The sequence below is a fragment of the Nocardia sp. NPDC060249 genome (assembly GCF_042728755.1).
In the GTDB taxonomy this organism is placed as follows: Bacteria; Actinomycetota; Actinomycetes; order Mycobacteriales; family Mycobacteriaceae; genus Nocardia.
In genome coordinates this window covers 1,715-57,661 of sequence record NZ_JBHXAQ010000006.1, presented here as the reverse complement: position 1 = coordinate 57,661, position 55,947 = coordinate 1,715, and the positions used below count along the sequence as shown (strand labels likewise).

The 55,947-nt window shown below is 67.7% G+C and carries 53 protein-coding genes, 1 tRNA gene and 1 pseudogene; 24 read left to right on the top strand and 31 right to left on the bottom strand.

Annotation, left to right across the window (positions count from 1 at the left end; all coding sequences use genetic code 11):
* Positions 1-351: 351 nt before the first annotated feature.
* The 4 genes and pseudogenes from ACFWFP_RS21895 to ACFWFP_RS21880 all read right to left on the bottom strand — a co-directional run.
* Positions 352-645 (bottom strand): hypothetical protein, encoded by a 294-nt coding sequence (locus tag ACFWFP_RS21895; RefSeq protein ID WP_379297811.1) that lies wholly within the window; start codon positions 643-645, stop codon positions 352-354.
* 439 nt (positions 646-1,084) lie between these two features.
* Positions 1,085-1,231 carry a hypothetical protein gene (locus ACFWFP_RS21890; RefSeq protein ID WP_379297809.1) on the bottom strand — a complete coding sequence of 49 codons (147 nt, stop codon included), beginning with the start codon at positions 1,229-1,231 and terminating at the stop codon, positions 1,085-1,087.
* A gap of 615 nt (positions 1,232-1,846) precedes the next feature.
* On the bottom strand, positions 1,847-2,518 hold the full coding sequence (locus ACFWFP_RS21885; RefSeq protein ID WP_379297807.1) for a hypothetical protein: 672 nt from the start codon (positions 2,516-2,518) through the stop codon (positions 1,847-1,849).
* A gap of 308 nt (positions 2,519-2,826) precedes the next feature.
* Positions 2,827-3,114, bottom strand: a pseudogene (locus tag ACFWFP_RS21880) (ribonucleotide-diphosphate reductase subunit beta); the annotation flags it as partial.
* 628 nt (positions 3,115-3,742) lie between these two features.
* Between ACFWFP_RS21880 and ACFWFP_RS21875 the strand changes: the two are divergent.
* Positions 3,743-4,456, top strand: coding sequence for a hypothetical protein (locus ACFWFP_RS21875; RefSeq protein WP_379297805.1), 714 nt, complete (start codon positions 3,743-3,745; stop codon positions 4,454-4,456).
* Between the two features lie 98 nt (positions 4,457-4,554).
* Here the strand turns inward: ACFWFP_RS21875 and ACFWFP_RS21870 are convergent, their stop codons facing one another.
* The 3 genes from ACFWFP_RS21870 to ACFWFP_RS21860 all read right to left on the bottom strand — a co-directional run bounded on the left by ACFWFP_RS21870 (position 4,555) and on the right by ACFWFP_RS21860 (position 5,560).
* Positions 4,555-4,851, bottom strand: coding sequence for a hypothetical protein (locus tag ACFWFP_RS21870; RefSeq protein WP_379297804.1), 297 nt, complete (start codon positions 4,849-4,851; stop codon positions 4,555-4,557).
* A 206-nt stretch (positions 4,852-5,057) separates the two neighbouring features.
* Entirely contained in the window at positions 5,058-5,285 is a 228-nt protein-coding gene (locus tag ACFWFP_RS21865) for a hypothetical protein (RefSeq protein ID WP_379297802.1), read from the bottom strand.
* A gap of 110 nt (positions 5,286-5,395) precedes the next feature.
* Positions 5,396-5,560 (bottom strand): hypothetical protein, encoded by a 165-nt coding sequence (locus tag ACFWFP_RS21860; RefSeq protein ID WP_379297800.1) that lies wholly within the window; start codon positions 5,558-5,560, stop codon positions 5,396-5,398.
* 191 nt (positions 5,561-5,751) lie between these two features.
* Here ACFWFP_RS21860 and ACFWFP_RS21855 point away from each other — a divergent pair, with 191 nt between their 5' ends.
* The 3 genes from ACFWFP_RS21855 (at position 5,752) to ACFWFP_RS21845 (ending at position 8,531) form a co-directional block, all read left to right on the top strand.
* Positions 5,752-6,309, top strand: coding sequence for a hypothetical protein (locus ACFWFP_RS21855; protein ID WP_379297798.1), 558 nt, complete (start codon positions 5,752-5,754; stop codon positions 6,307-6,309).
* Complete coding sequence (locus tag ACFWFP_RS21850; RefSeq protein ID WP_379297796.1) at positions 6,306-6,908, top strand: hypothetical protein; 603 nt, start codon at positions 6,306-6,308, stop codon at positions 6,906-6,908. The genes ACFWFP_RS21855 and ACFWFP_RS21850 overlap by 4 nt, the downstream gene beginning before the upstream one ends.
* A 426-nt stretch (positions 6,909-7,334) precedes the next feature.
* Positions 7,335-8,531, top strand: a complete 1,197-nt coding sequence (locus ACFWFP_RS21845) for a hypothetical protein (protein ID WP_379298338.1) — start codon at positions 7,335-7,337, stop codon at positions 8,529-8,531.
* A gap of 15 nt (positions 8,532-8,546) precedes the next feature.
* Here the strand turns inward: ACFWFP_RS21845 and ACFWFP_RS21840 are convergent, their stop codons facing one another.
* The 4 genes from ACFWFP_RS21840 to ACFWFP_RS21825 form a co-directional block, all read right to left on the bottom strand.
* The gene (locus ACFWFP_RS21840) at positions 8,547-8,996 is read right to left on the bottom strand and encodes a cupin domain-containing protein (protein ID WP_379297794.1); all 450 of its coding nucleotides are present in this window, start codon (positions 8,994-8,996) and stop codon (positions 8,547-8,549) included.
* Between the two features lie 122 nt (positions 8,997-9,118).
* Positions 9,119-10,345 (bottom strand): acyl-CoA dehydrogenase family protein, encoded by a 1,227-nt coding sequence (locus tag ACFWFP_RS21835; protein ID WP_379297792.1) that lies wholly within the window; start codon positions 10,343-10,345, stop codon positions 9,119-9,121.
* A gap of 93 nt (positions 10,346-10,438) precedes the next feature.
* A complete protein-coding gene (locus tag ACFWFP_RS21830) occupies positions 10,439-11,008 on the bottom strand; it encodes a TetR/AcrR family transcriptional regulator (protein WP_379297790.1) in 570 nt (189 codons plus the stop codon).
* Positions 11,005-12,246, bottom strand: a complete 1,242-nt coding sequence (locus tag ACFWFP_RS21825) for a cytochrome P450 (RefSeq protein WP_379297788.1) — start codon at positions 12,244-12,246, stop codon at positions 11,005-11,007. Before ACFWFP_RS21825 ends, ACFWFP_RS21830 begins: the two co-directional genes overlap by 4 nt.
* Before the next feature lie 116 nt (positions 12,247-12,362).
* On the opposite strand from ACFWFP_RS21825, the gene ACFWFP_RS21820 reads away from it, so the two are divergent.
* Genes ACFWFP_RS21820 through ACFWFP_RS21805 form a run of 4 tightly spaced genes read left to right on the top strand, consistent with a single transcriptional unit; the run spans position 12,363 to position 15,791 of the window.
* Positions 12,363-13,976, top strand: coding sequence for an O-antigen ligase family protein (locus ACFWFP_RS21820; RefSeq protein WP_379297786.1), 1,614 nt, complete (start codon positions 12,363-12,365; stop codon positions 13,974-13,976).
* Complete coding sequence (locus ACFWFP_RS21815) at positions 13,918-14,457, top strand: carboxymuconolactone decarboxylase family protein (RefSeq protein WP_379297784.1); 540 nt, start codon at positions 13,918-13,920, stop codon at positions 14,455-14,457. Before ACFWFP_RS21820 ends, ACFWFP_RS21815 begins: the two co-directional genes overlap by 59 nt.
* Complete coding sequence (locus ACFWFP_RS21810) at positions 14,454-14,720, top strand: YdeI/OmpD-associated family protein (RefSeq protein ID WP_379297782.1); 267 nt, start codon at positions 14,454-14,456, stop codon at positions 14,718-14,720. Before ACFWFP_RS21815 ends, ACFWFP_RS21810 begins: the two co-directional genes overlap by 4 nt.
* Before the next feature lie 60 nt (positions 14,721-14,780).
* Positions 14,781-15,791, top strand: coding sequence for a hypothetical protein (locus ACFWFP_RS21805; RefSeq protein WP_379297780.1), 1,011 nt, complete (start codon positions 14,781-14,783; stop codon positions 15,789-15,791).
* Between the two features lie 39 nt (positions 15,792-15,830).
* On the opposite strand, the gene ACFWFP_RS21800 is transcribed toward ACFWFP_RS21805, so the two are convergent.
* From ACFWFP_RS21800 to ACFWFP_RS21760, 9 genes are all read right to left on the bottom strand, one after another.
* Entirely contained in the window at positions 15,831-16,790 is a 960-nt protein-coding gene (locus tag ACFWFP_RS21800; RefSeq protein WP_379297778.1) for an exopolyphosphatase, read from the bottom strand.
* Positions 16,791-16,835: 45 nt separating this feature from the next.
* Entirely contained in the window at positions 16,836-17,351 is a 516-nt protein-coding gene (locus ACFWFP_RS21795; protein WP_379223855.1) for a DUF501 domain-containing protein, read from the bottom strand.
* The gene (locus ACFWFP_RS21790; protein ID WP_379297776.1) at positions 17,348-17,926 is read right to left on the bottom strand and encodes a septum formation initiator family protein; all 579 of its coding nucleotides are present in this window, start codon (positions 17,924-17,926) and stop codon (positions 17,348-17,350) included. The genes ACFWFP_RS21795 and ACFWFP_RS21790 overlap by 4 nt, the downstream gene beginning before the upstream one ends.
* 23 nt (positions 17,927-17,949) lie before the next feature.
* On the bottom strand, positions 17,950-19,236 hold the full coding sequence (gene eno, locus ACFWFP_RS21785; RefSeq protein ID WP_067451558.1) for a phosphopyruvate hydratase: 1,287 nt from the start codon (positions 19,234-19,236) through the stop codon (positions 17,950-17,952).
* Positions 19,237-19,349: 113 nt separating this feature from the next.
* A complete protein-coding gene (locus tag ACFWFP_RS21780) occupies positions 19,350-20,066 on the bottom strand; it encodes a lytic transglycosylase domain-containing protein (protein WP_379297774.1) in 717 nt (238 codons plus the stop codon).
* Positions 20,067-20,118: 52 nt separating this feature from the next.
* Positions 20,119-21,231, bottom strand: coding sequence for a hypothetical protein (locus tag ACFWFP_RS21775; protein ID WP_379297772.1), 1,113 nt, complete (start codon positions 21,229-21,231; stop codon positions 20,119-20,121).
* 136 nt (positions 21,232-21,367) lie between these two features.
* Complete coding sequence (locus ACFWFP_RS21770) at positions 21,368-23,872, bottom strand: ATP-binding cassette domain-containing protein (protein WP_379297770.1); 2,505 nt, start codon at positions 23,870-23,872, stop codon at positions 21,368-21,370.
* Between the two features lie 35 nt (positions 23,873-23,907).
* On the bottom strand, positions 23,908-24,846 hold the full coding sequence (locus tag ACFWFP_RS21765; protein WP_379297768.1) for an ABC transporter permease: 939 nt from the start codon (positions 24,844-24,846) through the stop codon (positions 23,908-23,910).
* Positions 24,843-26,348 carry an ABC transporter substrate-binding protein gene (locus ACFWFP_RS21760; RefSeq protein WP_379297766.1) on the bottom strand — a complete coding sequence of 502 codons (1,506 nt, stop codon included), beginning with the start codon at positions 26,346-26,348 and terminating at the stop codon, positions 24,843-24,845. Before ACFWFP_RS21760 ends, ACFWFP_RS21765 begins: the two co-directional genes overlap by 4 nt.
* 328 nt (positions 26,349-26,676) lie before the next feature.
* Between ACFWFP_RS21760 and ACFWFP_RS21755 the strand changes: the two genes are divergently transcribed.
* From ACFWFP_RS21755 to ACFWFP_RS21735, 5 genes are read left to right on the top strand one after another with little or no spacing between them, the layout of a single operon-like run.
* Complete coding sequence (locus tag ACFWFP_RS21755) at positions 26,677-27,753, top strand: TauD/TfdA family dioxygenase (RefSeq protein WP_379297764.1); 1,077 nt, start codon at positions 26,677-26,679, stop codon at positions 27,751-27,753.
* Entirely contained in the window at positions 27,725-28,735 is a 1,011-nt protein-coding gene (locus ACFWFP_RS21750; protein ID WP_379297762.1) for an ornithine cyclodeaminase family protein, read from the top strand. Before ACFWFP_RS21755 ends, ACFWFP_RS21750 begins: the two co-directional genes overlap by 29 nt.
* Positions 28,726-30,174, top strand: a complete 1,449-nt coding sequence (locus tag ACFWFP_RS21745; RefSeq protein ID WP_379297760.1) for an alanine racemase — start codon at positions 28,726-28,728, stop codon at positions 30,172-30,174. The genes ACFWFP_RS21750 and ACFWFP_RS21745 overlap by 10 nt, the downstream gene beginning before the upstream one ends.
* A gap of 36 nt (positions 30,175-30,210) precedes the next feature.
* Positions 30,211-31,245: a PLP-dependent cysteine synthase family protein gene (locus ACFWFP_RS21740; protein WP_379297758.1), complete on the top strand. Its 1,035-nt coding sequence runs from the start codon at positions 30,211-30,213 to the stop codon at positions 31,243-31,245.
* A gap of 37 nt (positions 31,246-31,282) precedes the next feature.
* Positions 31,283-32,674, top strand: a complete 1,392-nt coding sequence (locus ACFWFP_RS21735) for an MATE family efflux transporter (RefSeq protein ID WP_379297756.1) — start codon at positions 31,283-31,285, stop codon at positions 32,672-32,674.
* Between the two features lie 55 nt (positions 32,675-32,729).
* Here ACFWFP_RS21735 and ACFWFP_RS21730 read toward each other — a convergent pair whose 3' ends face one another.
* The 4 genes from ACFWFP_RS21730 to mfd all read right to left on the bottom strand — a co-directional run bounded on the left by ACFWFP_RS21730 (position 32,730) and on the right by mfd (position 38,350).
* Positions 32,730-33,305 (bottom strand): TerD family protein, encoded by a 576-nt coding sequence (locus tag ACFWFP_RS21730; protein WP_379297754.1) that lies wholly within the window; start codon positions 33,303-33,305, stop codon positions 32,730-32,732.
* A gap of 38 nt (positions 33,306-33,343) precedes the next feature.
* Positions 33,344-33,829 (bottom strand): hypothetical protein, encoded by a 486-nt coding sequence (locus ACFWFP_RS21725; protein WP_379297752.1) that lies wholly within the window; start codon positions 33,827-33,829, stop codon positions 33,344-33,346.
* A 202-nt stretch (positions 33,830-34,031) separates the two neighbouring features.
* Entirely contained in the window at positions 34,032-34,727 is a 696-nt protein-coding gene (locus tag ACFWFP_RS21720; protein ID WP_379297750.1) for a MazG family protein, read from the bottom strand.
* Between the two features lie 8 nt (positions 34,728-34,735).
* Entirely contained in the window at positions 34,736-38,350 is a 3,615-nt protein-coding gene (mfd, locus tag ACFWFP_RS21715) for a transcription-repair coupling factor (protein ID WP_379297748.1), read from the bottom strand.
* A gap of 217 nt (positions 38,351-38,567) precedes the next feature.
* On the opposite strand from mfd, the gene ACFWFP_RS21710 reads away from it, so the two are divergent.
* Both ACFWFP_RS21710 and ACFWFP_RS21705 read left to right on the top strand, forming a co-directional pair.
* Positions 38,568-39,842 carry a hypothetical protein gene (locus ACFWFP_RS21710; protein ID WP_379297746.1) on the top strand — a complete coding sequence of 425 codons (1,275 nt, stop codon included), beginning with the start codon at positions 38,568-38,570 and terminating at the stop codon, positions 39,840-39,842.
* Positions 39,843-39,932: 90 nt separating this feature from the next.
* Positions 39,933-40,556 carry a TIGR03085 family metal-binding protein gene (locus ACFWFP_RS21705; RefSeq protein WP_379297744.1) on the top strand — a complete coding sequence of 208 codons (624 nt, stop codon included), beginning with the start codon at positions 39,933-39,935 and terminating at the stop codon, positions 40,554-40,556.
* Position 40,557: 1 nt separating this feature from the next.
* On the opposite strand, the gene ACFWFP_RS21700 is transcribed toward ACFWFP_RS21705, so the two are convergent.
* Positions 40,558-41,205: a TetR family transcriptional regulator gene (locus ACFWFP_RS21700; RefSeq protein WP_379297742.1), complete on the bottom strand. Its 648-nt coding sequence runs from the start codon at positions 41,203-41,205 to the stop codon at positions 40,558-40,560.
* A gap of 160 nt (positions 41,206-41,365) precedes the next feature.
* Positions 41,366-42,043: a TetR/AcrR family transcriptional regulator gene (locus tag ACFWFP_RS21695; protein WP_378993171.1), complete on the bottom strand. Its 678-nt coding sequence runs from the start codon at positions 42,041-42,043 to the stop codon at positions 41,366-41,368.
* Positions 42,044-42,231: 188 nt separating this feature from the next.
* Here ACFWFP_RS21695 and ACFWFP_RS21690 point away from each other — a divergent pair.
* The 6 genes from ACFWFP_RS21690 (at position 42,232) to ACFWFP_RS21665 (ending at position 46,896) form a co-directional block, all read left to right on the top strand.
* Positions 42,232-42,302 (top strand) — tRNA-Gln (locus tag ACFWFP_RS21690).
* Between the two features lie 93 nt (positions 42,303-42,395).
* A complete protein-coding gene (gene glmU, locus ACFWFP_RS21685; RefSeq protein ID WP_379297740.1) occupies positions 42,396-43,886 on the top strand; it encodes a bifunctional UDP-N-acetylglucosamine diphosphorylase/glucosamine-1-phosphate N-acetyltransferase GlmU in 1,491 nt (496 codons plus the stop codon).
* Positions 43,883-44,863 carry a ribose-phosphate diphosphokinase gene (locus ACFWFP_RS21680; RefSeq protein WP_379297738.1) on the top strand — a complete coding sequence of 327 codons (981 nt, stop codon included), beginning with the start codon at positions 43,883-43,885 and terminating at the stop codon, positions 44,861-44,863. Before glmU ends, ACFWFP_RS21680 begins: the two co-directional genes overlap by 4 nt.
* A 211-nt stretch (positions 44,864-45,074) precedes the next feature.
* A complete protein-coding gene (locus ACFWFP_RS21675; protein WP_379297736.1) occupies positions 45,075-45,704 on the top strand; it encodes a hypothetical protein in 630 nt (209 codons plus the stop codon).
* 86 nt (positions 45,705-45,790) lie between these two features.
* A complete protein-coding gene (locus ACFWFP_RS21670) occupies positions 45,791-46,456 on the top strand; it encodes a DUF2461 domain-containing protein (RefSeq protein WP_379297734.1) in 666 nt (221 codons plus the stop codon).
* Positions 46,457-46,521: 65 nt separating this feature from the next.
* On the top strand, positions 46,522-46,896 hold the full coding sequence (locus tag ACFWFP_RS21665) for a hypothetical protein (protein ID WP_379297732.1): 375 nt from the start codon (positions 46,522-46,524) through the stop codon (positions 46,894-46,896).
* 21 nt (positions 46,897-46,917) lie between these two features.
* Here ACFWFP_RS21665 and egtD read toward each other — a convergent pair whose 3' ends face one another.
* From egtD to egtA, 4 genes are all read right to left on the bottom strand, one after another.
* A complete protein-coding gene (gene egtD, locus ACFWFP_RS21660) occupies positions 46,918-47,889 on the bottom strand; it encodes an L-histidine N(alpha)-methyltransferase (RefSeq protein ID WP_379297730.1) in 972 nt (323 codons plus the stop codon).
* Entirely contained in the window at positions 47,886-48,728 is an 843-nt protein-coding gene (gene egtC, locus ACFWFP_RS21655; protein WP_379297728.1) for an ergothioneine biosynthesis protein EgtC, read from the bottom strand. Before egtC ends, egtD begins: the two co-directional genes overlap by 4 nt.
* A complete protein-coding gene (gene egtB / locus ACFWFP_RS21650; protein ID WP_379297726.1) occupies positions 48,728-50,062 on the bottom strand; it encodes an ergothioneine biosynthesis protein EgtB in 1,335 nt (444 codons plus the stop codon). Before egtB ends, egtC begins: the two co-directional genes overlap by 1 nt.
* 85 nt (positions 50,063-50,147) lie before the next feature.
* Entirely contained in the window at positions 50,148-51,434 is a 1,287-nt protein-coding gene (egtA, locus tag ACFWFP_RS21645) for an ergothioneine biosynthesis glutamate--cysteine ligase EgtA (protein WP_379297724.1), read from the bottom strand.
* Between the two features lie 122 nt (positions 51,435-51,556).
* Here egtA and ACFWFP_RS21640 point away from each other — a divergent pair, with 122 nt between their 5' ends.
* The gene (locus ACFWFP_RS21640; RefSeq protein ID WP_379297722.1) at positions 51,557-52,735 is read left to right on the top strand and encodes an aminotransferase class V-fold PLP-dependent enzyme; all 1,179 of its coding nucleotides are present in this window, start codon (positions 51,557-51,559) and stop codon (positions 52,733-52,735) included.
* Here the strand turns inward: ACFWFP_RS21640 and ACFWFP_RS21635 are convergent.
* Complete coding sequence (locus ACFWFP_RS21635) at positions 52,725-53,285, bottom strand: TetR/AcrR family transcriptional regulator (RefSeq protein WP_379297720.1); 561 nt, start codon at positions 53,283-53,285, stop codon at positions 52,725-52,727. The two genes, ACFWFP_RS21640 and ACFWFP_RS21635, sit on opposite strands and share 11 nt — an antisense overlap.
* A 98-nt stretch (positions 53,286-53,383) precedes the next feature.
* Between ACFWFP_RS21635 and ACFWFP_RS21630 the strand changes: the two genes are divergently transcribed.
* The gene (locus tag ACFWFP_RS21630) at positions 53,384-54,079 is read left to right on the top strand and encodes a lysophospholipid acyltransferase family protein (protein WP_379297718.1); all 696 of its coding nucleotides are present in this window, start codon (positions 53,384-53,386) and stop codon (positions 54,077-54,079) included.
* A gap of 81 nt (positions 54,080-54,160) precedes the next feature.
* Positions 54,161-55,804, top strand: coding sequence for a fatty acyl-AMP ligase (locus ACFWFP_RS21625; RefSeq protein ID WP_379297716.1), 1,644 nt, complete (start codon positions 54,161-54,163; stop codon positions 55,802-55,804).
* The last annotated feature ends 143 nt before the right edge of the window (positions 55,805-55,947 follow it).

The following is a 55,947-nucleotide window of genomic DNA, read 5'->3' as shown; positions in this document are numbered from 1 at the left end:
AGGTACGCCGCAGTTCGCGCAGGTGTACGCCTCGCGTTGGCGGACCGGTCTCAGCGGCGGGAGCGCTAGCGGGCGGCCCGACCGCCAGCAGCGCGGGCTTGAAGATCGTGCCGTAGAAGGTGCCCATCGCCATCGGCTGCGACCAGTCAAACGGCACCGCGTACCGCTGGCCCGCTAGGCGCAATCCGCCGCGATGGCCACAGTGGTGCGGTGGGCTCCGCGGAGCGCGGGTGCTGCACAGCACGGTTGGTGTCCTCGCCGAACAGGTAGGCGTGCATCCGAGCAGCCAGCCAGGGCGGGAGCGCAACGGGACGCTCGCTGCGCTTGGACTTGGGCGTACTCGTAGCCCCACTACCGACCATGGGGCGTCTGCTTCCGGCCCTTGGTGCAGCGGACGTGCACCAAGCACCGGATTGCGGCCGGACCTGTGCGGAATTCCAGGTCTTGCACCTCCAGCCCGGACTTCTCGCTGGCGCGCAGTCCGGTATAGGCCAGGAAGTCCACCATCACCACATAGACGGGGTACGCAGGAAGCTGCACCGTCCTCGCGATGGCTGCGCGGACCTGCGCCACCTGTTCGGCGGTGAGCGGGTTGGGCTCGAAGTCGTCATGGTCGCCGGTAGCGCGGTTGGTTTCAAAGTCCACGCGGTCGGCTGGGTAGAAGGAATGGCGTCGTGCCGCACGGCGTACTTGAGGACTCGCCCAAGCCCGACCAAGCGTGCTTCACCGTGGCAGGCGCGAGGGTCTCGCCATGCCGGGACTCCTGACACACCAACAGCCAAGAACTCTTCGCAGTGTCGGAGAGCAATCGACGCAATTGCCTTGCCGCTGAACGTCTTCAACGCATACCGCTGGATGTACTTCTCGTAATCGTCCAGGGTGCGTTGCTTCAACCGACCCTGGCTCACCTTCACCTGCAAGCTGTCCAGCCACACCCGTGCGTAGTAGCCGAACGGTAGGTCGCCAGCCTTGCGCGCATCAGCCAGGGCAGTTGTGCCCGTGGTGTGGCGTGCGGCGTTCAGCTCGTCGCGGCGGGCTTCGGCATCGTCGCGCGGGTGGCGTAGGACTCCCGGCTGGCGCGGGTCTACTTCTTCCCTTCCGGCCGCGCAGGGTCCACCGGGATCGGCAGGCCGAACTCCTCGCGCACGGGCTCACGCCAGACCACCTCATACCGCTTCACGGGCTTGCCGTTGCGGCGCGTGGTGGTGTCGTAGCTGCGGATGTATGCCACGTCAGGCTGCCTTTCCAGGGACTCGGTTGTGCGGCTTAGGATTCGGGAACCGCGGCGCTAGACCATCGCCCGCCGCGCCTGTTCTACGCCCTTCTGCGGTAAGGACTTTGGCGTTCTCACGGGTACTGATGCCCTGTTCAGCCAGGGTGTGCAGTGTCCGCAGCACAGCTTGCTCGGCAGGGAGTGCCACCAGCACGCCGTCCTTGGACGCCTCCAGCCGCTCGACCGTCACCTCCCCGGTCGTACTCAGACACCGCGCCGAGGATCGTGCGGATCAGCTTGCGGCTGGGGTCGCAGGCTTCGCCGGTCAACAGCTCGTTTTCGCTGTCACGCGCGGAACACAGCACCCCCCAAGGCGGGAAGTGTTGCGCAACAACAACTCCTGGATGAGTACGTCGCGGGCACGCCGAACCAGGCGACCTACGACGATTCCCTGCGCTTTGCCCAGCTTCACCGGCGCGGTCCTTGTACCGCACCGCGAAGGCCACGCGGGGCTCGGACGCGGTGGGCTCCAGCTTTTCGCTACAATTGCGTGATCGCGTGGACGCCAGTTGGTTGTCCGCACATACGCTGGCAATGCAACAACGCCGCCAGTCCTACCCTTTCGGGCAATTATCAATCCTCCAACAAGGCTCTCATGCGAAATGTAACATATCCGTAGCGCGTCTTGTCTCCCCCAACCACACCTGCGGCATTACCTCGAATTCCTGGCAACAAGGCGCCTCCACGAACTACCGCGTCATCAATCGCAAATGGCTCCAGATCCGCTATGTCCAGAGTTGCACTTCCCGGAACATAGTAAAGAGTAACCGGGTTCGCCGATAGAACTTTACATCCGTCCCACACTTTAGCAGCATTATCTCCCATAAGAAGGACATTAACGGCAGGGTTTGGCGTTTTACTAGGACTCGATGTCATCACCATTCGACCGCCTCTAATAGCCTGATCAGGCCTTGTGCTCGAATTATCTATAGCGACCCATACGGAAATGTATACGTCAGCACGAATCGCTATCTCGTCGGCATACTTAGCGTTCGAGACGCCCTCTATTCGGCATTTAACAAAGTTGCGCTCATCTCCAATATAAGGATTATCGATTATGCTATTGAATACCGCAGTAGGGGATGTTTCTTTAACCCTGTACATATCTCGCCCGGGACCCCAGCCGTATTGTTCACTGCGACCAGGGGTTGAGGTCGCAGACGCATCCGCGTCTGAGATAGTGCCGATCTTTAGGTCGGTGAAGTCGCGAACGAGGGCCAGCACAGCGACAACCACAGTGATCATCGTGGCCACCACACCGAGAACGACAGGACTCTTCCACCACGGAGTGGAGGTGGGGCCGGGCGACGTAGACGACGAGGGCTGAGAGGTCGAGGAAGAACTCGAAGGCGTCGGGTCCGACATGCACCCAATTCTCTACGATTCCTGCGACACAGGCGACTTGGTTTGCGAAGACAGGCATGCCGCCAACCGTCCGGCTGGCCGACCATCACGATTTCGGGCGTGCAGAGCTGGACACTCCGCAGAACTCGATTGCGGCACAAGCAGATACCGACGCCCCGCACTTGCGGACGAGGCCCTCCATGGGGGCAGAACTCCCAGTTCTCCTCCACGGTACTGACAGCCGCGCCAATGACGTAACTCAAGCCGGAGCCGGCGAAGGAGTCATGGTTTTCGTCGGCGTTGGGCGATAGAGCGGACAGGATCGCTGGCTTGACCTCGCAGTCATCGCGTGGGAACAGGCTCTCGTAGCCGAGGTTCGTCAAGGCCTTGTTTGCGGTGTACCGCAGGAACTTTACAACGTCGCCGGTGAGCCCAAGCGGTCCGTAGAGGTCGTGCGCGTACTCGACTTCGTTCTCGTAGAGCTCGAACAGCAGCTCGCATACCAGTTCTTGAGCGCATCGGCTTGCTCGCCGTCGAGCTGGCCGGTGCCGAGCTGGCGGCTGGTAGCCCGCGAAAGGAGCAATGATCAAACCCTGTGGATGGCCTGGAGGGGTACCTTCCCGGATGATCTTCGAATCCGAGGGTTGATAAGGCCAGCGCGCCAACGCCGGTCGGGGAGGTACGCCCATGCTCAAGGTAGTCGCCGAGCCGCTCGATACAGATCCGCAGGGCTCGCGCGTGCACAATGTCGGTTGTCGCGGGTGGCGCGAACTCGAACAGACGGACCTATGCTCCAGGAACCCCCCTGCCCGGCGCGCGGGTGTTCGGTAAACGTTCGTTTTCCGAACAACCCCGCGAGGCGCTGGGTGCAGCGTCGGCTCGGTAGACGAGAGATTGCGAAGTCGGCTTCAATGAACACGTCAGCGCGGAAGCGCTCGGCCGCATTCTTTGCGCCCCACCCAGAAACCCTGCTCTCGTGCTGGCCGGTGCCCCAGCGCTGCGCGTCACGGCTCACGAATCTCATGAAAGTGATCGCTGCGAAACATGTTACGAGTACGAACTTTTGGCCGCCGGAGGCGCAGTCCGCTCCGGACGACAGCCCTGTGCGTCCTGGCCGCTACGTCCGTGGCGACCGCAGCATGCGGGGGAGAGGGCCACGCGCCCGGCCAGCAGGCGGCACCGAGCACCGCGGTTCCCGCAAGCGCCACACCGGCCCGGATCGACCTGCCCCTGTGCGAAAGCGTCGAGCCGGTCGCCCCTGCGGCCGCACGCCACGCCGATTGCCGCCTGGTACCCGGTGACGGCAGCGGGTCCTCACTCATCGTCCGTTACACGATCGAGGCGGGCACGGCGAGCGAGTCCGTCGTGGAGATCGATTCGGTCGGCGTCGAACATCCCGTCGTGACCGAGTCCGGGATCAACATCCAGATCTCGCCGCGACTCACCGATCTGGACGCCGACGGCCGCGACGACCTGATCTTGCCCCGCGACACCGTCGCCAACGGTAACGCCACCTATGTCATCTACCGTTCCACAACCTCGGGTTTCGTCCGCGCGGGCACCCTCAGCGGATTCGGCCCCGAACGCACCGACACCGGCTACGTCGCCGTCGCCGCCAAAGGCGGAGCCCGCTTCTGGAATATCGGCTTCTGGAGATTCGACAACGCATCCCAGCTGGTGGCCGAAGCCTTCGTCGAGATCGAATCCGAACAGAAACCTGGCGGAACCGGCCGCAGCACCTGCAAGATCACCGACTCCACGGGACACGCCACCACCGACGAGCTCGGTTCACGGTTCTGTGGTGAACCGATTGTGCACAGGCACACCCCGTTCAAGTAGGGACGCACGGCAGGCACGCCGCTCTGACCCGCTCTTCGTCCACCAACCTCGGCTGTTCACGATCAGGTGTTCGGTAAACGGTCGTTTTCCGAACAGCTCTAACGACAGCCCGGCCGGTCAGCCTCCAGTTCGAGGATCCGGTTTCGCTGATCCTCGAGGATCCTGCGCACACTGGCGATGAGTTCGACGTAGCTCATCTGCATCGGGTGCACGCCGACCACCGCGGCGAGATCGCGGACGTTGAGATTGAGGATCTCGCGGCATGAGTCGTAATCAGCCTGCAGCATCGCCAGCCGCACGGCGATCGGAATCTGTTCGGCGACCCGCGAGCCGTGGGGCGGGGGCACCTGTCCCAACCACGGTGACCACTGTGAGTGGGTGTCGTGCTCGGTCATCTCCGACAGTCGTTGCAGTAGCTCCCGGCAGGCGACTGGCGAGGCGAACACAGTGTCGAGACACCGGTGGTAGTCGGGGGGTTGCATTTGGATGTGATCGCTCATGGCTCACAGCTCCCGGGACTCCGCCTGGTAGCGAAGAGATCCAGCATAGCCAGAGTCCGGCACCACCGGGAGCTGGGAATCTGAGGCGCGGGGGAACTCGGCTATTCGGTTTCCCACTGGGCTTGCTGGGCGAACCGATCCCAGTGTTGGTTCAGCTTCTCGCTCATCGAGGCCGGACCGTCATGGCGGACGGTGAACTCGAAATCAGCCGCGTCGGCTATCGCGCGTAGCTGCATCCACACCAGCGAAGCCAGGTTCGCGTACAGCTCCTCTTCGAGGGGTTCGTCGAACTCGATGGTCAACTTTTTGCGAGGTACGTTCGCGCTCATCCGTTTTCACGCCTCCTGACGGATCTATCCAGTGCCGGGCGATCATAAACGACCACGGCGGCGAAGGACTGCGTCTCAGGCTCGTCGTGCAGACTCGTGCGAGTTGTCGGCTACGCCGGATCCGAACCCTCGTCGGCGAATTCTTCAGGGTTGCTTCCGTCCGTGTTCACGAGAATGAGCCTCGACTGCCTGATGACGATCTTCGAGCCATCCGGCGCGAAGTCCGGGTCATATCCGGCGGCGATCCGCGTGACTCCGGTGCCGTCCGAATTCATCACGTACACCGACGGTCCCGAGGGGCCTCCGTTGTCGGTGAACGCGATCTTCGACGGTATCGGCAAGGCGACCGAGTGGGCCGATGAACAGCGGTGCGATCGACGTCGACCATGGGGCGAGCAGCATCTGCCGTTTGAGAAATGATTTTCGAGGCACTACCGGGGCAAGAGGCTCGTAGAAGGAGAGAACCGTGTCTTCCGGAATCCTGGTAGTTGTCATCGTCATCGTGGTCGTACTCGTAGGTGCGGCTCTTCTGGTGCCGCCATACCTACGCCGGAAGCGTCTACGGGACCGTTTCGGGCCCGAGTACGACCGGGCGGTCGAGCAGACGGAGGATCGCCGCGCCGCCGAACGCGAACTGGCCGAACGCGAACGCAGGCACAACTCGCTCGACCTGCGTGAACTGACGCCCGAACGCAAGAAGGAGTTCGCCAAGGACTGGGCGAGCGTGCAGGAGCGCTTCGTCGATGAGCCCGCCGACGCCGTCGGCGCCGCCGATCGGCTCGTGACGACCGTCATGGCCGAACGTGGCTATCCCACAGAAGGTTTCGACCAGCAGGTCGCCGACCTCTCCGTCGAGCACGCCTCGACGCTGGGTCACTACCGCGACGCCCACCGCGTCGTGGCGAAGCACGCGAACGGCCAGGCGAGCACCGAGGACCTTCGGACCGCCATCGTGCACTACCGCACCCTGTTCCTCGACCTGACCGACGGCCACACCACGCACAAGAAGGACACCGTGTCATGAGCACAGAACACAACCGAACCGACACTGCTTCGCGCACACATGATCTCGATAACCTCAGCGACAACGACCGTGTCGCGACCGAGGCGCGCGGCGAGCACCACGTGATCGACGCCGAGGTCATCGAGCCGGATTCCGGACGCGATCCCCAGGCCTCCCCCACCGTGGACGGCAATACCGAGAGGACCTTCGGCGCGGATACCGCGGACGAGGTCCGCACAGGTCACCGGCGCCACGGCTCCGCCGAAAAGACCGACATCGCCGACGCGAGCGGCGCTGAGCACGAGCCGGTCGTTCAGCAGCAGAGCCCGGCCACCGACACCGACGACGACATCGTCCCGCTGTTCGACGAACAGTCCCTGGAACACCTCCGTGGACGGTGGCGCGACCTGCAGGGCACCTTCGTCGACGATCCCCGAGATGCCGTCCACGAAGCCGACAAGCTTGTCACCGAATTGATCCACGAACTCACCAGCACCTACACCGCTCGCAAGGGGATCATCGCGGACCGGTGGTCGGACAGCCCCGACACCGAGTCGTTGCGGCGCGCGCTGCGCAGCTACCGCGCGTTCTTCAACCAACTCCTCGCCCCCACCGCCTGACCTTGTCGACAGAGAACCGTACGAGCACGGCGCATATGACCGCGCTCGTACGGTCTCTGTCGTCATGGTGACTACGGTTCGCACCGGATTTTCCCGGCGCTCCGCGCGAGCCGTTTCCGTTCAGATCTCCTTCGGTGTGGATTTATCAGCCCTCGGCTGCCTCGACGCCGATGAAGTCAGGAAGCGTCGCATACGATCGACATTCGCAATTCTTACGAGCGTCGACCATTCATTCGATGGGTTTCGCAGTGTGCTTCAACGCATTACGTGGCCGCTATTGCCGTGGTAACCGCACGACCCACCTCGGGTCGGGGTTCGATTCTCTGTCCTGGCACTATGTTGTTGCTCGGATTCTTCGACAGCTTCGAAGGGATCGTCATGCAATCGGTTCTGGCCTCGATCGTCCGTTTGGGTTGCGTGTTGGCCATGATTTCGGCGGCGGTGGGGTTTGCCGCACCAGCCTCCGCGGATCCGCCGGACTCGCCGCTGTGCGCGTGGCGGTTCATGTCCGACAGCACCGTGCTGAATGTGGCTTTCCCCGATGCGAATTCGACGTATTGGCTGATGCCCTACGCGCTGGGGCCGGGTGATTCGATCGAGCTGTCCGGCACCTATCCGGCCGCCCGGTATTTCTCGTTGAACACCTACGGGACCGACCTGGACACCGTGGATACGTTGCGCGACAACCAGATCGTCGCCGATCCGGGCAGCGCCAACCCGTTCGTCGATGCGGCCGCGGCGTCGCTGCCCGCCGCGCAGCGGCGCTGGCACGCCACGTTGGTCAACGGTCCGGCCGACCACAGCCGCAACGAGATCCAGGCTGTCGCGAGTGGGCAGAGCACTCCGATCGGGTTCGTCATCGTCCGTGTCTATGTTCCGACCGACCCGGCTTCGCTCAGTGGCGGCGTGCCACTGCCGGATGTGAAGCTCTCGATCGCGGGTGCCGACGTTCCGGTCCAGCCGTGCGCGCAGCCCTTCGACCCGGCCACCTACACCGGCCCGGTCGCCGACGCCGCCAAGGCCGCCTTCGATCGCGCGATCGCCCAGGCGGCCTCGGGAGCGTTCCCGGGCAACACACCGGAGGCGACGTTCGGGAACCCGGCGAGCACCGCCGGGCTCTTCCCCAACGGTGACAACAAATACATCGGGACGCGCATCAGCTACCAGCCGGGACGGCTGCTGGTGGTGCGCGGCAAGGCGCCGGCCTTCCCGGATACCCGTGCGGGACAATCACCTACCGATCCGAGCCAGCAGGTGCGGTATTGGTCGATGTGCCAGAACGACCTGCGCTCGCCCTACTCCGTTGTCGCCTGCGCGGCCGACTTCCAAACCTCGATCGACGCATCCGGCTACTACACCTATGTGGTCGCCGCACCTGCCGACGTTCCCTCGAACCTCGACCCGAGCGTGACGGTGATTCCGTGGGGCAGCACCGACGTGGACAAGGTGCTGTTCCTGCGGAACATGACCCCGAGCGCGGCGTTCTATCCGAATTCGGTCCAGGCGTCCCAGGACTCCGGTGACAACCCGGCCGACACGATGGGCCCGTACTACCCGGATACCGCCTATTGCGGCACCGAGACGTTCGCCGCGGGCGGCGCCGCAGCGTGCCTGACCGCCTGAGTCCCTGCGCAGTGGCTACGGGCAGTCCGGGGCAGGGGCATCCACGAAGAGTGGTTCCTTCGCGCGGTTGACATAGGCGACGTACAGCTCGGCGGGCTGGTTGCCGAGGTTGCGGCCCACATGGACGTGGTCGGGGCCGACCGTCTCGGACAAGCCCTCGCCGGCGGAGTACGTCGTCGGCACACAGTCTGTCTCGTAGCGGGTCACCTGGCCCGCGGTGATCACGGCGAGAACGTTGCCGTCGTGGTAGTGCCACCCGAGTGTGCCCCCGGGGGCGATGGTGATCCGCCGGAAGGTGAACGTGCTGGGCAACGAGGCGAAGGGGCTGAACGCACTGACATCGACCTGGGCCAGCGGTTCCACGGTCACGCCGGAGGACGGGGTGGCCGAAGACGACGGCGCCAGGGTGACGACCGCGGCGGCGACCACCACGGCGCAGGCACAAGCGTTCCGGTGGATTCGCATCTTCGTCATTATACGAGCGGACTACCTGCGTGAATAGCTGAAAGTAAACCCACTTTCAGGGCCGGCGCCACGAACCGGGCGGCACGCTCCAGGACGGAGCGTGCCGCGAACGCCCTGACGCGCTATCCGGCGGTCAGGGCCTTGGCGATGTGAGTGACCTGCACTTCGTTGCTGCCCGCATAGATCATCAGCGACTTGGCGTCGCGGGCCAGCTGTTCGACCTTGTACTCTGCCATGTACCCGTTGCCGCCGAACAGCTGCACGGCCTCCATCGCGACCTCGGTGGCGGCGCGGGAGGAGTAGAGCTTCATCGCCGATGCCTCGGCCAGGCTCACCTGGTCGCCCGCGGCGGTGCGCTCGATGGCGTTGAACACCATGTTCTGCACGTTGATTCGGGCGATCTCCATCTCGGCCAGCTTCAGCTGGATGAGCTGGAACTGCGCGATCTCCTTGCCCCACAGCTTGCGGGACTTGGCGTAGTCGATGCACAGCCGATGACACTCGTTGATGATGCCGAGCGCCAACGAGGCGATACCGATGCGTTCGGCCGCGAAAGACTCCTTGGCGCTGGCCTTTCCGTCACCCTTCGCCGGGTTCTCGGTCTCGCCGAGCAGACGATCCGGCGTGATGCGGACGTTCTCGAAGAACAGTTCGCCGGTGGGCGAAGAGTTCATCCCCATCTTCTTGAACGCGGGGCTCTGCGTGAAACCGGGCATGCCCTTGTCGAGCACGAACGCCAGCACCTTGCGGTCGCGCCGGTCGACGCCGTCCTCTTCGTCCAGCTTGGCGTAGACGATGGTGACGTCGGCGTGCGGGCCGTTGGTGATGAAGGTCTTGCGGCCGTTGAGGATGTAGTCCTCGCCATCGCGGCGGACGTAGGACTTCATGCCGCCGAAAGCGTCCGAACCCGAATCGGGCTCGGTGATCGCCCAGGCTCCGACCTTGGCCATCGTGACCAACTCGGGTAGCCAGCGCTTCTTCTGGGCGAGCGTGCCACGGCTGCGGATAGTGCCCGCGGTGAGACCGAGGCTCACCCCCATCGACGCCACCAGGCCGAGGCTGACGCCGGCGAGTTCACTGTTGAGGACCACGCCCATACTGCCCGCGCCGCTGAAGCCGCCGCTGGATTTGCCCGCGCCGGCGGTTCCGGCTTCCTCACGGGCGAGGGCCTTGTCGAGCCCCTCCCGGGCCATCTCGTCGAGCCCGAACGTCGCGAACAACGTGCGGATGATGTCGAACGGCGGCAGCGCCCCGCCTTCCAGCGCGTCGATGTGCGGGGTGACCTCCTTGGCGATGAAGCCACGCACCGCGTCGCGAAACATCAGGTCTTCATCGGACCACTGATACATGTCGTGAACTCCCGAGGGATCGCCGGAACTTTCCCTCGAATATAGAACACGTTCTAATTCGAGGGGCGAACCGCGTGCTCGAGCCGGCGGCGGTCAGGCGAAGGTGCGGGTGATGATCGGAGCGACGAAATCCTGGAGCATCGCGCGCTCGTCGGATTCGTCTCGACCGGGAGTGGCCAGGAACGAGACGATGACGCGGGTGAGCCAGCGGGCGAGGCGGCTGCGTTCGGGGTCGCTCAGGTCGGTGTCGGTGAACATGGCCGCCGCCAGGGATTCGATGACATCGGAGTCCTGGCTGATGCGGCCCGCCGCGCCGGAATCGCCCGGCCGGAACCAGGCGATGAGCAGGGGGTCGGCCCGAACCGCTTCGATCGCGCCGAGCATCGCGGCGACGATGCGCTCGCCGGGGTCGGCGATGTGGCGGACCCGCTCGTCGAGGTTCGCCACGATGCGGCGAGTTTCGCGGTGCACGAACGCGATTCGCACCGACTGACGATTGTCGAAGTAGCGATACAGCGTGGCCCTGGAACATCCGGCCGCCTTGGCGATGTCGCCCATGCCGACCGCGGCGACCCCGTGTTCGGCGAACAGTTCGGCGGCCGCGTCGAGGATGCGTTCGGCCGCCAGATCCGCCCGATCGGTGGCCAGCCAGTCACCGCTCATGCCGAGCCCGCCGCACGGAACGGGACCGAGATCGGCCAGCGCACATAGTTACCGTGCGCCCACTGCACCGCGTCGAGGTCGACGGTGAAGTCGGGACAACGGGTGAGGAGTTCCTCGAGCGCGACCCGGGCCTGCATGCGGGCGGCGGCCGCGCCGAGGCAGTGATGGTGCCCGTGACTGAAGGTGAGGATGCGCTTGGGGTTGCGGCGGATGTCGAGTTCGGCTGCGGTGGGCCCGAATTCGCGTTCGTCGCGGTTGGCCGAGCCGTAGAGCAGCAGGACGCGGCGGCCCTCGGGGATGGTGGTGTCGTGCAGTTCGACGTCGCGAGTGGTGGTGCGGGCCAGGCCCTGCACCGGCGAGGTCATCCGCAGGAACTCCTCGATGGCGTCCGGGATGAGCGCGGGGTCGTCGATGAGTAGTCGCCGCTGGTCGGGGTTGGCGGTGAGGAGCTGGACCGCGCCGCCGAGGTTGCCGGTGGTGGTGTCGTTGCCGCCGGTGATCATGGTGAACGCGAAGCCGAGAATCGCGACCAGGCCCTCGTTGTCGCCGTCGGCGCCGAGGCCGGAGGCCAGCAGGTGCGAGATGGTGTCGTCGCCCGGTTCGACGCGGCGGCGGGCGATCAGTTCGCTGAAGTAGCCGACCAGTTCGCCGACCGCGGTGAAGGCGTGCTGGTCACCGGCCGCCAGCCCGGCCCCCGCGACCGCGCCGCCGACGATGTTCTCGGTCCACTCGTCGAACTTGCCGTGATCGTGTTCCGGCACACCGAGATAGTGGGCGACCACCATGGTGGGTAGCGGCTTGAACAGCTCCTTGACGATGTCGCCCCCGCCCGCGGCGCGCAGCCGTTCGATGCGTTCGACGACGAACCTGCGCACCGCGGGCTCGACCGAATTCACCTGGCGCGGTGTGAATCCCGGGGACACCCGGCGCCGGAAATCGGTGTGCTCGGGCGGGTCCATGAAGACGAACGGCTTGACGGCGCCGAACCCGGCGGTCACCAGATCGACGTAGTCCACGGTCAGTCCCGACGCGGAGGAGAAGGTCGCTGGGTCGCGCGCCGCCGTCCACACATCGGCGTGCCGCGACAGCACGTAGAAGTCGTTGTCGGTCTGCTCGGCGGGGATCACCCGGTGCACAGGGTCGTGCTCGCGCAGGGCGGAATACATGGACCAGGGGTCACGCCAGGTTTCTCCGGAGCGAAGCTCGAAGCCGACCGCATGAGACGTCGTTGAACTCATGACTCCAAGATAAGACAAATGAACCCAACTGTCTAACGAATGGCGGTGATTGCCGGTGCGAAGCACTCTGACTTGTCACCAGAAGATCGCCTGCTGGTGGCGATCCGGAAATCCTCATGCGGGACATATTGCGGATGAGTTATCCCGGCCCGGCAGCGCAGGCGCCACCGCGTGCACCTGCGAGGGTCGTTATCGCGCGCGCGACCGCCCTGCTGTGCCTGGGCGCGATCGCGCTGGAATGCGTCGCCGACATCGTGCCCGACGAGTCGATCTTCTGGATCGTGACACCGACCCGCTCGATCATCGGTATCGGGCTGCTCGCGGTGCTGTGCACCGGCGAATCGCGGTGGCGCACACCCGCCGATATCCCGCTCGCACTGCTGGTGTTCTCGTCGGCGGTGGCCAATTACCTGGCGGGACAACCCTGGTCGACGTGGCGTGGACTGCTCACGAGTGTCGCTGTCTACTACCTCGCGGTCGGTGTCCGCCGGGTCGTGCCCGACTCATGGCCCGCGATCGCGTTGCTCGCGCTGGCCTGCACCACGATCGCGAGCATCGTCGCGTTGCAGCAGGTCGTGCAGGAAACCCCGACCGGATTCTGCCGGGGTTCGCTCGACGGCTCGCACGATATCTGCGGGGCCGACACCATGATTCGCGCCGTCGGCACCTTCTCCAATCCCAACCTGCTCGCCGCGTATCTGGTTCTGCTGTTGCCGGTCGCGGCGGCCGCTTCGGCCTCGCTGGCCAATATGCGCGCACAGTTGGTGAGTGCGGGACTGGTAGCGCTCGGATATCTGGCTGTCGTGCTCACCGGGTCGCGCGGCGGAGTGGTCGCCGCGCTGGCGGGATTGGTGGTTTTCGCGTTCCTGCGACGGCTGCGACCGGGTAAACACGCGACAGCCGAGCGATGGGTGCCCTGGTTGTTGCCGATCGGGGTGGCGATCGCCGCCGCCGTCGCGTTCGTCGTGGTCATCACCCGTGGCAAGGTCGGGGTTCGGGCCGACGTCTGGACGGCAGCGGTCGACATAGCCGCGAACCATCCCCTCGGGGTCGGGCCCGGCCGCGCCGGACCCTGGCTCAACGAGGTGATCGACAGCCCGGAGGAGTTCCATCACACGCACAACATGTGGTTGAACTACGCCGTCGAATCCGGTGTCGGCGGTCTGCTCGCGGTCGTCGCGCTCACCGTCATCGGCCTCTGGATCGCGGTCACCGCCAGTGCCGCGGGCTCCCTCACCGCTCCCGCCGCGGCCGCGGGCCTGAGCGGTTTCCTCGCCGTCAGCCTCGCCGACCACCCGGCCAACCACCAGCGCATCGCCTTCGCGGCGATGGCGATGCTGGCGATCCTGATCGTCGACCGATCCCGGCGCGCACCCGACCGGGTCGTCATCGACGCCCAGCCCTTCCGCGCGGTTTCCCTCTTCGACGAGACAATGCCGCTGCCCCGCAACATTCTGGCGTCGATGCCCCCGCACCTGATATCGCCGCAGCCTGGGCCACGCGCGAACGTCCCGCGCCGAAACCCCGATCGGCTGACCCGCGACACGCACCCCACCCGGCCTCGGGTCCAGCCGCCGAGTCACGAAAGGGAGGCAGATCACCCTGGGGATCGAGGGGCTCCCGGCGTAGGTTCGTGGGTGAACGAATCGTCGGCACGAAGGGGTGTTATCGATGCGGGTGGTCAAGCGATTCAGGGGATACGCCCAGGTGATCGGGCAGGCCCGGCGTAACCGTGGGGATCTGGCCGGATGGCTCGGGCGACGGCCGCAGATCGCGGCGGCGACGGTGACCTATGAGACGGCGTTGCTGTTCAGCAACAAGCTCGATCCTCAGCTCAAAGAGCTGGCCGAGCTCAAGACCGCGGGTTTGGTGGCGTGCCAGTTCTGCCTCGATATCGGGTCGGCGCTCGCGCACACCGCCGGGCTGACCGAGCAGCAGCTCACCGATCTGCCCCGGTACCGGACCAGCGACGCCTATACCGAGCTGGAGAAGCTGGTGATCGCGTTCGCGGAGGCGATGACGGTGACACCGGCGGTCGATATCGAGGAATTGCGGGAAACGCTGCTCACCCACCTGTCGAAGGCGCAACTGGCCGAGTTGGCGGCGAGCATCGCGTGGGAGAACCAGCGGGCTCGGCTCAACCAGGGGCTGGGGGTGCAGCCGACCGGGATGGCCGATGGGATGGCGTGTGCGATGCCGGAACCCTCATGAGTAGGCAACAGGTGCCCGGTGGTGTGGTGCACGAGTTGCCCGACGACCTGCGTACGGCGCTGCTCGCCGATCCGGTGGTGCTCAGTGCCTGGCGCGACATCACGCCGCTGGCCCGCAACGAGTTCATCTGCTGGGTCGAGGACGCGAAACAGGACTCGACCCGCGAGCGGCGAATTCGGCGCACCCGGGAGGAATTGGAGGAGGGCCAGCGGCGGCCGTGCTGCTGGCCCGGATGCAAGCATCGTGAGCGCACCGGGAGCTGAACCGAAAGATTTCATGAATCCGTCAAGATTTCTGTCGGCGGCGCCTGCGAACATCGCGGCATGGATGGGGAGGATTTCGGTAGCTGGGGAGCCGCGTTCATCTGGGCACTAGTCGCCTGGTCGATCGCGGGGCCACTGTGGTTGTGGACCGGCGAGGAAGCCTGGCTGATAGTCCTGGTGATACCCGGCATCGGGTTCACGGGTGTCGGCCGGGGCATCGTGTGGATGGCACTGGCCACCCTGCCGACCCGCGCAACGCTCTTCGCTGGATGGTTCTTCGTGGCGGTCGCCGCAGCGGACGCGGTGGCGATATCGGTGTGGAAGTTGTCGCCTTCGGGGTGGACCTGGCCGGTCGCCGCAGCCGGGGCCCTGTTTCTCGGCGCGGTGACCTATCTCGCGGTCGCCTCCGAGGTGGCCGGCGGCTGGCTGCTCGCCCACGGCACCGCGCTGCGCCACGTCGAACAGGAGCTCGCATCCGCGCATCCGGAGCAGACGCCGCGTATCGATCGGTCATCGATGTATGCCTCGGGGCCCACACTCGGGCTCCGGCCACCGCCCTTCGCGATCGGGGCGCACGGGATCAACGGCAAGCTCGGCGAATACCACGCCAGGATGGCGCGCCGATACTGGACCAGCGCCCACACCGACCTGGCCCTGATGCACGCGGCGGAATCGTCGGCGACGCGCCGCGAGCTGGTCAGCGGACCGCTGGGGCACGCGACGATGCTCGACTTGGCGCAGTCGCTCTACGAGGAGGCGTTCTACCTCGACGAACTCGGCCGTAAGCGCGAAGCCGTCGAGGTACGGGCCGAGGAGATCGACCTGCGTCGCCAGCTCGTCCACCGCTTCGACAAGCGGTTTCCGGCGCTGGTCGCGAAAGCCACCCGGCCCCGGGCGAAAACCGCGACGAAGCAGCGGGCGGTCGCGGTTCAGTTGCTCGGGCAGGGATTGACGGCCTCGCTCGTGACCACGCTGACGACCCAGGCCGCCGGACTGACGGCATTGGAGCGGACCGCCGAGGCGGCCGAACTCCGGGCCGAGGCCGAGGGGCTCGCAGCCTCCGGCACCTGACCCGGTTCTTACCGGTACCGCTCGTCCGAAAGCCGCCCGTCAGGCGGGTGCGTCGAGGATCGACATGGCGATACCGTCGAGGATGTCGTGTTCGCTGACGACGAGTTCGGAAACTCCCGCACGGCTGGACAATTCGTCGGCGAGGACCTCGGTGATCACCGCGCCGCCGCCGATCACGTCGACGCGGCCGGGATGCATCGGGCCGAGAGCGGCGCGTTCGTCGTGGTTCATGCCGATCAGGCGGTCGCAGACCTGGTGGACCTCGGCGAGGCTCAGGCGGGTGAGATGCACACGCGCGGAGTCGTATTCGGGAAGGTCGAGGGCGACGGCGGTGATCGTGGTCATCGTGCCCGCCACCCCGACCCAGGTGTGCACCTGGTCGACAGGGACCTTCGCGAAGGCCTCATCGAGTTTCTGCTGGGCGAATTCTCGTGCGGCAGCGACCTGGTCGGCGTTCGGTGGGTTGCCCGCCAGGCACCGCTCGGTGATGCGGACGCAGCCGATGTCCGCGGAATAGGCCGCCTGGACGCCGTTTTCGTCGCCGACGACCAGTTCGGTCGAACCGCCGCCGAGATCGACCACGACGAAAGGTCCCGCATCAGCGGACAATTCACCGACGGCACCGGCGAACGACAGCCGCGCTTCCTCGTCACCGGTGATCACTTCGGCGACCGCGTCCGGTACGACGCGGCCGAGTTCGGTGCGGGTCATGGAGAAGAAATCGTCGCGGTTGGCGGCATCGCGGGTCGCGGAGGTGGCGACCATGCGCACGCGCGAAACACCCTGCGCCACCATCACATCCACGTAATCGGCCAGGGCGAGGCGGGTGCGTTCGATGGCTTCGGGCGCGAGGCGCCCGGTGGCGTCCACGCCCTGCCCGAGCCGCACGATGCGCATCTCCCGATGCACATCGGTGAGACCGCCGTCGGCCCCGACCTCGGCGATCAGCAGGCGGATCGAGTTGGTACCGCAGTCGACTGCGGCGATGCGCTCACTCATGGTGTCCTCCAGAGGTCTCGACCCGCGCACGGGCACTGCTCGCGATTATGCCTGTTCGTCAGGTGCGGCGGGCCAGTCGGCGGGGATCGCGGTCCCACGGAAACCCGCGGCGGCGGCCAGCGCGACAGCCTCGTCACCGAAGGGGTTCAACCCGGGCCCCTTGGCGAGGGAGTGCGCGATCAGCACGTGCAGGCACTTCACCCGGTCGGGCATGCCGCCACCGGTGAAATCGGTGCCGAGGGACTCGATCTCGTTGCGTTCGGCCAGGTAGCTCTCGTGCGCGCGACGGTAGGCGGCGGCCAGTTCGGGGTCGGTGGCGAGGCGTTCGGTCATCTCGCGCATGACCCCGGCCGACTCCTGCCTGCTCGCCTCGGCCGTGAGCCGGGGATCGGTGAGGTAGTAGAGCGTGGGGAACGGGGTGCCGTCGGGCAGGCGGGGCGCGGTCTTCACCACGGCGGGCAGGCCGTCGGGGGTGCGGTAGGCGACTTCGAGCACACCGCGAGGCTCGCGGCCCAACTGCTTCGCGATGATCTCGAGGTCGTGCTCGTTCGGTGTCGTCACCGTGGTCCTTCCGGGGCTGGTTCGGAGATGCTGCGCCACAGGTCGGTGTACCAGGGGTCGGGCGCCGCGGTGCGGGTGCTCATCGGCGGCGGCGCTGGTGCCTCGATGCCGGGAATCTGCACGATGTAGGGGGTTTCGCCGGGCATCACCAGGCGCAGGCGATCGCGCGCCTCGGACCGGATGTAGGCCGGATCCTGTTGTTGCGCACGACGATCGCGCAAGCCCGCCAGGTCGGCTTCGAGTTCGGCCCGCTGTTTGGCCAGTGCCACGGCCTCGGCGCGCTGACTGAAATAGGTGCGCGTCGGCACGGCCAAGGTCAGCGCGAGGCCGCACAGCACCGCCGCCAGGATCACCGCCTTACCGGTCGAGAGACCGAGGATGGTGTGTTCGCTGCTGCGCTCGAGCTTGCCGCTGGGCTTGCGCGCGGTGGCAGAATCCGGGCGACGGCGGGTGGGACGCTTGGCCGCGGTGGGGCGGCTCGGTGTGTCGAGACGGGGGCGCGAGCGTGCGGCCCGCGACGTGCGCCTGTCCCCTCGTCCACCAGGACTGGTTCCACGCGCACGTCGCTCGGTCATTCGCTACCGCCCCTGTACTGCTTTCAGAATTCGCCGGTGAAACGCGGGAAGGCCACGTCACCCGCGTAGCGTGCCGAATCACCGAGGGCGTCCTCGATGCGCAGCAGCTGGTTGTACTTGGCGACCCGCTCCGAACGCGCGGGAGCGCCGGTCTTGATCTGGCCCGAACCGACGGCGACCGCGAGGTCGGCGATGGTGGTGTCCTCGGTCTCGCCCGAACGGTGCGACATCATGGTCTTGTAGCCGTTGCGGTGCGCCAGCTCGACGGCGTCGAGCGTCTCGGTCAGCGTGCCGATCTGGTTGACCTTCACCAGCAGCGCGTTGGCCGCGCCCTTGGCGATGCCCTCTTCGAGGCGCTCGGGGTTGGTGACGAACAGGTCGTCGCCGACCAGCTGCACCTTGTCGCCGATGGCGTCGGTCAGTGCGACCCAGCCGTCCCAGTCGTCTTCCGACAGCGGGTCCTCGATGGAGACCAGCGGGTACTTGGTGAGCAGGTCAGCGTAGAAATCGCCCATCTCGGCGGCGGTGCGGACCTTGCCCTCGAACTTGTAGCCCTCGCCCTCGGTGTGGAACTCGGTGGCGGCCACGTCCAGGGCCAGCGCCACATCGGTGCCGAGCTTGTAGCCCGCGCGCTCGATGGCGATGCTGATCAGGTCGAGCGCCTCCACGGTGCCCGCGACGTCGGGGGCGAAGCCGCCCTCGTCACCGAGACCGGTGGACAGGCCCTTCTCCTTCAGCACGGCCTTGAGCGAGTGGTACACCTCGGTGCCCCAGCGCAGCGCCTCGCGGAAAGTGGGCGCGCCGATCGGGGCGACCATGAATTCCTGCACGTCCACGCCGGTGTCGGCGTGCGCGCCACCGTTGAGGATGTTCATCATCGGGACCGGCAGCACGTGGGCGTTCGGGCCGCCCAGGTAGCGGAACAGCTCGAGACCCGAGGACTCGGCGGCACCGCGGGCCACGGCCAGCGACACACCGAGCAGGGCGTTCGCGCCGAGGCGGGACTTGTCGGGGGTGCCGTCCAGATCCAGCAGGACCTGGTCGACGGTGCGCTGCTCCACGGCGTCGAGGCCGATGATGGCGGGCGCGATCTCGTCGAGGACACCCTCGACGGCCTTGGTCACACCCTTGCCGCCGTAGCGGTCGCCGCCGTCACGCAGCTCGACGGCCTCGTGCTCGCCGGTGGACGCACCGGAAGGTACGTCTGCCCTGGTCAGGGTGCCGTCGTCGAGGGCGATCTCGACCTCGACGGTGGGATTGCCGCGCGAATCCAGAATCTCGCGAGCTCCGACCTGTTCGATAATGGCCACGAAAACTGCTCCTTACGACGGAAGGCACGGTAGGTATCACGGGAGGGCCGTGCGGTGCCGAGCCTATCGTCTCGGCGGAGTGGGGAGTAACCGGCACTCCGGGCCGTGCGCAACTACACGCGGCGCCCGATGCTGTATATGGCGGCCCGATCGCGCACCACATGCATGTATTTGTTCGACTGGTTGTAGGCGAACAGGGCGCGCTGCCAGCCGTCGGCCGAGGTCAGATCGCCGCCGCGGGTGCAGAGGTAGCGGGCGGCGGTGAGCGCGGCATCGTCGATGTTCTGCGGGTCGATCACGCCGTCGCCGTTGGCGTCGACGCCCCAGCGCTTCCAGGTCTCGGGGATGAACTGCAGCGGGCCGACCGCGCGGTCGTAGGTGGTGTCGCCGTCGAGGCTGCCGCCGTCGGTGTCGCGGATGTCGGCATTGCCCTTGGTGCCGTCGAGGGCGACGCCGATGATCGCCGGGCGCACCGTCCCGTCGGCGTCGACGCCCGCACCGCGGTGGGTGCCGTGCCCGCTCTCCACGCTGGCGATGCCGGCGAGGGTGGTCCAGGCGATCCCGCATTCGGGCCGCGACTTCGCCAGCACGGCGGCGGCGTACCCGTAGGCCTCGAGCGCGACCGGTTCGATGCCGATCGCGCCGGACTGCTCGTCGGCCCAGGCGCGCAACTGCTCGGATGCGCGGCCCGGTGCGTCGACATCGATCACGGGCAGCGCGACTCCCGGCCCCGGCGGCATGTCGTCGGGGATCGACGCGAGCGAACTACACCCCGCTAAAAGGGCACTGAACGCGACTGCGGCGGCCACGCCGACCTTCTGCACTGACATCTGTTCAATCATCCAGATCCAGCGAGACTTATGCACGTCTCACAGCCACTTCTCAGAGTGGGACGTAGCAGACCGCCAAACCTGTGGTGGCGCCCGGCTTCATCGTGAAGGATCCCGAGGCGCCCACCGGCCGTGGACATTCCGCGCCCGGACCCCGATGAACTTCGGTCACCGTCGCGTTGGCAGCCGGATCGGCACAGTCGACGAGCGCGGGCGGCGCACTGCCCGCGGCGCCGAACCCGATCAGACAATCACCGGGTTGCCCGTAGCCCAGGTGATCGGTGTTCGCCGGGCCCATGCAGACCACCACGCGCAGATCGGTCGTCGCGCCGGTGTCGACGAACACCGCGTTGACATTGCCGTCATCGGGGCATTCCGGCGATACCGGTTCGACGTGCTGGGTTCGTACCGACAGGACCCGGTGGCGCACGCCCGGTTGGTCGCACGGGGCCACCGTCATCGTCGTTTGGGCGGCGCAGTCACCGACTTCGCTGCCACTCATCGAGGTCGAGGTCGCGATGGGCCGTGCGCACACCACGATCACGCGGCCGCCGAGCGAAGCCTGGGCAACGGCGGTCCGGGTCGCGGCGTGGGCTTTACATGCCTGATCGGTGACAGGAATTCTCGCGTGGATTTCGATGCCGACCACGTCGAGGGTGGTGGCCGGCGTGCCGCAGGTCATCCGCAGGATCGTCTCGCCGCCCTTCTTCGCGTCGATGCAGTCCCCGGCGAGCAACGCGCCCGGATCGGTGGTGTTGGCGCGGGTGGGCGACAAGCACAAGGCGGCAGCGGGATTCGACTCGTCCGGCTTCGGGTCGAGGACCGCGCGGGTGGCATCGGCGTACTTCATGCAGATGATCCCGAACGGCCACTGCGCCGACTCCTTCGCGACGATCCGGTAGGTCGCGCGCTCGTCGTCACAGCCGTACTCCACCGGTATCTCGGCACCGGACACGCAGTCCCCCACTGCCATTGCCAGCGGTTCGGTGCGGGTGAGTACGTACCCGGCCACCCCGGCCACGGTGCCAACGACGACAACGACGGCGAGCACGAGCCACAGCACCCACCGCCTGCGCGGGGAATCGACCGGCGGGGTGTGCGCGAACGGCGGCTCGGTGGGCGCCTGGATCGGCTCACCGGGCTGAGGCGGCGCGGGGTACATCATCGGGGTACGTCTCCTGAAATCGCTTGGAGGACAACCCGATTTATTCGGAGATGGAGTTACGGCCGTTACAGGGGGTCGAGCTGCGTTGCGCGGGCGTCACCCCGAGTAGGTCGGCGTCGCCTCGGCTGCGCGGGCGTCAGCCGAGAAGGTCGGCGGTCGCCTGGTGGGCTGGTGCGGCGAGAACGGTTGTCGGGGTGCCTGATTCGACTACACGGCCGTGGTCGAGGACGAGGAGGTCGGTGCAGTGGCCGCGGACCAGGGTCATGTCGTGGCTGATCAGGATGACCGCGGTGCCGTCGATGCGGAGGCGGTCGAGCAGGGACATGATGGCGGCGGCGGTGTCGGCGTCGAGGGCTGTGGTGATCTCGTCGCAGATCAGGACCGCTGGGTCGGCGGCGAGGGCGCGGGCCAGGGCTACTCGTTGACGTTGGCCGCCGGAGAGTTGGTGGGGGCGGCGGGCGGCGAGGTCGACGGGGAGGTCGACGGCGGCGAGCAAGGCGGCGACGCGGGGGCGGATTTCGGGTCTGGGGACTCGCGCGATGCGGCGCAAGGGGCGTGCCAGGGTCTGCGCGACGGTGCGTCGTGGGTTCAACGCCGCGCGAGGGTTCTGGGTGACGAGTTGAATACCGTTGGCACCGACCTTGATTCGTCGCCTGCTCCCCACCGGAACCCGCACACCACCGACATCCAGCGATCCGACAGCATCGGCGTGCAATCCCGCGATCACCCGCGCGAGTGTGGTCTTCCCAGCTCCGGAAGGCCCCACGACAGCGAGGGCAGCTCCTTCGGACACGCTGAAACCGATGTTCTCGAGCACCGTGTGGCCGCCCGCGTCAGCGTTGATTCCCTCGGCGCGCACGGCAACTATCTCGCCGTTACCCGCCAGATCGGCCGGAGCTGCGGTCCCGGCGGGGTCGGGATTCAGCACTCGACGCCCATTGCGACCTGCCGGACCCTCGCCCGGCGGATGGACCTGTTGGCGGCCGGTCGGCTCCGAGCGCCCCTTGGACAGGCGTGCATTGCCCGCTGAATCAGCCTCTACGGCAGCGACATTCACCGACCGTGCACCCGGTGAGCGGAGTTCGATCACGGTGTCGGCGATGGCGTTGATCGCCTCGGTGTCGTGGCCCGAGAGCAGGACGGTGATGGAGTTCTCGGTGGCGAGGGCCGATATCAGCTGGGCTATTTCGGTGCGGAGGGTGCCGTGCAGGCCTGCCAGGGGTTCGTCGAGGACGAGGATTCGGGGGCGGCGGAGGATGGCTCGGGCCAGGGCGACCCGGCGTTGCTGGCCGCCGGAGAGGCGGGCGCAACGGCGGCGGAGATGGGTGGGGTCGAGGCCCACTCGTTCGAGGACGGCCAGGCGGTCGGCGTCGGAGCTGCCGGGGGCCGCGTCGGCCAGGACCGCTCGGACACGAAGTAATGGGTTGAGTTCGGAGCCGGGATCCTGGCCGACATAGGCGATGTACTCACGGCGAAATCTGCGCAGTCCGGCGGCGTCGAGCGCGAATACGTCGTGTCCCCCAACACGCACCGCGCCCTCCCCACGAGCACCGGGAGGTAGATGACCGAGCAGCGCACGCATCGCCGTCGACTTACCCGCGCCCGACGCACCTGTGAGCGCGGTGACCGTGCCCGCTACCAGCCGAAACGACAACGGCGCCAACAAGACCGCCCCACTGTCGGCGACAACGCTCAACCCGGTCACCACGGCCGCGTCCCCGGAATCCACCACCGAAATCCCACATCCCCCCGACCGCCCGGCGCCGAGTGCGCTCCCCGAGTCCATCTCGGCTACCGACTTTTCGACCCCGTCCGCGTGGACAGCATCCGATGCCGGTTTCGGAGTTCGGCGGTTCCTGGGACCACTGGTCACCACCAGGTTCACACCGACCGCCACGATGGCGATGGCAGCGCTCGGCGCCAGGACAGCCCAGGGGTTCAGCAGAAGCCCGGAGGCGTTGTCGCGGACCATGATCGCCCAGTTGTCGGGACCCAGCGCCGAGACGCCGAGGAAGGCGATGGTGCTGACGAGGTAGATGGCGACGACGAAGCGCAGGCCGAGTTGGGTGGTGAAGACGGCGCGGAGGTTGGGGAGGATCTCACGGAAGACCAGATGGGACAGGGATTCTCCGCTCGCGACGGCGGCTTCGACATAGCCGGAGGCCGCGATGGTCGCGGCGGAGGCGGCGAAGATCCTGGCGCAGTAGGGAACTCCGAAGATCAGCGATACCGCGATCAGCGCGGTGACGCCACCCTGGGGCCATGCGGTGAGCACCAGCAGGATGCCGAGGACCGCGGGGAGCAGGATGACCAGATCGCCGCAGAGTTCGATGACCTTGCCCGCCCGCGGGCGAACGGCGGCGACGGCGCCGAGGACGGCCGACAGCACTGTCACCGCCACCGCGATCACCGCGGAAACAGCCAGCAGGTGGGTGCCGCCGGTGAGCAGGTGGCTGAGCACATCCCGGCCGAGCCGATCGGTCCCGAGCAGTGCTCCCCCACCCGGCTGCGCGAACGGCATCCCCACAGCCTTCTCGCCCGGATAGGGCGCGAAGAGCGGACCCGCCACCGCGAGCAGCACAACGAGCCCCACACCCGCTGCCACCGAGTACCGCCACCACGCCGCGCCCCAGCCGGACATCCGCGGCACTCCTCGACCTCCCGAGCCGGACATATTCATCGCGCACTCCGCGACGCCCATGCCCGGACGACGTCGGCGACGGCTAGCAGGACCATGATGACGATCGCCGTCAGGGCGACCACCGCGGCGACCATGGTGGCGTCGCGGTCGGCGACGGACCCGGCGAGAACGGCACCGATACCGGGGTAGTTGAACAGCGTCTCGACCACCAGCGCGCCGCCGAAGAGCATGCCTACCGAGGTCGCGTACCCGGCGACGATGGTCGGCGCGGCGAACGGCAGCATGTGGCGCAGCAGAATCGTGCGGGTCGGTAGTCCGTCCAGCACAGCACTTTCCACATGGGGCGCGGCAGCCACATCGAGCAGCGCCGAGCGTACGACGCGAGCGTTCCAGCCGATCTGCGGAATCGCCAACGCCAGCACCGGCAGCACCAGCATCTCGGGTCCGAGGGGAAACCCGGAACGGCCGGTGATGGTCACTGCCGGGAGCCACCCGGTGGCCAGGGAGAACACCAGGATCAACAAGGTGCCGCCGACGAATTCGGGCACGGCCACCGCGAAAGTGCTGACGGGCTGCAGCATTCGCGATCCGAGCGCGGTCGGGCGCATCGCCCACCAGCAGCCGAGCACCAGGGACAACGCGATGGCCAGCAGCAACGCGATACCACCGAGCAGCAGGGTCTGCGGGAACTTGTCGGCAAGCAGCGCGCCGATCGAGTTCCCCCGCGCGGTCTGCCCGAAATCCCCGGTGAGCACCCCCGAGATCCAGTCGAGGAACTGCACCGGCAGCGCACGGTCCAGACCGAGTTCGTGCTCTTTCGCCGTGAGCTCGGCCGGGTCCGCCTCCCTGCCCAGCGCCGACCGTGCCGCGTTCCCCGGTAGCAGATCCACCGCGACGAACACGATGGCCAGCAATGTCACCAGGAGCGCGATCCGCCGCACCATCGGCAGGGCGAAGGTTTTCACGACATTCACGCCAGCCAGGCACGTTCCAGCTGCACGCGCGCGAACCCACCGAGCGTCGGCAGATCGCGCACCGTCGACGCGGCGATGTCGACACCGTCGGCCATACCCCACACCAGATAACCGCCACGCTCGAACTCGATGCGCTGCAGTTCGCGCACCGCACGCGTGTACTCGTCACCGGACGCGGCAAGGGCTTTGGCATTGATCGCGTCGAATTCCGGGTCACGGAAGGCGGTTTCGTTGCGGTTGGTGCCCGAGGTCATCAGCTTGTCGGCCAGGAACAGCACCGAGTCGTTGGTTCCCCACGAGACCGTGTACAGCGGTGCGTTGAGCCAGGTCTGATCGTAGAACGCGGCCGATTCGACCACCTGCACGTCGAGCCGGACGCCGATCTCGGCGAGCTGGGTGGCGATCACCTTCGCCGATTCGACCTCGCCCGGCACTTCGGCCTTCGTCACGAACGGGTAGCTGCGGCCAGTGTCGAACCCGGCTTCGCGCAGCAGGGTTTTCGCGCGCTCGACGTCGCGGTCACGGCGCAGCGTGGAGTCGTAGAGCGGGTCGGCGGTGCCGAGAACGTCGGCGGCGACGGTGCCGTAGCCGGAGTGCACCTGGTTGACCAGCGCGGTCCGGTCGACACCGAGACGCAGCGCCGTGCGCACCCTGGCATCGGCGAACGGGCCGTCGGCGGCGCGCATCGCCACGCCGAGCATGGTGTCGTCGGCGCGCCGGATCACCTGTAGGTCGCCGCGCCCCGCGGCGGTACGCCCGGCGATGGCGCCCACATTGGAGGCGAGGTCGATCTGCCCGCCCAGCGCCGCGTTGCCAAGGGCGGTGACGCTGTCGAACATCGTCACCTCGATGGCGTCGAGCAGCGGCGGTGTGCCGTGCCAGCGCTCGTTGCGAACCAGCCGGGCATTGCCGCCCTGATAGGACTCGAGCCGGAACGGCCCGGTGCCGATCGCGGCGGTGAAGTCGGTAGTGTCCTTCGGCACAGTGAAGGTCATCAGCCGAAGCAGCAGCGGCAGTTGGGCATTGGGCGCGGGCATGGTGAACACGACGCGGTTCGGGCCGTCGGCGACGATGTCGTTCTCGGCCACCGGCATCTTCGACGCGCCACCGACCGAGCGCAGGCGCCGCATCGACCACACCACGTCGTCGGCGGTCACCGGTGCGCCGTTGTGGAAGGTCGCGCCGTCGGCGATGGTGAAGGTCCAGCTGCGATTGTCCGCGCTGGGCTCCCACCGCGAGGCCAGGCGCGGGGCGACGGTCGGATCCGCGCCGGGGACGGTGAGCGCGTCGTAGACGAGCGAGGCGATGAGGAAGTCGCTGTCGTTGCTGAGATTGGCATGCGGGTCGCGTTCGCTGCGGGCGGCGGTGCCCAACGCGCCGACGCGCAATGTGCCGCCACGTTGCGCGGTGGCGGACCGATCATCGGTGCCGCACGCCGCGGCCAGCAGTAACGCGGTGACGCCGATGCCGGAGCGGAAGAGCTGCCTGCGAGTGAAACTCATCGTGTTGCCTCCTCGAACCGCGTGCGCCGGAACCCCTTTCCCGACGACGCAAACCAGGCGAGGCTAGCCTAAAACGGGTTCGAGTGGGGAGGTTCACATCGACCGTCATCGAACCGCAGCAGACCCGCGACACCCCGGTCAGCACTCACTTCGGCAACTCGGGTAGAAAGTTAGGGTTATATGGATCGGCTATTTCCCTCGCCGAAACATTAGGTAAGTCTTGCCTAATCATATGGCAGGCACTACCTTCGCACATCGAGCCCGAAAACCACCCGCTTTCGACCGATGCGAAGAAGGGAAACCGGTGAAAAGCGTTCTCTCCGAACGTATGACGCTTCACCAGCACGACATCGAATACCGCGAGCTCGATTCCGACGCCGCGATGGCGCTCCGATCGCTCGCCACAGATATTCGCCACCGATTAGGTGACGCACCCCACACCGCGACGCTGCACGATCCCGCGTTGCTCGCCCACATCACCGAGCGCGCCGGCGAGCTGCCCGACAGCGTGCGCCACGCCGTTCGACCACCCGCCACCGCCGCGGGCGCGACCGTGGTACGCGGGTTGCCTGTCGAGGATGCCGATTTCGGTCCCACCCCGGCACATTGGCAGGCCGCGGCCGAGCACGCCCATCCCGGCTCGCTCGAGCTGGACATCGTGATGTTGCTGCTCGGGCGTTGTGCCGGCGAACCGTTCGGCTGGCAGGGCCAGCAGAACGGCAGACTGGTCAACAATATCGTGCCCGCCGCCGGCCACGAGGACGAGCAGTCGGGCGCGAGCAGCTCCACTCTGCTCAGCCCGCACACCGAGGACGCCTTCCACGCTCAGCGCGCGAATCTGCTCATGCTCACCTGCCTGCGCAACCCCGACCGGGTCGCCACCACCGTGTCCTCGGTGCGCGAGGTGCGCCTGTCCGACGACGATCTGCGGACGCTCACCACCCCCACGCTGCCGATCCTGCCCGATGTCTCCTACGGCACCGGATTCGATCAGCTCGCACCGTTGCCGACCCTGTGGCTCGACGAAAACAATGCTGTCACAGCACGTTACGATCCCGCGTACACCCCGATCGACGATGCGGACGCGGTCTTCCGCGCCGCCTACGCCAGGCTCACCGCCGAACTCGCCAGGGTCAGTCACGCCCCCGCGCTGGCCCCCGGCGAGATCCTGCTGGTGGACAACGACGTGGCCGTGCACGGGCGCGTTCCGTTCCGCGCGCGCTACGACGGCACCGACCGCTGGCTCAAACGCATCAATGTCCGGCTGCCCGAACGCCGTCGGCGCGCGCAGGAATCGTCCGAGAATGGGTATGGCCAACAAGTGGTCGCCCCGTTTCGGGCGGTCGCTGATCGGACAGCAGAGCGGGGCATTGCAGATGAACGAGGATCCGTTGAACAACCGTGACCGCGGCATCGGGCTGCGCGTGCTGTCGCGCAGCGACCTGGCCGACGTGCCGATCGGCCCCGCCGAAGTGGTGCGCGCCGTCGAGGAGGCCTATCTCGCCTTCGCGGCGGGCGAATCCGACAATCCACGCAAGCTGAGCGTCGCCGACCCCGGCGGGTCGTCGGTGTCCTACGCCATGCTGGGCCGCGACGGGCGCCGGCGCGTGGTGGCCATGAAGACCTCCTACAAATTCGATCCCGGTCACGACCGCAGCACCAAGCGGTACTACACGACCATCACGCTCTACGACGACACCACCGGCGCCCCCATCGCGATGATGGACTGCGCGCGGGTGGGCGCGTTGCGCACGCCCGCGGTGTCGGCGCTGCTGGTGCGCGAGACGGCGCGGCGCGGGGCCGAGAGCGTATTGCTCATCGGCACCGGGACACAGGGACGTAATGCGTTGCCGCACTTGCTCGCCGCGAACCCGCAGTTACGCAAGCTGATGGTGTACGGCACGCATCCCGAGGGCTTGGCCGCCGTGCACTCGTACCTGGCCGACGCGGCGCCCCACGCGCTGCTCGATGTGGTCGACGACCCGTACGCGGCGGCCTCGTCGGCCGATGTGGTGCTGGCCACGGCGGGCCCCGGCACCGAGGTGGCGCTCGAATCCTCGCATCTGGCACCGGGTTCGGTGGCGGTACTGGTGGGCTACGGTCTGGCACCGTCGACGCTGGTCGAGGCCGATCGGGTCGTCGCCACCAGCGCCGCGCAGATGGCGCTGACGGGCACCGACATGGTCGGACCCGACGGAACGCTGCGTTCGGTCGACGCCGAACTGCCGCAGGTGCTCACCCGCAGCGCCGTGGCCCGCCGTACCGAGGACGAGAAGATCTTCGTCTACAACAGCGGGCTGGTACTCACCGATATCGCGGTCGCGCACGCACTGGCCGCCAGGGCGATTGCCGAAGGACGTGGCACGGAGGTGCCGTTGTGGGACTGACGGGTGCGCAGCCCGGGGTCGCCGGGGACGGCACCGGGCTCGCCGCGCCGCGACCCGGCGCGCGGGTGCCGCCGAGCGCGCCGCACATCAAGGACCGCGTCGCCGGCCCGACGGCGACCACCGAGCCGCCGCCGCACTGCGCACCACCGATGCCCGCCCATACCGACGTGGTGGAACAGCGCCTGCTCGCCGATCCCCACCTGCTCCGGGATATCGCCGATGCGGTCGGCGGGCCTTTCCATGTGCTGTTCCCCGAGCGGGTCTCGGCGAATATCACGGCATTTCAGTCGGCCTTCACCGAGGCGGGCATCGACGGGTTCGTCTACTTCGGCAAGAAGGCGAACAAGGCGGCGTGCGTGGCTCGTGCGTGCGCGGAGACCGGAGCGGGGATCGATGTCGCCAGCACCGGCGAACTCGTCGCGGCGCTGGGGCAGGGGGTTCGCGGCGAGGACCTGATGGTCACCGGGCCCGCGAAATCCGACGAGCTGCTGTGGTTGGCGGCTCGGCACCGGTCGTTGATCGCGATCGACGCGCTCGACGAACTCGACCGGCTCGCCGCGCTCGGCCTGCCGGTGCGGGTGCTGCTCCGGGTCCTGCCGGAAGGCTCGACCAGCCGGTTCGGGCTCGATCCGATGGAGCTCGAGCAGGCGATCCAGGCCATTACCGCGCCGATCACGCTGTCGGGCTTCAGTTTCCACCTGTCCGGCTATGACGCCGTCGCCCGCTCCGAACAGGCGGCCGCGCTGGTCGGGCATTGCAGGCGCGCGCGGGCCAACGGTCATCCGGCGGACACGATCTCGATCGGTGGCGGGTTCGGCGTCGACTATCTCGATGCCGCGACGTGGGCCGAGTTCCAGAACACCCTCAGCGACAAGTGGTTCCACACGAACCCGCCCGGCGACTACTACCCCTATCACTTCCCGGCTCCCGGCTCGGCGATGCTCGAAGCCGTCCTTTCCCACAACGACCTCGCCGGTCTGGTGCGCGACAACGGAATACGACTCGCGGTCGAGCCCGGCCGCGCTCTGGTCGACCGGGCGGGCAGTTCCGTCTTTCGGGTCCAGGGCGTGAAGAACCGCACTGCGCTGGGCAACCCGTACGACATCCTCACCGTCGACGGCACCAGCCTCAGCCTGTCCGAACAGTGGTTCGACAGCGAGTACCTGCCCGATCCCGTGCTGTGGCCGCAAGGCCCCGGCCATCGCACCCCCACCTGCGTCGGCGCCACCACCTGTCTGGAGTCCGACCTGCTGAGCAGGCGGCGCATCCCGCTGCCTCGCCGCGCCCGAACCGGCGACCTGCTCGTCTACCCGAACACCGCCGGGTATCAGATGGACTCCAACGAGTCCCCCTTCCACGAACTCCCGCTCCCGCCGAAGGTGGTGCTGCGCGCAGGCGCGGACCGGCTGCGCTGGAGTCTGGACAGCACTGCCCGCTGAGCCACCCGAGATACCGATCCGATGGAGGAACACCCCATGGCTCTCGTCACGCGCGTGACGGACCTGATCGGCCGCACCCCCCTGTTCGAACTCGCCGTCACCGACAGCGGCACGCGGCTGCTGCTCAAGCTCGAGCAGTTCAATCCGACCGGCGCCGCCAAGATCAGAATGGCCCGTTCGATGGTGCTCGACGCGGAGCGTCGAGGTTTGCTGCGTGATGGCGGGCATATCATCGAGTCGACGTCCGGCAACACCGGACTCGGCTTGGCGGTGGTCGCGGCCGAACGTGGCTATCGATTCACCGCCGTGGTCGACAACCACGCCTGTAAGGACAAGTTGCGCGCGATGCGAGCCATGGGCACCGACCTGGTGTTCGTCGCCGACGACGGTGACGACGAGCTGGCCACCTCGGCACGAGAAGACCTCGCCGAGGCGATGGCGGCCGCCCGCGACGACGCGTACTTCACCGAACAGCACAACAACGACGCCAACGCGGTCGGCTACTACGCGGTCGCCGAGGAGTTGCTGGCCGAGGTCGAGCGGGTCGACATCCTGCTCTCCGCGGTCGGCACCGGCGGCTCCCTGTTCGGTACCGCCACCCGGCTGCGCGACCTCGGCCTGCCCGCCCGGGTGATCGGGATCGAGCCGGTCGGATCCATCGCCTTCGGCGGCGAGGGCGGACCGTACTGGCAGTCGGGCACCGGCACCCCACCCGGCGCCACCATCGGCACCGCCGTCGACTACGCCCTGCTCGACGAGGGCGTGAAGGTGAGCGACGTCGACGCCTTCGCCACCACCCGCGCCGTCGCCAGGACACACGGGCTGTTGATCGGTGGTTCCGCGGGCGGTTCGGTGCACAATGCCTTGGCGCGGCTCGAGGAGTTCCCGGCCGGGTCCACCGTGGTGACCATCGTGTGTGATGGTGGCGAGAAATATCTCGATACCGTGTTCGACGACGACTGGATGAGCGCTCGCGAGCTGCTCGATCCCGCCGCCGAAGCGGAAGTGACCACGCTGCTGCGCCGCTACTCGCCGCTGCGGCATCACGACGAACTGATGGAGGTCAGGTGAGCGCGAACGCGCGCGAGACGAACCCCGGAGCGGGTGGGTGAACGGCACGGCGACCGATAGCAGCGCGCTGGCGAAGCTGGCGACGCCGATCGCGCTCACTCAGCTGGCGCAGATCGCGATCTCGACGACCAACCTCGCGCTGATGGGCACGCTCGGCGTGCGCGAGGTCGCCGCGGGTGGGTTGGCGCTGGTGCTGTTCAACCAGATCCGCACCATGTGCGTCGGGCTGATCACCGGCACCGGGAATCAGATCGCCGGCGCGCTGGGCGCGGCCGGCAAGCGCGGCGATTCGGCCGACGACGAGGTGCGCGCGGTGGTGCGGGCCGCGTTCGTCATCGCGACGATCGCCGGACTGCTCGGCGGGGCGCTGCTGATCGGGCTCGGCTGGGTGTTGCCGTGGCTCGGTCAGGATGTCGGCGTGCTCGACGCCGCGCGGCCGATGATGATCGCGCTCGCGCCGGGGTTGCTGCCGTGTCTGTGGTTCCAGGTGCTGCGCCAGTACACCGTCGGCATGCAGCGGCCGCAGGCGTTGCTGCTGGTCACGCTGGGTTCGGTGGCCTTGAACCTGGTGCTCGCGCTGGCCTTCATCCACGGCTGGGCCGGCCTTCCGGCGATGGGCCTGACCGGTGTCGGCATCGCGACCTCGCTGGTCTTCCTGATCACCTTCGGGGTGCTCTGGGCGATGGTGCGCCGCGACGACCAACTCGGCCGCACCCTGCCCTCGACGCCATGGCCGGTGCGCTGGGCGGCCGTGCGCGAGGAACTGCGGCTCGGCACGCCGATCGCGCTCACCTACGGTTCGGAAGCGGGCATGTTCTCGGTGCTCGCGCTGGTGATGGGCAGTTTCGGGCCCGCTGCGCTGGCCGCGCACAATGTGGTCTACCAGATCATCTACATCGTGTTCCAGATGGCGATCGGGCTGTCCCACGGCGCGTCGATCCTGGTCAGCGACGCGGTCGCGCGCGATGAGGTCGGCCACGCGCGAGCACTGGCCTGGCTGGCGTTGCGAATGGCCGCGGTGATCGCGATCATCACCGGCGCTGTCTACGTGCTCGCGCCGGACATCGTTCTCGCGCCGTTCCTCGACACCTCCGACACCGACACGCTCGCCATCGCGCACACACTGCTGCTCATCGGCATCGTGCTGCAGTTCTTCGACGCCGCCCAGAACATCGGCACCGGGCTCCTGCGCGGCCTGAAGGAGACCTCTGCGGGCTTCCGGCTGTCGCTGGTCGGTTACTGGGGCGTGGGGCTGCCCTCAGCGCTGCTGCTCGCCTTCCCGCTGCATCTGGGCGCGGCCGGGGTCTGGTGGGGCTTGACGGCCGGTCTGGCCACCACCGCCGTACTGATGCTGCGCAAGTACTTCGCCCTGCTCGATCAGGTCGACGTGGTCGCGCCACGACGGGTGCCGGTCACCCAATCACGATGACAGCGAGCACGACAAAGGCGGGCGACTATGTGTCGCCCGCCTTTGTCGTGGTTCGTCAGAGATTCACGCCGTAGTCGCGGGCGATGCCCGCCAGGCCCGAGGCGTAACCCTGGCCGACAGCGCGGAACTTCCACTCGTTGTTGTGGCGGTAGAGCTCGCCGAACACCATCGCGGTCTCCGTGGACGCGTCCTCGGACAGGTCGTAGCGCGCCAGTTCCACGCCGGTGTTCGCGTCGGTGACGCGAATGTAGGCGTTGCGGATCTGGCCGAACGACTGGCCACGGGCCTGGGCGTCGTGGATCGACACGGGGAAGAAGATGTTGGTGATCGCCGGCGGAGTGGCCGCCAGGTCGACATTGATGATCTCGTCGTCGCCGTCACCCTCGCCGGTCAGGTTGTCACCGGTGTGCTCGATGGTGCCTTCCGGCGAGCGCAGGTTGTTGTAGAAGATGAAGTGCTGATCCGAGAGCACCTTCAGGTTCGTACCGGTGGCCAACGCGCTGGCGTCCAAGTCGTGGTCGGCACCGGTGGTGGTGCGCACGTCCCAACCGAGACCGACCGCCACCTTGGTGAGGTTGTCGGTCTGCTTCGACAGCGAGACATTGCCGCCCTTGGCGAGTGTGACGCTCATGAAAACCCTTCTGTCCAGATGGTGTGCCGTAGAGGAACTTACGCTGTGGGCCCGTCGTCGATCCAGGACCGCAGGGTCTCGACCCGCCCCTCCAGTGCCCGCAGTTCGGTGTCGTCGAGGACGGTGCGCTGGATGCCACGATCGACGGCGAACGCGGACTGGCGGTGGTCGTCGATCACGTCGATGTCCAGCTGCACCGCGGTGTAATCCTGCGCCGACGGCATCTGCTCGGCGATGACCGTCGCCCGGCCGCGCGCGCACAGCGCCACATTGCCGCCGCCCAGAATCAGCAACGCCACCTCCGGCTGCGCCCGCAACCGTGCCAGCGACCCACGATCGGACTTCAAACTGATGAGGATCCGCCGATCACCCGCGCGTACCGGCCACGACACCGGGATCGCGTGCGGCCCGGCATCGGTGGTCACCAGCACCGCGATGGTTTCCTGCGGCCATACCGGCAACGCGTCCAGCTCAGGATGGTCGGCCATCACATCTTGCCCTGCCGGATCTACCTCTGTACCCATCAACCTCACCTCGACGATCGCCGGACCCCTGCCCCGCCGCGGACGGCGAGCTGCTTCGAGTCTAAAGCTGTGTGGCCCTTGCCCGCTGGCGCGCGCACGATTGTCCTCGAGATCTCAGCAACGTCTCAGCCGTCGGTACCGTGCCCCGAACCCGCGGAGCATCGTTAGCTCAGCGGTAGCCGACGCGATCGGCGGGTGAGGCTCAGCGCGGCCAGAAGGTATGCCAGTCGTCCGCGCTGAGCGGCGACCGAGCGCCGCGTTCGGCTTCGGCGGCGTCCTCGGCGGCGCGGATGGCGGTGGCGAAGTCGATGGACGCTGTGCGCAGGCGTTCCTCGGCCGAATCAGGGCCGCCCAGCTCGACCACGCGCAGCGTGTCCGGGACGAGGTCGGCGGGCAGGCCCGCGGTGGCGCTGCGGGTACGGATCTTCTCGGCGAGAGCGAGGGCGGGCTGGGCCATGGCGATGCCGTCGAGGCAGGAGCGGCGCGCTTTCTCCGCGGATTTGCGCTCCTCCCATGCCTTTTCCTGCGCCGCGATCTTGGCGGCCATCGAGGTACCCGAGGAGAACTCGGCATCGGTGAGGTAGGGGCTGCGGTGGACGAGTTTGCCGACCAGGGTCGCCGCCACGTCGTCGACGGTGAATTCGCCCGCGTGTTCGGCGATTCGGGAGTGGAACAGCACCTGCAACAGCAGATCGCCGAGTTCTTCCTTGATGGTCTCGGCGTCGCCCGCCTGGATGGCGTCGAGGAGTTCGTAGGTCTCCTCGAGCAGATAGGGGCGCAGCGATTCGTGGGTTTGGGTGCGCTCCCAGCCGCCGAAATGCCAGAGGCGATCCATCACCTCGACGGCGTCGGACAGTCCAGCGGCGACGACCGCGGTGTCTGCTTGCTCCTGCGACATCTCCGGGCTCATCGCGCCGACGCGGCTTCCGTCGGCACCGAGAGATCCACCATCCCCTGGGGTTTACCGTCCAGCACCAGCAGCAGATCGGCGACGAATTGCAGCACTGCCACATCGCGCACCCGGTCGGCGCCGACACTGTCGGTGATCCGCGGCAGCGGCAGGGTGATCAGCCCGCTCGCCGGGCGATAGTTGGCTGCGGGGTAGATCCGCTTGAGCCGAAGTTGTTTGGAATCGGGAAGATTCAGCGGGGCGATCTTGAGCGAGGAGCCGGTGACCACGATCTCGGACACGTCGTACTCGCGCGCGAGCAGGCGCAGCTTGGCCACCGCCACCAGTCGCCCGACCTCCACCGGCAGCGGGCCGTAGCGGTCGACGAGCTCTTCGACGACCGCCGCCAGGGCCGTATCGTCGTGGGCGGAGGCGAGTTTGCGGTAGCCCTCGAGCCGCAGCCGGTCGCTGGCGATGTAGTCGGGCGGGATGTGCGCGTCGACCGGCAGATCGATGCGCACCTCCTTGTTCTCCTCGGTGACGATCGGCTTGCCGTCGGCCGCCGCGCGGTAGGCCTCCACGGCCTCGCCGACCAGTCGCACATACAGATCGAAGCCGACACCGGCGACGTGACCGGATTGTTCGGCGCCGAGCACGTTGCCCGCGCCACGGATCTCGAGGTCCTTCATCGCCACGGCCATGCCCGCGCCGAGATCGGAGTTCTGCGCGATGGTGGCCAGGCGGTCGTAGGCGGTCTCGGTGAGCGGCTTCTCCGGCGGATACAGGAAGTACGCGTAGCCGCGCTCACGGGAACGACCGACGCGACCACGCAACTGGTGCAATTGCGACAGACCGAGCGAGTCGGCACGTTCCACGATCAGGGTGTTCGCGTTGGAGATGTCGAGGCCGGTCTCGATGATCGTGGTGCAGACGAGCACGTCGTATTCGCGCTCCCAGAATCCCTGCACGGTCTTCTCGAGCTGGTCCTCGTTCATCTGGCCGTGCGCCACCACCACCCGTGCCTCGGGCACGAGGTCACGAATCTTCTTGGCGGCCTTGTCGATCGAGGACACTCGGTTGTGCACATAGAACACCTGGCCGTCGCGCATCAGCTCGCGGCGGATGGCGGCGGTGACCTGCTTGTCGTTGTAGGCGCCCACATAGGTGAGCACCGGATGACGTTCCTCGGGCGGGGTGAGGATGGTCGACATCTCGCGGATGCCGGCCAGGCTCATCTCCAGGGTGCGCGGGATCGGGGTGGCCGACATGGTGAGGACGTCGACGTGGGTGCGCAGTGCCTTGATGTGTTCCTTGTGCTCCACACCGAAGCGCTGCTCCTCGTCGACCACCACCAGGCCGAGGTCCTTCCAGCGCACCCCGGTCTGCAGCAGCCGGTGGGTGCCCACCACGATGTCGACCGAGCCGTCGGCCAGCCCGGCCATGATCTCCTTGGAGTCCGAGGCATCGGTGAACCGGGACAGCCCCTTCACCGTCACCGGGAAGCCCGCGACGCGTTCGGTGAAGGTCTGCAAGTGCTGCTGGGCGAGCAGCGTGGTGGGCACGAGCACGGCGACCTGCTTGCCGTCCTGTACCGCCTTGAACGCGGCGCGCACGGCGATCTCGGTCTTGCCGTACCCCACGTCGCCGCAGACCACGCGGTCCATCGGCACCGCCTTCTCCATGTCCGACTTCACGTCGGTGATGGCGGTCATCTGGTCGACGGTCTCGGTGAACGCGAACGCGTCCTCCATCTCCTGCTGCCACGGGGTGTCCGGGGCGAAGGCGTGGCCCGGCGCTGCCTGACGCGCGGCGTAGAGCTGCACGAGCTCGCCCGCGATCTCGCGAACGGCTTTGCGCGCCTTGCGTTTCGTGTTCGCCCAATCGGAGCCGCCGAGCTTGGACAGGCTCGGCAGTTCGCCACCGACGTAGCGGGAGAGCTGGTCCAGCGATTCCATGGGCACGAACAGGCGGTCGCCGGGCTGGCCGCGCTTGCTCGGCGCGTATTCGATCACCAGGTACTCACGCCGTGCGCCGCCGATGGTGCGCTCGATCATCTCGACGAACCGGCCGATCCCGTGCTGGTCGTGCACCACCATGTCGCCCGAGGTGAGGGCGAGCGGGTCGACCTGGTTGCGGCGCTTGGCGGGCAGCCGCTTGCCCTCGGTGGGCGCGGTGACCCGGTTGCCGGTGAGATCGGATTCGGCGACGACCACCAGTCCGGCATCGTCGAAGATCAGCCCGTCGTGCAGCGAACCACACAGCACGCCGACCACTCCCGGCTCCGGCACCGCACCCGCGGGCAGCAACGCGGCGGGCACTTCGGCCTCGCCGAGCCGTTCCAGCACTCGTTGCGCGGTGCCGTGACCGGTGACCACGACCACCGCGCGGCCGCCGGTGGCCACGTGCGCGCGCAGCGACGCGAAGATGGTGGCGACCAGTTCCTCGGACCCACGGGCGGTGGGCCCGGCGGCCACCGGCAGGTTCACCTCGATCGGATCGCCGGAGCTGAGCGGGCTCAGCGTCCACCACGGCAGGCCGAGTTCGTCTGCGCTGGTGTGTAATTCGGTCAGGTTGCGGTAGCCGGAGGCCGCCAGGTCGAGGCCGTTGGCCCCCAGCGGCGCGTCGCTACCGAAAGAAGCCGCGGTCCACGAGGCTTCGAGGAACTCCTCGCCGGTGCGCACGAGATCGGCTGCGCGAGTACGGATCTTCTCCGGGTCGCACAGCAGCAACTGGGTGCCCGCGGGCAGTGCCTCGGTGAGCAGGCTGAGCTTGCCCGGCGCGAGGACCGGCAGCAGCGCCTCCATGCCGTCGACGGGAATGCCCTCGGCGATCTTGTTCAGCATCTCGACCAGGGAGGCATCGGCCTCGTTGTCGGCGGCGACCGCGATGGCGCGTTCGCGCACCGGCGCGGTGAGCAGCAACTCGCGACACGGCGGCGCGACCACCAGCTCGATGGTGCCCTCGGTGAGCGAGCGCTGATCGGCGACCGAGAACGGGCGGATCTCGGTGACCTCGTCGCCCCAGAACTCCACCCGCACCGGATGATCCGCCGTCGGCGCGAACAGATCGAGAATGCCGCCGCGCACCGCGAACTCGCCGCGCTTGCCGACCATGTCGACGCGGGTGTACGCGAATTCCACCAGGCGAGCGAGCAATTCGTCGAAGTCGAATTCGCTGCCGACCCGCAGCACGACCGGCTCGATATCGCCGAGCCCGGCCGTCATCGGCTGCATCAGCGAACGCACCGTGGTGACCACCACCCGCAGCGGTTCGGGGTAGACGGGGTCTTCGGGATGGGCCAGCCTGCGCAGTACCTCCAGCCTGCGCCCGACCGTGTCGGGGCCGGGCGAGAGGCGTTCGTGCGGCAGGGTCTCCCAGGACGGGAACACGGCGACCGACGGGCCGAGCATCTCGGTGAGTTCCACGGTCAGATCGTCGGCCTCGCGACCGGTCGCGGTCACCACCACCAGCGGACGCTGATCGGCGATCGTCGCGGCGACGAACGGCCGCACGGCCGACGGCGCGACCAATTCCACCCCGGATTTGCCGACCAGATCGGTGACCGTCCGCAGCGCGGCGTCACCCGCGACCACTTCGGCCAGACCGGCGAGCGGAGGACGAAGGGAGGACATTGTTCGCTCCTGAATACGCAGACGGGATAGGCGAGGTAGCCGTCTCGAAGTCTAGATGAGTGATTCCACCGGGTCGGCCCGCGGCTGACCCCGGGCGTGAGGCGACTCCGGGGCGACCGATGCCCTGTGAGAGACATCACAGTCGGTACATCGACCAGTCGCCGAACGCACCCGCCACGAATCTCCGAAAGCTATACGTCTATCGAGTGGGTGATCTATGACGACCACAGTCGGAATATCAGCGGAACGCACTGTCGTCCGGGGGGTGCTCCTGTCCAACGCACCGGGGAAGAAATCCGAGGTCCTCCAGTCGGTCGAGCAGCGTGTCGAAGACGGGGGCTCGATCGTCCACGCACTCGACGCTCTTGCCGAGGCGGCGCCGGTCATCGCGGATGTCGCCGTGGCGTATCGCACGGCGCAGGACCGGCAGCGGATCGTCTCGGAGCTCGCGGCCGGGCCGTGGCGGACAGCATCGCTGGTTTCGACCCGATCGGCGCTGTTCACGCTGGTCGGTGCCATGCCGGAACTCGATGAGGTCGGGACCGTGGTGATGCTCGACCTCGCCGAACACGCCGCGACTGCCGTGATGATCGGGCCGGATCGTCGTCAGATCCTGGCCTCGGACGCCTGGACCACCGGAATTGCCGAGGGTGCCTCGGCCGACGGTCCCGCGGAATCGTTCGACACCGACGCGATGACCGAGACGATCGGTCGCGTGCGGTCGATGCTGGCGTCGATCCCGGCGCACCCCGACGCGGTTGTCCTCTGTGGTTCGTCGGCCGCCGATCCCGAGATCGCGGGCGCCCTGCGCTACGAACTCACCGCGCGCGTGGTCCTCGTCCCGGACTTCACGCAGGCAACGGCGCGCGGAGCCGCGCTGATCGCCGCCGACCAGGTGCGAAAGCAGCTCGCCGAACCACCGCACGCGCCTCGGCGCCACCAGCGGCTGGTACTGACCGCGGCGGCTCTCGCGGCCTTTCTCGGCGTCGCCGGATTCGCCGTGTCGCAGGTACTGGCGGAAAACTCGCCCGCCATGAACGCGGGTTCCCCCAACTCGACCAGCCTTGCTCCACCGGCGACCTCAGCGCCTGCCGCTGTCGAGGCAACCCCCGATGCCTCGCTTCCGACCTCGCCGCAAGATCGCACCCACCCTGTGACACCTGCTCCGGCGACAGCGCCGAACCACTCGTCGGCTCCCGCTCCGGCGCCGCCGTCCGCTGCTACGGCCCCCGCCACCGCCGCGCCTCGTGATCCGGGACCGCCCATCCGGGTTCCGGAAGCCGGTCCCACAGACTCCCCCGAACCGGCGGGCACACCGGAAACGGCCGCACCGAGCGCCCCTCCGACCCCGGCAAAGGTCGGCGCCCCCGGTCCGCAAGGGCTGTTCCCGGGAGAATCGCCACCCCCGGCGGCAGGCTCCGACCCCGCCGCGGAACAGGCGTGGTGGGCCAACCATTGGAACCTCAAGCGACAGTGGATGAACGGCGGCTGACATGCACTATCAGGCCGGGATCGCTCGAAGGCCGGCTGTTTGTCGACAGGCTCGGCGCCGCGGACGTCGCGACGCGCGTAGGGTCGAGGAGTGAGTCTGGCTCGACGTGAACGCCACGCCCTCGTGGAAACGATGACCGAGGCCGGCCCTGCCGCGCCGACCCTGTGCGGCACCTGGACGGTGCACGACCTCGCCGCCCACCTGGTGGTCCGCGAACGCAGGCCCGACGCGTCGGTGGGCATCGTCTTCCGGCCAATGGCCGGGTACCTCGAAGCCAAGCAGGCCCAGATCGCGCAGCGGCCCTTCGCCGAACTGCTCGAGCTGGTCCGCACCGGCCCGCCGTGGTGGTCGCCGCTGCGCCCGGTCGACGCGGTGGCCAATCTCAGCGAGATGTTCGTCCACCACGAAGACGTTCGCAGGGCCGAACCGGGCTGGGAGCCAAGGCAATTGGCGGCGCGCGACGAAGATCGCCTGTGGACCGCACTGCGCACCGTCGCCCGCGCGGCCTACCGCAAGTCGCCGGTCCCGGTCGTCCTCGCGACGCCGCAGGGCGCTCGGATCACGGCGCACCGAGGCGACGGCGTCGAGGTGGTACTCACCGGCCCGCCGTCGGAACTGCTTTTGCACGCCTTCGGCCGCAACGAAGTCCGGATCACCCCGACCGGAGCCGAGACAGATGTGCGGGCGGTGCTCGCCACCGACCGCAGCGTGTGAACTAGACGACGTAGCGGCGCAGCCTGCGCGCCGCGAACTCCCGGAAGTACGACAGCTTCTCCGGTGGCACCAGCGAGGGCAGCAGGAAATACCAGGCCCGCTCCATCCGCGCCGCCATCTGCTCCATCGACTCGGTGCCGACCGCGACGATGTGCACGCCCGCCGTCAGTTCCTGGAGCAGCACGCCGACCACTTCCGGATCGAGGTCGGCGATCAGGTCACCCTGGGAGATGGCCCGCTCCGACAGCAACCGGTAGGTCTCGCCCCAGGTCTTGGCGATGTTGTCGCCCTGCGCGCCGCGATAGTCACCGATCTGGTGGGTGAGCTTGAGCATCGCCCCCACCATCGGATCGTTCATCGACAGATCGGCCACCACGTAGGTGATCCCGACGGCCGCCTCCAGCGCGGGCACCCGGGAATCGAAGAAGCCCTGACAGGATCCGGTCAGGCGCTCGTTGCCCTGATCGACCACCGCCCTGGCCAGCTCCTCCTTGGAGCCGAAGTGAAAGTACAAGGCGCCCTTGGTCACATTGGACTGCGCGATGATTTCGCTGAGGCTCGCGTTGGCGTAGCCCAAACGGAGAAAGACATCGGCAGCGCCAGCAAGGACGGAGTCGCGGGTGATCTCCGCGCGTGCTTGCCTAGCCATCAGATCCGCCTGTCATCCAATAATCCAGCCATCCTGAAGTAGACCGACATCCCGAAATTTGCTCGACATACCGCCCGGCAGCACCCAAAAGGATGGGTGAACCGTACCACCAGGCGGCAAAGTGGCAGCCGAATCATGGATTCGGTCCACGCTGCTTGCGCTAACGTCCGGTTACCCCACCGCTGGTCGGCGTAGTCCCCGTATTCCATTCGGAGCTGAGCCCCGGTTCGGCTTCCAAATGACTCAAACCGTTCCAGCACAGGTTGACCAGGTGCGCCGCGACCACCTCTTTGGGCGGGGTGCGCTCGTCGAGCCACCAGGTGGCGGTGGTCGAGACCATGCCGACCAGAGCTTGGGCATAGAGCGGGGCGAGGCTGGTGTCGAGATCGCGGCGGCCGAAATCGCCGGCGAGCAGATGGGCCACCTGGTTGACGGCCTCGTTGAGCAGGCTCGAGTAGCGCCCGTCGGAGTTGGCGGCGGGCTGGTCGCGGACCAGGATCCGGAAACCGTCGGTCCGCTCCTCGATGTAGGTGAGCAAGGCCAGCGCCACCTGCTCTAATCGCACCCGCGATCGATTGCGGGTGAGCGAGGAGGTGACCATCTCCAGCAGCATCGACATCTCACGATCGACGACGACCGCGTAGAGACCTTCCTTGCCGCCGAAATGCTCGTAGACCACCGGCTTGGACACCTGCGCTCGCTGCGCGATCTCCTCGATCGATGTCGCGTCGTACCCCCGCTCCGCGAACAACGCGCGCCCGATCTCGATCAGCTGCTGCCTGCGCTGCGTACCCGTCATCCTGGGCCTGGTGGCCCGCCCCGGCTCACTGGACGACATGCGTGCCCCCGCCTCTCCGCGTTTCGACTCACGAGAAATCAGTACGTGCGTTCCAGAAGGCTAACAACGGCATCCGAGCACGGACGCGACAGGCGTACACAAGATTCGCCCGAGGACGGGATCGTGTGCGAGGATCACTGGCGTGCCGTAGCACAGTGGTGGGCGATGACTGCCCACTGGTGTAGCGATCCGCCGTAGTGTAATGGCAGCACCTCTGATTTTGGTTCAGATAGTTCAGGTTCGAGTCCTGGCGGCGGAGCACACGGACACACAGTGACGTATCGTCGGCCCGCACCATCTACCGACCGAACCCGCCACAGCACACTCGCTGACAGGCAGCCGAGGGAGATCCATGTCACCGCAGACCGCCGTCGTCGTTCTCGCCGCAGGTGCCGGGACGCGAATGCGGTCGAAGACTCCGAAAGTGCTGCACCCGTTAGCAGGCCGGTCGATGCTCTCGCACGCGCTGCACGCCGCCGTCGAGATCGATCCGACGCACCTGATCACCGTTGTCGGGCACGACCGGGAGAAGGTCGGAACCGCCGTCGCGGACGTGGGTAAGGAACTCGGCCGCGAGATCGTGTGCGCGGTGCAGGAGCAGCAGCTCGGAACCGGACACGCGGTGCAGTGCGCACTGGGTTCGATCCCGGCGGACTTCGACGGCGACCTTCTCGTCACCTCGGCCGATGTGCCGTTGCTCGACGGGCACACTCTTTCCGCGCTGCTCGACGAGCACCGCAGCTACGCCGAACGGCCGGCCGTGACGGTGCTGACCTTCGTGCCCGACGACGCCAACGGCTACGGCCGGATCGTGCGCGACGACGACGGCCAGGTCGCCGAGATCGTGGAGCACGCCGACGCGACTCCCGAGCAGGCCAAGCTCAAAGAGGTCAACTCCGGCGTCTACGCGTTCGACGCGTCGGTACTGCGCACGATGATCGGGCGGCTGTCCACAGCCAACGCCCAGCACGAGCTCTACCTCACCGATGTGCTGCGGCTGGCCCGCGAAGCCGGTCATCCGGTGCACGGCGCGCGGCTGGTCGACTCCAACAAGGTCACCGGCGTGAACGACCGGGTGCAGCTGTCGCAGGCAGGCGCCACCCTCAATCGCTACATTCTCGAACGCCACATGCGCGCGGGCGTCACCATCATCGACCCGGCGACGACCTGGATCGACGCGAGTGTGCGGATCGGGCGCGACGCGGTGCTGCGGCCCGGCACCCAGCTCTTCGGCCGGACCCACATCGGTGAGGACGCCGAGATCGGGCCGGACACCACGCTCACCGATGTGTTCGTCGGCGAGCGCGCGAGCGTGATCCGCACCCACGGCGAGCGCGCCGAGATCGGCGAGGGCGCCACCATCGGGCCGTTCAGTTACCTGCGGCCGGGCACCGTTGTCGGCGAGGAAGGCAAGCTCGGCGCGTTCGTCGAGACCAAGAACGCCTCGATCGGCGCGCACTCGAAGGTGCCCCACCTCACCTACGTCGGCGACGCGACGATCGGCGAGTACAGCAACATCGGCGCTTCCAGCGTTTTTGTGAACTATGACGGAGTGAACAAGCACCACACCGTGGTTGGTTCCCATGTGCGAACAGGGAGCGACACCATGTTCATCGCACCGGTAACGGTGGGTGACGGCGCCTATACGGGTGCGGGTACTGTACTGCGCAGAAGCGTTCCACCGGGTGCACTTGCTGTGTCGGGTGGGCCACAGCGCACTTTTGAAAACTGGGTGCAGCGCTACCGTCCAGGAACCGCTGCGGCGCGCGCGGCGGCGGAAGCCATCGCGGCAGACGAGACGTCTTCGAAGACAATCGAGCAAAAGGATGGCAACCAGCAGTGACCGCGTTCTCGATCGACAACCAGAAGAACTTGATGCTCTTCGCAGGCCGGTCACATCCTGAGCTGGCCGAACAGGTCGCCAAGGAACTCGACGTCGACATCACTCCGCAGACCGCGCGCGAATTCGCCAACGGCGAGATCTTCGTTCGCTTCGAGGAGTCGGTCCGCGGTTCCGACGCCTTCGTGCTGCAGAGCTTCCCCGCGCCGCTCAACCAGTGGCTGATGGAACAGCTCATCATGATCGACGCGCTCAAGCGCGGTTCGGCCAAGCGGATCACCGCGGTGCTGCCGTTCTACCCCTACGCGCGCCAGGACAAGAAGCACCGCGGCCGCGAGCCGATCTCGGCCCGCCTGGTCGCCGACCTGCTCAAGACCGCGGGCGCCGACCGCATCATCAGCGTCGACCTACACACCGACCAGATCCAGGGCTTCTTCGACGGCCCCGTCGATCACATGCACGCGCTGGTGCAGCTGTCGGACTACATCCGCACCAACTACCCGTCGGACAACCTCGCGGTCGTCTCCCCCGACGCGGGCCGGGTGAAGGTCGCCGAGAAGTGGGCCGACGCGCTCGGCGGCACGCCGCTGGCGTTCATCCACAAGACCCGCGACCCGCTGGTGCCCAACCAGGTGAAGTCCAACCGCGTCGTCGGTGACGTCGAAGGCCGCACCTGTGTGCTGATCGACGACATGATCGACACCGGTGGCACCATCGCCGGTGCGGTGAAGGTGCTCAAGGAAGCCGGCGCGGGCGACGTCATCATCGCGGCCACCCACGGTGTGCTCAGCGATCCGGCCGCCGAGCGTCTCGCCAACTGTGGCGCCAGGGAAGTCGTCATCACCAACACGCTGCCGATCAGCGAGGAGAAGAAGTTCCCGACGCTGACCGTGCTGTCGATCGCGCCGCTGCTGGCCCGCACCATCCGCGAGGTCTTCGAGAACGGCTCGGTCACCGGCCTCTTCAACGGCAACGCTTGAGCTGTTCCGCCTCGCCGTGACTTTTGGCCGGACTGGGGCGCGGGGTGGGTTGGGGACGCGGCAAGCCTTCAGAGGTTGAGGGTCAGCCCGTGCCCGGCGAGTTACCCATGTTGTCGCGAGACCAGTCGGTGCGTTTGTCCTCGGACAATGGCGCACCGGCTGGTCTTTGGTGCATGGTGGTCCTGTAATTCGGGACGTGACAGGGGGCGGCATGGGGACTGAGCCGGAGCGGCGGGTCGAGCTCGGTAAGGATCAGGGTGTGCCGCGGGTGCAGGACGCGCCGGAGGTGCCTGATCCGTCGGGCGGGGAACCATGGGGTGGGATTGCGAATCCGGCGAGCCCTGACGACGCGGGGTCGTATCCCCCACCGCCCGCCGCCGCACAGCCCTGGGGCGGGAGCGCGAGTCCGGCCGTCGATCTGCCGCCGTATCCGTCGCCACCGCCGGGGCCGATGTTTCCCGCGCCCGGCTATCCCGCTGTCGGTAATGCCGCGCCGATATATCCCGCTGCGGGCTATCCGCCGCCTGGGCGGGCGCCCTACGGTGCGCCGCAGTACCCGGGGCAGTTCCCCTCGCCGCCCCCGCCGGGGTACGGCTACCGGGACAACACTCCGGTGTGGTCGATCATCAGCTTCTGTTGTGTCGCGGCGTCGGTGCTCGGCGGGGCGATGCTGTGCGGGCTGCCGGTGCTCGTCACCGCGCCGACGGGAGTCGTGCTCGGGCTGGTGGGGCATGCCAAAGGCGAGCCGATGGGCAAGTGGGCGGCGATCGCCAACGGGGCGGTCGCGGCGCTGGCCGCGGTTCTGGTGGTCGTGTTCGTGGCACTGATCGGCGGTATGTGAGCCTCGGCGGGCGATACTGGTAGGCAGTAGCCGACCCGATCGCCCGAGGCCCCGATCCCCGAACAGAACTGAGAAACGCCGCACCGATGGACGCTTTCGCCGGATTCCCGCTCGCCGGACTCGACTTCTACGAAGATCTGGAGGCCGACAACTCGAAGGCCTTCTGGAACGCGCACAAACACCTCTACGACGAGGCCGTGCGCGCCCCGATGACCGCGCTCACCGCCGAACTCGCGGCGGAATTCGGCCAGGCCAAGATCTTCCGCCCCTACCGTGATGTCCGATTCTCCGCCGACAAGCTCCCCTACAAGACTCATCAGGGTGCGGTGGCGGGAGTGGCGCCGGGCGTCGGCTGGTATGTGCAGATCGGGGCGGCGGGGTTGTTCGTCGCGGGCGGCTGCTTCCGGCCCTCACCCACTGCCTTGGCCGTGCTGCGCGCGACGATCGACGACGAGGTGCGCGGCGCGGAACTGGAGAAGATTCTGGCCGCGACGGCGGCGGCCGGTTTCACCCTCGGCGGCGACAAGCTCAAAACCAAGCCGAAGGGCTACGCCATCGACCATCCGCGCATCGACCTGCTGCGCCACAAGTCACTGACCGTGCATCGCGAGTTCGGCGCACCGGAGTGGCTCACCACCCCGGCCGCGGCCACCGAGATCCGCCGCGCCTGGAACGAGCTGCGGCCGCTCGTCGAATGGTTCGCCGCCGTCCTCCAAGGCGTCCCGGAGGACACCAGCGGCAGGCGCCCGTAGTTGACGACTGCCCGGCCCTGGCGTGGTTCGTGACGGACGGCCGTCCGGGGCCGATACTGGAGACCATGAGCCGTGAACCGTTGGACATGGACATGGGCGATGACGATCAAGCCGACGACATCGTCGAATACGAACGCTATGTGGAAGACCCGCCCGCCGACTACGTGATCCGCAATCACGAAGCCGACGCCGACGGCTTCCTCGGCATCAACGAGGAAGTCGCCGAGGAGTACACCGAACGTGGCTCCCGCCACGAGGCGATGGAAGAGGACGAACGCCCCGCCGAGGAAGGCGCGATGCGGGTGGTCGGCGAGGACGATGTCGACGGCGACCTCTTCGACGACGACGCCGTCAACGGCGAGGAAGGCGTCGACAAGGATCTCGAGGGCGACGAGAGCCTCACCAGCGGCGAATACCTCGCCGACGAACTCGACCTCTGACCACGCTCGCCCTGACCGGACTCAGCGGCGTTCGGCCAAGGCCAGGATGAAGCGGTTGTCTGGATCGGTCCAGGTGTGGGTGGGGGTGAAGCCTGCTTCGTCGAGTTCGGCGGCGAGGGATTCGGGGCGGAACTTGGCGGAGATCTCGGTGCGGATTTCCTCGCCCGCGGCGAAGTCGACGGTGAGGTTCAGGCCGGCGACGGTGGCCGTCATCGCTTCGGTGGCGCGCAGGCGCATTTCGATCCACTCGTTCTCGGCGTCCCAGCGGGCGACGTGGTCGAATTTCTCGGGGGCGAAGTCGGCGTCGAGACGGTTGTTGAGGACGTGCAGGACATTGCGGTTGAACTCGGCGGTGACGCCCGCGGCGTCGTCGTAGGCGGGAACCAGGATCGCCGGGTCGATGACCAGGCCCGCGCCGAGCAGGAGCAACTCGCCGGGTTCGAGGACCTCGTTGATGCCCGCCAGGAATTCGGCGCGCTCGGCGGGGACCAGATTGCCGATGGTGCCGCCGAGGAAGGCGATCATGCGGCGGCCGCCGCGGGGCAGGTTGTGCAGGGTGTCGGTGAAGTCGCTGACCACGCCGTGCACGGACAGGTTCGGGTACTCGGCCGCGATCTCGTCGGCCGCGCCGCGCAACGCCGAGGCCGAGACATCTTGCGGAACATAGGTTTTCAGCGAACCCTCGGCGGTGAGCGCGTCCAGCAGCAGGCGGGTCTTGGCGGCCGAGCCCGAGCCGAGCTCCACCAGCACCTCGGCGCGCGCGGCCGCGGCGATCTCACCGACGACCCGCTCGAGCAGGGCTCGCTCGGTACGGGTCGGGTAGTACTCGGGCAGTTCGGTGATCCGCTCGAAGAGCTCGCTACCGCGCGCGTCGTAGAACCACTTGGGCGGCAGCGACTTCGGGTCGGCGGTCAGTCCGGTGCGGGCGTCGGCGCGCAAGGCCGCGGTGAGATCGTCGTCGGTGAGATGGATGTCCAGCAGCGGCGCGGTCATGAACGGACCCTTTCGGTAGCGGGGAGTTCGAGTGCGGTGATGGTGCAGTGGCCGGGTGTGGCGGTGACCAGTCGGTGGTCGACGACGGATTGCCAGCGTGGATCCGCGTCGTAGGGTTCGGACGACAGCACGGTGTAGTCGTCGGTGACGAGCACCGACAGCGCATGCCAGCAGGTAGTGGCCCACAGCTGGATGCCGTTGCCGAGCAACAGGTTCAGGCGAGCGCTCGGCTGATGACGGAGAACGGTCGCGACCAGCAGCTGTAGGGCGCCGGCCGGGGAAGTAACGGGACCGACGGGGTCGATCGCCGCGAGCAGGCCCCGCAGCAGCACCCACAGTGCGGCGGAATCGGTGAGCGCCTCTGCTTGCAGCAGCACGGCGGGGGAATCGAACGGTGTTGCGGTGGTGAAGACCTCGTTCAGATCGGCGAGGACGGCGACGAGGGTGGTTCGCCAGTCCGGGACGACGCCGTTGTGGCTGAAGGCCCAGTGTTCGTCGGTGAACGGCGCGCAGGCGGAACGCTCCACCGGCATGCCGACGGTGGCCGAGCGGACGGCGGCGACGACCGAACGGGATTCGAGGTGGCCGAGCACTTCGGCGACGGCGGGGTCGGTCCAGATCGGAGCCTGGTTGCGGTAGCGGGCTACCGCGTCGCGGGCGCCCTCCGTGCCCACATCGGCACGGCGCCACCAGGCCACGCCGAAGCCATCGGCGTTGATGGTGCCGCCCGCGCGCATATCGACCGGCGCCCAGGACTGGGCGTACAGCGAGTGCGGGCCGCGCAGAATCAGCTCGCCGACCCCTACCGGTGGGCCGACGTAACCGAGGTGCCTGCACATCAGAGTTCGTCCTCGCGCAGATCTCTGGCGAGCCGGAACCCGGCGAAGATCTGGCGGCGGATCGGATGGTCCCAGTTGCGGAAGGTGGCACGGCAGGCGACCTCGTCGGTGCCGAAGGAGCCGCCACGCAGGATGCGGTAATCGCCGCCGAAGAAGACCTCCGAGTATTCGCGGTAGGGGAACGCGCGGAACCCGGGGTAGGCCTCGAAACCCGAGGAGCACCATTCCCAGACGTCGCCGATGAGCTGGTGCACGCCGGTGGCCGACGCACCGGCCGGATAGGCGCCGATCTCGGCGGGTTCCAGGTGCCGCTGGCCGAGGTTGGCCAGGTGCGCGTCCGGTTGGTCCTCGCCCCACGGATAGCGCCGCGACGCACCGGTTTCCGGGTCGAACCTGGCGGCCTTCTCCCATTCGGCCTCGGTCGGCAAGCGCTTTCCGGCCCACCGCGCGTAGGCCTCGGCCTCGAACCAGCACACATGCACCACGGGTTGATCGAGCCGCAGCGGAGTACGGACGCCGAATGCCGTGCGCGTCCATCTGTCACCGTCGCGCTCCCAGAACTGCGGAGCGATCAAGCCCGCCTCCCTGCGGTGCGCCCAGCCACGCTCGGACCACAGCTCGGGCCGGTCGTAGCCACCGTCGTCGAGGAAGGCGAGGAACTGCCCGTTGGTCACCGGCGCGACATCGATCGCGAAGCCGTCGACGTGCACCGGATGGGCGGGGCGTTCGTTGTCCAGCGCCCACGGATCGGCCGAGGTTCCCATCAGGAATTCGCCTGCGGGAAGAATGATCTCGCCGCCAACCGGCACCGGAGCGACAGGAGCGGGCGGCGCCGACAGGACAGGCGCGCCGATGCGCAATTGGTGGGTGGCGAGCATGGTCTCGTCGTGCTGCTGCTCGTGCTGAGCGATCATGCCGAACGCGAACCCCTTGTCCACCAGTGGATTACCGGCCAGGGCACTGGAATCGAGGACGTCGAGTACCTTTTCGCGCACCGAGCCGACGTAACCGCGCGCCTGCTCGGGGTTGAGCAGCGGCAGCGCGGGCCGGTTCGACCTGGCGTGTTTGAACGCGTCGTAGAGCTCATCGATATCGGCCCGCACCGCGTCACGCCCACCGACATCACGCACCAGCCACAGCTCTTCCTGGTTCCCGATATGCGCCAGGTCCCAGACCAGCGGCGACATCAGCGGCGAATGCTGGGCGACGAGATCGGCTTCGTCCACGCTCTCGGTGAGCAGAGCGGTGCGACGGCGAGCACGCGACAGGACCTCGGCGATACGAGCGCGCGTCCGGTCGCGGTCGCTGTGGTCGGCGGGGGCGGAAAGAGTCACGAGAGCTCCGAAACAGACAGGTCGACAACGACTTCGGGCAAAGAGACAGCGGCATGCCGACCACGGCGGGTCGGCGACGAGACCATCACGACCCGCCGGCGCCGTCGCGGGCCGAGTCGACCTCGGCGAGCGGACTGCGGCCCGCACTACATCGGCGGGCCACGGCGGCCAATTCCGCGGCGGCGGACGGTGTTCGCGCATGGGCGGCAGCCAGGTCGAGCACGTCGGCGGCCGCGCGACGCAAGTGCGGGTCGAGCAGTCCGCACCGCGCGGACGTCAGCCACTCCCCCGCGGTGGGCGCGGCGAGGGCTGTCGCCTCGGCTACGACAGCGGGGGTCGACAGCAGCGCGTCGAACAGGTGGATCGGGGTGGTCCACGCTTCACCGGGCTGGGTGTCGAGGTAGCGGACCTCGAGGTGACCGGATGCTCGGACCGGCGGAAAGAGGGTGGTCAGGTGGTAGTCCAGATCGGCGCGGGTGGGGCGGCGGCCCACCTCGTCGTCGAGGGCGCCGGACAACCAGTCAGCGAAGGTGGCGCCGTGCGGTGGGGACCAGTCGGCGTCGGCATCGGTGCAGCGCACACACAACAGCGGCACGTCGAGAGCCCAGTGAGCGTACGAGGCGATCGGGTCGGCCCAGTCGGCCACCGGGGGTCTGGTGCGGGCGGGGTCGAGGCGCAACCAGGTGCGCATTCGCTGAGACGCCCAGTCGCCGCGCGGCACGCCGTGCAGGCGCGGTGAGCAGGCGAAGGCGGCGATGAGGGTGGGGCCGAGGACGTAGAGGGCGGTCCAGCGCGCCCGCACCTCGGCGGGATCGGCGCCCGCGTCCACGCTGACCTGCGTGGCGGCGGTATTGCACATCATCAGGGTGCCGAAGGGGCCGACGCCGTCGAAATGACGTTCCATCGCCGCGTAGCGGGGCAAACGGAGCAGGCGCTCGGCGGGACGGCCCGCATCGGCGGCGGCGGCGAAGACGCTGATCTCGCGGGCGGCGAGCAGGTCCCGCAAACGGGTCGCATCAGCGCGCAGATGCCGCGTCAGCGCGGCCGGATCAGCGAACGGGGCGCTGGAAAGTTCTATCTGACCACCGGGTTCGACGGTGACCAGGCTGCCGCCGGGCAGGGCAAGCGCGGGGGCAGCGGGAGCGATGGAGGTCGGTGCGTGCGGCCCGAGGGCCGCTGCCAGCTGGTCGAGCGAGGGCCGGGAACCGGTGGGACCGGCGGTGAGCCACTCCAGTTCGGCGCCGATCAGCGCAGGTGGACCGAGCTTGAAACAAACGCCGCCGACATAGGCCTCCGCCGCCGCCCTGGACGACAATTCGCCCTGGTCGGGAGCATAATCGGGCCACGATGAACGTTCCAGGGTGACCGCCATACCAACCTCCACGTGCTGCGTGCTGCCGGGGAACCTGCGTTTCGTCCTTTCCAGAGTAGCGAGGACCACCGACAGAAAAAGTGACGAAAAGGGGAACGCCTCGGGGCGCTATCGTCGTCACCATGCTTGACCTCGCCGCGATCAGAGCCGACACCGCAGGACTTGCCAACGGTCAGGTCTTCCTCGACAGCGCCGGATCGTCACTGCCGCCGAAGATCGTCCTCGACACGATGATCGCCCACTTACACCGCGAAGCCGAGATCGGTGGCTACCGAGCGGCTAACGAACGCCTGGACGACCTCGCCGCGGTGAAGACCTCGATCGCGACGCTCATCGGCGCCACGCCCGGCACCATCGCCCTCAGCGACAGCGCGTCCCGGTCATGGGCCGATTTCGCCTACTCGGTACCGCTGAAACCCGGCGATCGGATCCTGATCTCCGGCGCCGACTACGCCAGCAACGCGATCGCCGCGCTCCAGCGCGCGAAGCACACCGGCGCGGTGGTCGAGCGCATTCCCAGCGACGACACCGGCCGCCTCGACACCGACGCGCTCGCCGACCTGCTCGACGAACGCGTGCGACTGGTTTCGCTCCAGCACGCGCCGACCAACGGCGGCCTCGTGAACCCGGTCGCCGAGGCCACCCGAATCGCCCACGAAGCCGGTGCGCTGGTGCTGCTCGACGCGTGCCAGTCGACCGGGCAGCTACCCATCGACGTCACCGAACTCGGGGTCGACGCCATGTCGTCGACCGGTCGCAAATGGTTGCGCGGCCCCCGCGGCACCGGATTCCTGTATGTCCGTTCCGAACTGGCGCAGACGATGGAACCGGCCCGCCTCGACCTGCACAGTGCCGAGTGGGTGAGCCCCGGCGAGTACCGGCTCGCCGACGGCGCGGCCCGTTTCGAATTCTGGGAGTGCGGAGTCGCCGCCCGTCTCGGCCTCGGCGCCGCCGTCGACTATCTGCTCGAACAGGGCCCCGACGAGGTCTACGCGGCCGTGGCCACCCGCGCCGAGTACCTGCGCAAGACCCTGCCGGAACTACCCGGGGTGACCGTGCGCGATCTGGGCACCGAGCACAGCGGCATCGTCTCGTTCACCGCCGACGGCCACGATCCCGAACAGCTGCGCGATCGGCTCGCCGAGCACGCGATCACCGTCACCGTCAGCCACGCGGGCTCCACTCTGCTCGACATGTCCGAGCGCACCCTGCCCGCCGTGCTGCGGGCCTCCCCGCACTATTTCGTCGGCCCGGCCGAGCTGGACCGCTTCGTCGCCACGCTGGCCGAGCTCACCCGCTGAGCCCCGCGAGGTGCTCGCGGACGATCCGGTCCACGAGCACCCGCGGGTCCTGATCGGGGGCAACGATCTCCAGCGCCCGGTTGACGGCGATCGTCGCCAGACCGTGCACATTGGTCCACAGGGCCAGCGCGCGCTGCGGCGCCGACTCCGGCGCCACCGCCGCGACCAGCTCCACCACCTGTCCGTACAGCGGCCGCGTCGTCGCCCGCAAATTCTCGCCGGAGCCCGCCAGCAGATCGTGGCGAAACATCAGGGTGAACATCTCGGGCCGCGACACCGCGAAATCCACGTAGTCGACGGCCATTCGACGTAGCCGTTCACGCGGGTCGTCGATCGTGGCGAGCACCGCGAACCGCTCGATCAGTTCCCCGAATCCGCGCGCCGCGATCGCCGCGAGCAGCGCCGCGTGCGTGGGAAACCACCGCCGCGGCGCGCCGTGTGAGACACCGGCGGCCCGCGCGATCGCCCGCAACCCCAGTGCGCCGAAGCCGTCGGTTTCGAGCAGATCGACACCGACGTCGACCAGGCGCTCGCGCAACGGTTCAGGCATACCGGCAATTCTGCACACCAGCTCGCGAAGCTTCGCGGTCGCCCGCGTAGACAGTGTCTACTAGTCTTCGGTAGACACTGTCTACGAAGGGTTTGCCCATGTGGTACCTGTTGTGCAAATACGTCCTCATCGGCCCGGCGCTGCGCCTGCTCGGACGCCCCCATGTCGAAGGGCTCCAGCACATCCCACGCACCGGCCCGGTGATCATCGCGGCCAATCACCTGGCCTTCATCGACTCGCTCTACCTGGCCCTGGTGATCCCACGGCCGCTCACGTTCCTGGCGAAGCAGGAGTACTTCGCCGGCACCGGATTGCGTGGGCGATGCAAGCGCTGGTTCTTCACCGCAGCGGGCCAGGTACCGGTGGATCGCACCGGCGGCGACGCGGCCGCCGACGCGCTCGCGGCAGCCACCGGAATCCTCGAGGGCGGGGGCGCTTGGGCAATTCACCCCGAGGGCACACGGTCACGGGATGGCAGGGTCTATCGTGGTCGCACCGGGGCGCTGCGCGTTGCCATGGCCACCGGGGCACCGGTGGTGCCTGTGGTCCTGGACGGTACCGATCGCATGAATCCTCGCGGTCGGAAACTGTTGCGTTTCACCAAGGTACGCATCACCGTCCACCCCGCGCGGCGCTATCCCACAGCTGTTCATCACACCCAGGTCAGAGCGGCAACCGACCTGCTGATGCGGGAAATTGCCACGTTATCGGGTAGACCATACGTAGACCGCTACGCAGCCACCTTCGCTGTCGAAGGCGCAACAGCAGGGGTGCTGGGGCGTCAGCCGGGTTAACACGCGCGGGGCGGGGCGGGATTTCTTGTCTGAGTGCAATGCACGGCCGTAACCGATCGTTGGCGTAAAGGGAGACCGACGTTGAGCAGGTTCACCGACGAAATGTTTGGCACAGCGTTGACCAGCCCGAAGGGACTGGTCACCGGAGAGCCGGAGGCACCACTGCGGCAGACCTGGGGGGACATTCACCATCAGGCGCGGCGGATGGCGGGCGGTCTCGCCGCCGCCGGGATCGGGCACGGCGACGCCGTCGGCGTACTGGCGGGCCTGCCTGTCGATATCGCGCCTGTCTGCCAGGCGATCTGGATGCGTGGCGCGTCGATTACCATGCTGCACCAACCGACGCCACGCACCGACCTCGCGGTCTGGGTGCGTGACACCGAAACGGTGCTGCACATGATCGACGCGAAGGCTGTCGTACTCGGCGCGCCGTTCGCGGCCGCCGAGCAGGTGCTGCGGGAACGCGGGATCATCGTGGTGCCGGTCGAGGAACTGCACCGGGGCGCCGATACCGATCCGGTGCCGACCACCGAGGGCGATATCGCGTTGCAGCAGTTGACCTCCGGGTCGACCGGATCGCCCAAGGCGGTCCGGATCACTCACGGCAACTTCAACACCAACGCGTACGCGATGTTCAACCGGGTCAAATTCCAGCTCGACGACGACGTGATGATCAGCTGGCTGCCGCTGTTCCACGACATGGGCATGGTCGGATTCCTTAGCGTACCTATGCAATTCGGCGCCGAGGTGGTGTGCGTGACACCGCTGGACTTCCTCGCCAGGCCACTGCTGTGGGCCGAGCTGATCGACAAGTACCGCGGAACTGTCACCGCCGCGCCGAATTTCGCGTACTCCCTACTGGCCCGGCGGCTGCGGCAGGCCGAACCGGGCACCCTGGATCTGTCCAGCGTGCGCTACATGTGGAACGGCGCCGAACCGGTCGACCCCGACACCATGATCGCCCTCGCGGCGGCGGGAAACGAGTTCGGGCTCAACCCGATGGCTCTCACGCCGGTGTACGGCATGGCCGAGACCACCCTGGCCGTATCGATTCCCGACCCCGGCAACGGCCAGGTGCTCGACGTGATCGACGCCGACCTGCTCGAGGTTGTCGGCAAGGCGGTACCGATCGCCGAGGACGGCCACCACGGCACCCCGCGCAGGCTGCCGACCCTGGGGCACCTGGTCGACGATCTGGAGGGTCGCGTCGTCGACGCCGAACGCCAGCCGCTGCCGGTTCGCTCGGTCGGTGTCATCGAATTGCGCGGCCCCGCTGTGACCGCGGGCTATGTCACCGTCGACGGCTTCCGCCCCGCCAAGGACGCCGACGGCTGGCTCGACACCGGCGATATCGGTTACTTCACCGAAGACGGCCTGATGGTGGTGTGTGGGCGCATGAAGGACGTCATCATCATGGGCGGGCGCAATATCTACCCCACCGACATCGAACGCGCCGCACTGCGCGTACCGGGCGTCCGCCCCGGCAACGCGGTCGCGGTGCGCCTGGACGCGGGGGAGAAACGCGAAAGCTTCGCGGTGGTGGTCGAATCCAACGATTACCAGGAGGCCGACGAGGTCAAGCGCATCGAGCGCGAGATCGTCCACGAGGTCTTCGCCGAAGTGGGCTCGCGCCCGCGCACGGTCGCCGTCCTCGGGCCGGGAGCCCTGCCGAAGACCTCCTCCGGCAAACTCCGGCGCTCCGCCACCGCGGTGCACCTGCGGTAGCCCAACCCTGGATCCGCCACGACCGCACTCCCGCCCCCCACCCGCGACCCTAGGGAGCGGCGGCCACGAAGTGGCCGGTCGCGGCCGGGTCGCCGGTCAGGCGCCGCGGGGGACGCGCCACAGCGGGCCGCCCCCCGGGCGGG

Excerpts from the sequence above, each read along its gene's own strand:
- ACFWFP_RS21885 (WP_379297807.1), bottom strand. The coding sequence starts at position 2,518 with ATGATCACTGTGGTTGTCGCTGTGCTGGCCCTCGTTCGCGACTTCACC.
- ACFWFP_RS21870 (WP_379297804.1), bottom strand. The coding sequence starts at position 4,851 with ATGACCGAGCACGACACCCACTCACAGTGGTCACCGTGGTTGGGACAG.
- ACFWFP_RS21865 (WP_379297802.1), bottom strand. The coding sequence starts at position 5,285 with ATGAGCGCGAACGTACCTCGCAAAAAGTTGACCATCGAGTTCGACGAA.
- ACFWFP_RS21860 (WP_379297800.1), bottom strand. The coding sequence starts at position 5,560 with ATGAATTCGGACGGCACCGGAGTCACGCGGATCGCCGCCGGATATGAC.
- ACFWFP_RS21850 (WP_379297796.1), top strand. The coding sequence starts at position 6,306 with ATGAGCACAGAACACAACCGAACCGACACTGCTTCGCGCACACATGAT.
- ACFWFP_RS21845 (WP_379298338.1), top strand. The coding sequence starts at position 7,335 with ATGATTTCGGCGGCGGTGGGGTTTGCCGCACCAGCCTCCGCGGATCCG.
- ACFWFP_RS21840 (WP_379297794.1), bottom strand. The coding sequence starts at position 8,996 with ATGCGAATCCACCGGAACGCTTGTGCCTGCGCCGTGGTGGTCGCCGCC.
- ACFWFP_RS21835 (WP_379297792.1), bottom strand. The coding sequence starts at position 10,345 with ATGTATCAGTGGTCCGATGAAGACCTGATGTTTCGCGACGCGGTGCGT.
- ACFWFP_RS21830 (WP_379297790.1), bottom strand. The coding sequence starts at position 11,008 with ATGAGCGGTGACTGGCTGGCCACCGATCGGGCGGATCTGGCGGCCGAA.
- ACFWFP_RS21825 (WP_379297788.1), bottom strand. The coding sequence starts at position 12,246 with ATGAGTTCAACGACGTCTCATGCGGTCGGCTTCGAGCTTCGCTCCGGA.
- ACFWFP_RS21820 (WP_379297786.1), top strand. The coding sequence starts at position 12,363 with ATGCGGGACATATTGCGGATGAGTTATCCCGGCCCGGCAGCGCAGGCG.
- ACFWFP_RS21815 (WP_379297784.1), top strand. The coding sequence starts at position 13,918 with ATGCGGGTGGTCAAGCGATTCAGGGGATACGCCCAGGTGATCGGGCAG.
- ACFWFP_RS21810 (WP_379297782.1), top strand. The coding sequence starts at position 14,454 with ATGAGTAGGCAACAGGTGCCCGGTGGTGTGGTGCACGAGTTGCCCGAC.
- ACFWFP_RS21805 (WP_379297780.1), top strand. The coding sequence starts at position 14,781 with ATGGATGGGGAGGATTTCGGTAGCTGGGGAGCCGCGTTCATCTGGGCA.
- ACFWFP_RS21800 (WP_379297778.1), bottom strand. The coding sequence starts at position 16,790 with ATGAGTGAGCGCATCGCCGCAGTCGACTGCGGTACCAACTCGATCCGC.
- ACFWFP_RS21790 (WP_379297776.1), bottom strand. The coding sequence starts at position 17,926 with ATGACCGAGCGACGTGCGCGTGGAACCAGTCCTGGTGGACGAGGGGAC.
- ACFWFP_RS21780 (WP_379297774.1), bottom strand. The coding sequence starts at position 20,066 with ATGTCAGTGCAGAAGGTCGGCGTGGCCGCCGCAGTCGCGTTCAGTGCC.
- ACFWFP_RS21775 (WP_379297772.1), bottom strand. The coding sequence starts at position 21,231 with ATGATGTACCCCGCGCCGCCTCAGCCCGGTGAGCCGATCCAGGCGCCC.
- ACFWFP_RS21770 (WP_379297770.1), bottom strand. The coding sequence starts at position 23,872 with ATGTCCGGCTGGGGCGCGGCGTGGTGGCGGTACTCGGTGGCAGCGGGT.
- ACFWFP_RS21760 (WP_379297766.1), bottom strand. The coding sequence starts at position 26,348 with ATGAGTTTCACTCGCAGGCAGCTCTTCCGCTCCGGCATCGGCGTCACC.
- ACFWFP_RS21755 (WP_379297764.1), top strand. The coding sequence starts at position 26,677 with ATGACGCTTCACCAGCACGACATCGAATACCGCGAGCTCGATTCCGAC.
- ACFWFP_RS21750 (WP_379297762.1), top strand. The coding sequence starts at position 27,725 with ATGAACGAGGATCCGTTGAACAACCGTGACCGCGGCATCGGGCTGCGC.
- ACFWFP_RS21740 (WP_379297758.1), top strand. The coding sequence starts at position 30,211 with ATGGCTCTCGTCACGCGCGTGACGGACCTGATCGGCCGCACCCCCCTG.
- ACFWFP_RS21730 (WP_379297754.1), bottom strand. The coding sequence starts at position 33,305 with ATGAGCGTCACACTCGCCAAGGGCGGCAATGTCTCGCTGTCGAAGCAG.
- ACFWFP_RS21725 (WP_379297752.1), bottom strand. The coding sequence starts at position 33,829 with ATGGGTACAGAGGTAGATCCGGCAGGGCAAGATGTGATGGCCGACCAT.
- ACFWFP_RS21720 (WP_379297750.1), bottom strand. The coding sequence starts at position 34,727 with ATGTCGCAGGAGCAAGCAGACACCGCGGTCGTCGCCGCTGGACTGTCC.
- mfd (WP_379297748.1), bottom strand. The coding sequence starts at position 38,350 with ATGTCCTCCCTTCGTCCTCCGCTCGCCGGTCTGGCCGAAGTGGTCGCG.
- ACFWFP_RS21710 (WP_379297746.1), top strand. The coding sequence starts at position 38,568 with ATGACGACCACAGTCGGAATATCAGCGGAACGCACTGTCGTCCGGGGG.
- ACFWFP_RS21700 (WP_379297742.1), bottom strand. The coding sequence starts at position 41,205 with ATGGCTAGGCAAGCACGCGCGGAGATCACCCGCGACTCCGTCCTTGCT.
- ACFWFP_RS21695 (WP_378993171.1), bottom strand. The coding sequence starts at position 42,043 with ATGTCGTCCAGTGAGCCGGGGCGGGCCACCAGGCCCAGGATGACGGGT.
- glmU (WP_379297740.1), top strand. The coding sequence starts at position 42,396 with ATGTCACCGCAGACCGCCGTCGTCGTTCTCGCCGCAGGTGCCGGGACG.
- ACFWFP_RS21675 (WP_379297736.1), top strand. The coding sequence starts at position 45,075 with ATGGGGACTGAGCCGGAGCGGCGGGTCGAGCTCGGTAAGGATCAGGGT.
- ACFWFP_RS21670 (WP_379297734.1), top strand. The coding sequence starts at position 45,791 with ATGGACGCTTTCGCCGGATTCCCGCTCGCCGGACTCGACTTCTACGAA.
- ACFWFP_RS21665 (WP_379297732.1), top strand. The coding sequence starts at position 46,522 with ATGAGCCGTGAACCGTTGGACATGGACATGGGCGATGACGATCAAGCC.
- egtD (WP_379297730.1), bottom strand. The coding sequence starts at position 47,889 with ATGACCGCGCCGCTGCTGGACATCCATCTCACCGACGACGATCTCACC.
- egtC (WP_379297728.1), bottom strand. The coding sequence starts at position 48,728 with ATGTGCAGGCACCTCGGTTACGTCGGCCCACCGGTAGGGGTCGGCGAG.
- egtA (WP_379297724.1), bottom strand. The coding sequence starts at position 51,434 with ATGGCGGTCACCCTGGAACGTTCATCGTGGCCCGATTATGCTCCCGAC.
- ACFWFP_RS21640 (WP_379297722.1), top strand. The coding sequence starts at position 51,557 with ATGCTTGACCTCGCCGCGATCAGAGCCGACACCGCAGGACTTGCCAAC.
- ACFWFP_RS21635 (WP_379297720.1), bottom strand. The coding sequence starts at position 53,285 with ATGCCTGAACCGTTGCGCGAGCGCCTGGTCGACGTCGGTGTCGATCTG.
- ACFWFP_RS21630 (WP_379297718.1), top strand. The coding sequence starts at position 53,384 with ATGTGGTACCTGTTGTGCAAATACGTCCTCATCGGCCCGGCGCTGCGC.